Here is a 57,671-nt window from a genome sequence, read left to right as displayed (position 1 = left end):
CCAGCAGCTCACGTCGCGCCTCAAGGAAGTCCAGATACCGGTCCACCCGCCACAGGTCCCGGTCCATCGGGATCCATTGCGAGGCGAGAACGCCGGGGTGCTTCTCCTCCGCCTCGGCGAAGTACTCCTCCGGAGAGCGCTTGCCGATCACGAGGTTCGTATTCTGGGTCAGGAAGCAGAAGTTGGCGACGGCGTTGACGTGCACGCGGTCATAGTCCGCCTTGTACAGCAGCGCCTTCGGGAAGATGTGATGCACCTGCAGGGAGGTCAGCTTGCCCAACATTTCGGCGTGCAGTTCCAGCCCGCTGCCGAAGTCCCTGGCGCCGTGCACCCGGGTGAGCATGTAGAGCAGAGGGTAGAACCGCGAGCCCCGGGTCGAGCCTTCGAAGTCGTGTGGCCGGACCTCCAGGTTGCCACCGCGCCACCGCTCAAGCGACGCGATGAGTCCGTCAATCCCGGAACGCTCCACGGCGTCGTAGTCCTGAGCGAGCACGGTTTCCGTCGAACCGGCGAAGCGGCCCCACAGTGCGGCATGCACGTACCAGAACAGCACACGATCGCGATGCGCGCCGTCGATGAAACCCCCGCTGGGGGTGAGATGGAGCAGGCGGGAGACGACGGGGATCGCGTAACGCCCCATGAGGACCTGGTCGTGGTCGAGTCCCAACCGCCCCGACACCGCGCCCAGCAGCGTGTTGATATATCCGACGGACTTGGCCAGGGCCGACTCGAACTCCGTGTCCGAAACCGAATCCAGAGCGGCGAAAACGGCACGGCCGGTGGCGACCGCGGCAGCGTTGCGCAGCAGCCAGTCCAATGAGAAGTCGAAGCCCTTGGCCTGCCACTGCTTCAGGTGATGGCGCATGGTCTGACGGGCGGGTGACCACTGGGCGCAGATCTTGGCCAACGCGAGGTCACCCTTGGACAGAGCGGTTCCGCCCGAGTTGACCCGGTTGAAGATGTCGACGACGACGTCGACATTCTTGTCCGGGCCGGTGATCTTCTCTTCGTGGAACTCGCGGTTCTCCAGGTTCTTCAGCCGGTTCAACCGGGCGATGTAGGTCGAGAACCTGTCGGGATACTGCCCGAACGCGTGAATGAACGGCTCCAGCCCTTCGACGAACAGCCGCGTCACGTCCACCCAGCGGAGGTCGTCCCGCATCTTCGCCGGACCGTAGAACTCGAAGGTCTCATCCTCGACATTGAAGCGCAGACTCGTAAAGACGGAAGGATCGCCCTCGAAGAAGGCCGGAGCGTGGCCGCGCATGATCCCGTACAGCGACGTGATCCGCTGCTGCCCGTCCAGCAGCAGGAGCCGTACCCCTCCGTCGGTGGCGCCGCCGCGTACGGAGGCCATCTCGGGCGTGGTCTCCCAGAGCAGCAGGCCGCCGACCGGATATCCCTTGTACAGCGAGCGCATGAGCCCGCGGACCTGATCGCGATTCCACACGTACCCCCGCTGGAATTCCGGCAGGAGAACCGTCCCGTTGTCGATCTGGTGAAGGAGCACCGAGAGAGTGGCCAATTATCCGCTCCAGGTTGGGAATCTCATGATCCAAGGCATTACTGTACGGCTTGCGCCTGGCATTTCACCGGGTGTCAGGTAACGAATCCGGTCAGGAACTCGCTGGGTGCACCGTGCCACGACACGTACAGCTGCTCTCGCGCCCTGGTGCAGGCGACGAAAAGCAGGCATCGCTCCCGCTGAAGGTCCTGGGCGTGCGTCAGCTCATCCTCTTCGGCCGGCGTCACCGCACTCGACGGTGGCACCTGATGCTCTCCCACGCCGATGACGGCTATGCAGCGGAATTCCAGCCCTTTCATCCGGTGCATCGTCCCGGCACGCACCACGTCCTCGGCATCCGACGCCTTGGCCAGTGAGCGGGCCGGAACTCCCGTGCCCGTCAACATGACAATCGCCGAATCGGCCAGCATGTTGGATCGGGCCGCGATGCCGATCTCGGCTGGCTCTATCCCGGCGTCGATCCACCTGCGGACCTGACGCACCAGCGCGTCCAGCTCGTCCTTCAGCACCCGGAAGCCACGCAGCTCCGGTGGCAGTCCGTGCACCTGTGATCGGTATCCAGCCACCGTGTCGAGCCCGCCGTCCATGTCGTCGATCGGCTCGCCGCGGAGCATGCCGAGGCTCCAGCCAAGGATCTCGGCCGTGGTCCGGTAGTTGATCGTCAACCGGGCGGAGCGTCCTGTGACGTTGATGCCGATCTCGCGGAACGAGACCCGACTGTTGTAGATCCGCTGGTGGCTGTCCCCCGCGATGAACATGTCATCGGGTCCCTCGGCGACCGCCGCGCGTAAGAGCCGCCACTGAACCGGATGCAGGTCCTGAGCCTCATCGACGATGACGTGCCGATATGGCTTCACCGGCCGCTCGCACAACAGCTTGGTGGCTTCGACGCAGATCATCTCGTGTGTCCAGACGTTGCGCCGTTTCAGCTCCTCCTGAAACTCCCATACCGCCTGCCAGAGCTGGGCCTTCTGCCTAGTCCCGAGGCGACGGCCCCGCCCGGCTCTCTTGGCCGTCAGGTACTCGGCCGCACTGGTCACCTGCTGGGCGAGTATGACGTGCCGCCATTCCTCTGCGAGGAACGTCTCGGTGAAGGGAAGATCCAAGCGCTTGACGATCCGGCGCCAGATGTCCCTCTCCTCCTTGTCCCGGAGGATGGCGGCACGGCCGTGCTGTTCTGCGAAGATCTGGTAAGAGAGCTGGTCCACGTGCCGGACGTCAATGCGGTCGCGCACCTGCGCCGAGTCGATCAACAGCCGGAGCCCCGCCTCGAGTGAGGTGGAAAGCGTCGAGGTGAACGTGGTCACCAGTACGGGGCCTGCACCCTGCGTGGCGAGGTGGTGCGCGCGGTGCAGGGCGACGACCGTCTTCCCGGTTCCCGGCCCGCCCGTCACGCGCGCCGGGCCGCTGAAGGCCGCGTGCGCCACCTGATACTGCGCCGGGTGAAGATAGATCTTCCACAGCGCGAACGGGTGGCGGAACACCTCCATGAGTTCGCCCGGTCCCTCGACCAACACGACGCGCTCCGGCGTGCGAGCCACCGCGGCCGCGATGTCGTCGGTGTCGTACGCCCCTCCCTCGGAAGGCGCACCGAGCTCGGCCCACACCTCCTCTGGGGTCAGGCCCGCGGCCAGGCCGTACAGTGCGTCCCACTGGTTCTGCGGCAGGAACGCCCGGGATGCCTCCAGTTGGACGACGTCGGTCAGTGCACGCGCGAAGGTCAGTGTCTGCTCATCGACTCCCAGCCGAAGCAGATCGCCGTCGCTGACGTGTCCAAACAACCGTCGCGGTGTCCGATCCGAGGCGACCACGAGCTCGGGCAGCGTAACTTCGATGGCAGCGCTGTCTCGGATCTCTATCCGGCCTGTCGCGGCGTTCACTGACGCACGGTGGCGCTCCGCCCAGGTGTAAGCGTCGTCGTGTGGCAAGACTTTTAGCAGGGTGTAGACGTCACCCGTGTCCGGCGCGAGCACGACGCCGCGCCAGAATCTGTCAATACGAATGGTCCGGAAGCGGTCGTCACGGGCGTTACTCAACTTCTCCAGGTGCAGCCCCGCGTACGTCGCCTGCTCGAACTTCGCGAAGACTTCGGTGATGCGGTCCTGCACGGACCGTTCCAGTCTCCCAAAGTCGCGCAGGAACTCCTTGTCGATTCCCAGCGTCGGCATCTCAGCTCTCACCATCCAGACTGTCCAAGATCTCAATGATCTTGATCACGCTGGGATGGCCGGAGCCGTACCGCCGCTCGAGATCAGGCAACAGGTCCGTCAGAGTCTTCTTCGCTCGGATCCGATCCCCCGCGCCAAGTTCGAGCAGTGCGATCTGGCGCCGCAACTCCAGCACCCGGTCCTCATCAACACCGAACCGCTTCTCGTCCTCCAGCAGCCTGCCGAGCTCCGCGAGCGCGGCGGTGGTTTCGCCGATGGCGGCATGGCAGTTCGCTTCCATCAGCCGAAAGCGCAGGACAAGATCGCTATCAGGCCCGTCCCGCTCGGTGAGGTCCACGGCGAGCCTGGCGAACTCAGGAGCTGCCCGACGATAATCCCCAGCCAGAAAGAGCACGTCCGCCAGCTCAATGCGCAATGAGATCACGTCGGAGTTGGCCTCACCAAGCGAACGTGCCGCAGGCCCCGCGACTCCGGCAAGCACCTCAGCAGCCTGAGTGAAGCGGGATTCGGCCTTGAGCGCCTGGGCGTCTTTACGGGCCACCGCCATGTCACTCGACCTGAAAGGCTCAGGCGAGGCGACAGAGGGTGCGGGCGCCGAACGCACGGGCTCGCCGACGCCTTTCCCGGCGCTCAGACGTTCGCCGATCCGCCCCACGACGCCCGCATACATGCGAACCGGGTGCGGCGTGCCCGCGTCCACATACCCGGTGAACGAGGGCAGGTGGCGACAGAAATCCAGCAGGCGCTCGTAGACCACGACAGCTGACGTGGGCCGGTTATCCGGCGACTTCTCCAACAGCCACAGGACCAGCCGCTCCAACCCTTCGGGCACATCGCGCCGCCGGTGGCGCAACGGCTGCGGAGGCCGGCCCATATGGTTGTGCATGGACGCCAAGGGTGTGGCTCCGCAGAACTGGTTCTCTCCGGAGAGCATCTCATCCAGAACCACACCGAGGGAGTAGAGATCGCTCTGCGGGCTCGTCACACCCGCCATCGCCTGTTCGGGCGCCATGTACTCCGGTGTGCCTACCGCGACGCCGGTACGAGTAAGCCTGGTGGCCGTTGGCGAGAGCGCGGCGGCGATTCCGAAGTCCAGCACCTTGACCGTGCCATCAGGGCTCAGCATGAGATTGCTCGGCTTCAGGTCCCGGTGGACGAGGGAGCTGGCATGGGCCACAGCCAGCACCGAGCACACTTGGGCGGCGATCGCCGCGGCCCACGCGACCGGGATCTCAGTCTCGTCGAGAAGGGTCGTGACAGAGTAGCCGTTGATCAGCTGCATGACCAGGTAGAGCTCTTCCCCGTGCGTGCCGCAGTCGTAGACGGCCGGGACACCCGGGTGTTCAAGACGCGCGGTGATCCGCGACTCGCGGACGAAGCGCTGTGTGAGCTCCTTGTCCGGTTTGCCGTCCGGGAGCCGATCGATTCGGATGAACTTGATCGCGATCGGCCGGTCCAGGCGCTTGTCGTAGCCGAACCAGACTTCGCCCATCCCACCGCCGCGCCACGATAAGGGATCCAGCTCGTAACGATCGTCGATGGTCCGCCTGCTCAACCCCGCCGCCCTCCACAACAAGCTCTTCTTTACCCGAGAAATTACAGGATCAGCAATCAGTAGATTGGTTTCTCTGAAACCTCCGCATTCCTAGGATCGCATCATGCCTCTCGAGGATGTGGTTGACGCTCAGCGTGACGGCGCCCATGGGCGGGTGGCTGCGCGCAAGTCTCCCTTTGTTGTCGTACTGAGCGTTACCTGGGCATTTGTCCCGCTTGTCTCGTTCGGCCTGTTGACCTCGGTCGTCATCGCATCCGCCGCGATTCGGCTGAAGAGCCGAAGACAAGGCATCGCAGCCGGGGGTTACCTCGTCCTGTTCGTCGCCTACGTGGCCACGGCCGGGGTTCGCGACTTCGCTCACGACGACTGGCAGAACCAGGTAGCGATGTGGGTTTGGTACCTCGGACCGTGGTGGGGCGGCACTGTGCACGCTTTCGTCCTCAGGGCTCAAGTGTTCCGGCCGCGCGTGACGACGCGGTCGTCGCAGATGCGGTCGTACACCGGCCCTTCTCCCGCGCCTACGCCTTCCGGCACAGCTTCCAGACCGTCTGAACACGAAGCCCCAGCGGTCGCGGTGCAAGCAAGCACCTGGTCCTCTTCCTGGGATCCCTGGGGGACTCCCGCCTCATCTGTCCATAACTACAGCGATCAGTCACGCAAACTTGGCCCCTTTACGCTCCTTCACAGGTTGGGTGAGGGCGGGCAAGGCGCGGTCTACCTTGGGACGGCGCCTGACGGCCGGCAAGTCGCGATCAAGGTTCTGCACGAGCGGTTCCGGGGTGGGACGAAGGAACGCGCCGACTTCAAGCGCGAGGTAACCGCGGCTCAACGGGTGCCTCCGTTCTCCACGGCGCGAATCATCGACGTGGGCGTCGAGGGCGACACCGCCTACATCGTGAGCGAATTCGTTCCGGGACGATCTCTTGAAAGGCTCGTACGCGAGGACGGTCCCCTTGCGGGCGACAGCCTGATCCGGCTGGCCATCGCGACCTCGGCAGCGCTCAACGCCATCCACTCCGCCAAAATCATCCATCGTGATTTCAAGCCCGCCAACGTGCTGCTCGGGCCGGACGGGCCCCGCGTGATCGACTTCGGGATCGCCAAGGCGCTGGACCAGGTGACGATGACCTCGGGCGGCGTCAAGGGCACACCAGCGTACATGTCGCCGGAGCATGTCTCCGGCCTGCCCATCAGCCCCCAGGCCGACATCTTCAGCTGGGCCTCGACGATGTTCTACGGGGCGACCGGCCGTCTCGCCTTCAGCGGCGCGACGACTTTCCAGGTCTTCCAGGCGGTCCTTCACCATCAACCTGACCTTCGCGTCCTGCCACCGTCATTGCGAGACCCCATGGCCGCCTGTCTGGACAAGGACCCCCGGAATCGGCCGACGGCAGCGCAGCTCATGCTGGCCATCGCCCGCTAATCGGCCGGTTTGAGTTCTCCGTCGATAAGGCCTTGAAGGACCTGTGTTGCGAGCACGACCCCCAGCTCGGAGGTCTGGCGTACAGCGGTTTCGAAAGCCTCTAGCTGGCGGAAGACCTCACCGTACCGTCGTTGTTCGGCGATCGGCAGGCGGGGCAGTTGTGCCCGCCGCGCGTCGACCCTATATGTCCCGGACAAGGTGCTTGAGGCTCGCTCCGCGGAGACGCGCAGGAAGCCGGCCACGAAGTGAGGGTCGAGCGTCTCCTGGTCCACGCGGATGACGAAAAGGTGCGGTCCGAGAACCACTTCTTCGGTCATGACTCGCGCCATCACAGCGTGAGTAATCGCCGGGACCACGATGTCGCCGGGGTTGGCGGTTACGGTTTCCCGCCCTACCTGCCCGCGACCCGTCGGGCCGCGGCCGAGCACCAAATCCTTTGCTATGAGCAGCGGCACCTCCCCCGACTCTGTCTCCATCCGCATCGGAGTCTGCTCCAGCTGGACGGTCCCCGCCCGCGCCAGCTCGCCGAGGGTTGTCATGGTCAGGTCCCGAGTCTCCCGGCTTACGGCCGGCAGCAGCCGGGCCAGCGCAGAAGCCCGTTCCTCGAGATCATCTCGAGCCTTGTCGATGTCTCCCATCCGCACGGCGGCTGCCTTCGGAAGGTAGCGCGACGGCGTGAGGTCTACTTCGTCGTCCAGTAGCTCAAGGATCGGTACGGCGCGGCCAACCGACTCCACGCCATCCCCGAACGCCTCGACCGGACCATCGCCCATCAGCACATGCGAGGGAATGGCGCCCTTGCCTTCGGGCCTCCGCAGTAGCCATAGATGGGGCGGCAACGACGACTGCGGGGCCGATCCCGCAGGCAGCCCGATCACGGCCTGCAAAGTCCCTGTCCGCAACAGCTGCGACCGGATCCGACGCCCTGAACGGCGGTTCGCGGCGGCCGGCGGCATCAGTAACACCACCTGGCCGCCCGGGCGCACCCGGGCAAGGCAGTGCTGCGCCCACGCCAGTTCGGACTCACCCCGCGGCGGCAATCCATACTGCCAGCGCTGGTCGTTGGTCAGTTCCTCATATCCCCAGCCCCGTTCGTTGAACGGCGGAATGCACAACGCGCCGTCCACTTCGGCATCCGGAAATGCATCGGCGACCAGCGCGTCACCGGCGCGGATGTCGACGTCCGCTTGCTGCGCCGCCAGCCGAGCCTCGGCGAAGCGGGCCATGGCGGCATCCCGTTCCTGGCCGAGCAGACGATGCGCGTGCGGCCGGGCGGCCAGCAGCAAAGTTCCGAAACCGCAGAGGGGATCGAGCACTGTGCCGCAGGGGCCGAGCAGCCTGACCATCAGCGCGGCGACATCTGGGGAAACGATCTGTACTCGACGTGAATGCGTCTCGATGTAGCGCCGGAACAAGAACTCCACCGTGTCACGCAGACCGCGCTCAGCAGCCAGGCCCGTCACGGCTTTCAGCAATGCCACCGGTACGTCGACGCCCGCTGGGTCTCGCCGCTTCAGCGGGTCGTTCCCCTCAGATTGGACGAGGAACGCCACCACGGAACTCACCAGCGAGGCGAGGTGAAGATCATCCGCCGAGTTGCGGATCTGCTGCCACACTCGCTCGTCTTCAGGCAGCTCTGCCAGCTTCCCTTGTCCACGCAGCCATGCTTCGACCTCGGTCAGCGAAAAGAGCGGGTTTGACGAGGTGCCACCAACTGGATCGGGAAAGTCCTGAAATCTGCGGCGCCAGTTGCTGACGGCCGCCCGGCCCACCCCAGCCAGACGTGCGATGTCGCCCGCCGCCACTCTGGCGTCGTCGTGCATCACATGCATCTCCCATTCCCCGAGTTCAACGATCTAGCGCAGCCGCTCCAGCAGACCTTTCGCGCGCAGCTCAGCGATGTGCTCGGCCGCCCGTTGCGGAGCCGTTCCACCGTGAACGAGCAGCCCGGCCTCGATGTTCTTCGCCACGCCTGACTGGGTCAGGTTGGCGCTGGACACCAACAGCACCCGCCGGTCCGCCACGGCCAGCTTCGCGTGCATCTTCGCACCCTGCTCCATGCGCCTGTTCATCGGCCAATGCCATAGGTCGAGACCGGACACCGACGAAAACGCTGCCGACGGCTCGGCACCGCCCATGGCGGACCCCGCCCCCTGGAGGGTCTCGACGACTACCGTCACTGACACGCCGCGCTCGACGGCCGCGCGAAGCGCCTTCAGCAGCGGAGTGTACGGCTTGGCCGAATAGGTCATCAGCAGAAGTTCGCGTGCCGCCTCGGAGACGAGATCTACGAGAACCTGAGTGGTCGCTCGGACAGGCACGGCATGCGTGCTCGGCCCGCTCCACACGGACTCGACCCGGCTGGCACCCGCATGCTGGGCATGCCCATCGGCCACTCCTCGAAGATATGCGACCGCCTCGGCGTCAGGCACATGCTCCATCTCCTGCGCGTCGAGGACCGCCTGTGCCGCCTCGGCGAAACCCGGCACAGGCACCGTGCCAGGAATCGCACTCCGTGGCCACCCGTCCCCGATCCGGTCCGCGAGGGTACGAAGCCGGGAAGGCCCGAGCAGGGCGGCGGCTTTCGCCACTGCACGCTCGAAGCGCTGCGACGATCTCATGGCAGCTCGGGATAGAGGGCGAGGTCGGGGTCGTCGATGGGCACCACGAACCTGCGGTCGAGGAATCGGTTGCCCCGCTCGCATGTCGTTTCGGAGACGAACAGGCACACGTGGCAGGCGGCGCCGTGGAGGAAGTCGGCGGGTGCCTGCGGAAGACGTTCCGAGCACAGTGGATCGGACGAGCAGCGCATCGCATCGCGCAGTGCCCGACGCGTGAGCCGTACGAGGTTGGCGGGCTCGGCCAGCGAGACGAGGCCGCCCAGGGTTCCCTCGGCGTCGGGCACTGCCGTGTAGATGAGGATGCCGCTACGCCGGTCGTCGTAGCTGCCCGCGTAGATGCGTTCGGAAAGGCTGGCGGAGCTGTACCCACATTCCAGCGCGATGGTGCGGATGAGCAGGTGGGACAGGGTGTGCAGGGCGTAGAACCGAGCTCCCGGCCAGTGCTGCATCTCGTCGAAGGCGCCACGGATGCGGTCACTGTAGCGGTGCGTCCGAAAGCGGCCGTACGCCTCCTTGTGTTCACGCAACGCGAGTGTGTTCTCGACCCGCTTCTCCCAGTCCGCAAGCAGGTCCTCGGGCAGTTTGAGGAAGATGCCCTCGCCCCTGACCTCGCTGGCCGGCACCCACGTGGCCCTGTCTCTGGCGAGGGGGGCCCGGGTGACCAACTCCGGGTCCTCGGGGTCCGGCGCGTCGAGGCGGGTGAATCCGATCAGCGCGCGGACTTCCCGGAGGCGCTCCGCCTGGACGACGTCGGCGTAGACGCCGCGCAGCGGCTCGGGGACTCCCTCAGGATCGCGGCGCAGGGCGAAGTCTTCGTCGGGCTCGGGCAATTCAGGCGCGGACAGCACCTCCCATTCGGCGGTACGCAGGTCGGGGTAGCCCTCGGCCTTCGTTGCCTCCACACCGTCGAGCCGGGCGCGGTGCCGCTCGATCGCGTCCCACACCGCCTGGTCGTCCCACTTGTCGAACTCTCTGAGCGCGGGTACGGCACCACGCATAAAGGGCAGCATGTTCGGGCCGGGAATGCCGTAGAGAGATGTCCAGTGCTGGGCGACCTTGGCGTCCAGCACACTGCCTCCCAGCTCCGGCACCCACAGCGAGGACAGCGTCTGTGCGAACCACTGGTTGGAGGCTCCGACGACGAGCACCCGCACGGGCCGCGTGCACGACTCGAACGTGGACAGGTGCGGATGGCGGCCCCGGCATCCCGGCAGGTTCTGCTCGCCTCGCCGGCCCATGGCTTCGGTGATGTTGCGCCGCAGCCCGCAGCGTTCACATTTGATCTCCACGTTGGCACCCATGTTGCCGCCGCGGTCGTCCATGCTCAGGGGCGGGAAGTCCACCTCACAGGTGCCGCCTCGATGCACGAAGCGCACGTAGGGGAAGTCGTCCAGATGGCCTGCCGTACACGCGAGCACGAAGCGGGCGGCCACGGCCAGGGGGCGGGGACCGGACTTCTTGCGTGGGCAGTTTTTATGGAAGAACCGGGCCTCGTGCGGCGCATGCGCCTTCGGGTTCTCAAAGCCGAAAACGACCTGCGACTCAATGGGCGCCAGCATGTTGCAGGCCGTGCATCTCATCCATGCGGGAAAGGGGACCGTGGGGACGCCCACGCGCGCGGCCATGCCGCTCTGGTCCTGGTCCGGCATCCACGGAGCGGGGCGCAACTGCTCGACGTTCTTGCCGAGGAGGGTCTGGACGGCGGCCAGGAGCCTAGGCTCGGCCAGTGGCTCCCAGTCGGGAATCATGTCGTAGCGCCAGTCGTCCAGCCCTTTGACCAGCACGGAGAAGTTCGGCAGGTCCACCAGCGCGCCGACGCCGCCGGTGAACATCAGGTGGCTGGGACGGACGGCGCCAACCCTGCGCCGGTGTCCTTCTGGCTTGCCGGCCATCACTGCCCCTTTCCGTTCAGCGTGCTCTCACCGAGCTCGTCCCCTTCGGGAGTGTCAGCGTCGTCGTCTTCGGCGCCGGTCGTGGCGAAGGCCCAGTCGGGTGCCCCGTACACAGGAGCGAACATCTCCTCCAAGCGGGGGACCAGAAGGTTGATCTCGTTCTCGGTCTCGCGCATGGACTGGCCGACGGTCATCGTGTCCCATGGGCCGTCTCCCGCGGCACGCAAAAGCCCCGCGAGTGGCTGCTTGGTGGAGGAACTCGCCTGGTAACCCAGCCTGTTCTGCCCGCTCCGTTCCTTGAGCCACTTGTCGGTCACAACATCGAGGCGTTCGCGCAGGTAGTCACGGCCGCGTTCACCCGCGACCGCCTCCGCGCGGGACAGGAATCGTTCCCTGATCCGTCCGGCGATCGGGCCGTCCAGCGGCACGTCGTGGGCGTCGGAATTGCGCGAGTAAGTCTCCTCCGCGTTCCGCAGCGCGGCGACGAACGCCGCCGTGACGCCTCGGTCCAGTGCCCGTCGGGTGTACGGGGTGACCGACAGCGCCTCCACCTGGCGATAGAAGGTGGCGTGGTAGTGCTCGAAGTCCTCGAAATGCGCGAGGTCGCGCGGCCGAGACCAGTTGGACAGCGTGACCACCAACCCGGGCCGTTCAGCGTCACGGCCGATACGGGAGGAAGCCTGGATGTACTCGGCCGTGTTCTTCGGCTGCCCGGTCACCACCATCAGACCGAACCTGGACACGTCGACACCGACCTGCAGCATCGAGGTGGCCAGCACGACATCGACCGGAAGCCTCTTTCTCGCTAGCCGCCTACCCACCAGCGGATGCTCCGGACGTTTGTCACGGAAGGCGAACGCCCGTTCGGCACTGAGGTCGAACTTCCGGCGCGAGGTGTCGAACTCGGGATCGAAACCGACCTCGAGGTTCCTGAGCACCTCGCTGATGTCAGTGGAAGAGATCCGGGAGGTGAGCTCCTGGACGGTGAGCATTTCCAGCCGGGTCGCCAGCCGGTTGGACAGGCCCTTTCGCTTCCCGTGTGTGCGGATACGGGTCGTCACGTCGTCATCGACGTACCGGCGCATGCCGGCTAGCTCTCGGGTGGCGTTGAAGTAGCCGACGAGCGTCATATACGGATCGGCGGGCTTGCCGTACCTGTCGAAGACCGTCTGGCCGGCGATGAGCAGGATCTCGGCGAGCCGGATCTCGGCGGACTTGAGACGAACGCCATGTGCGCAGACGCCCAGATAGCGTCGCCCGGGAGTCTCGGGTGTAATCGGCACCTGACGGGAGAAGAAGGTGTCCGTCACATCGATGACCTGCGGTGGAAAGATGGCGAGCTCGCGGGCGAAGACCCCGAGCACCTGCGCGTCGGCTCGCTTCGTCGTCGCGGTGGAGGCAATGATCTTCGGTCCGCATCCGTCGCCCCAGGTGCACAGCTCGTCCACGGCTGCCTCGAAAAGGCCGACGGTTGTGCCGAGCGCACCGGAGATCAGGTGCAGCTCGTCCTGGATGATCAGGTCCGGCGGACGCAGCCGGGTCACCGGCTGGACTTGGGTCGCGGGGAGCATGCCCTTGGCGTTGTGCTTGGACGTGCATTTGGTCTTGTCATTCAGGTCCTCGTGCCGGTAGCCGTGCCGTGGGCACCATTCCCGGACCCGACCGAACAGGTGGCCGGCGAAGCCACGCCACGGAAGCTGGGCCAGTTTGTCGACGGTGGCGATGACCAGGCTCGGGGTGAGCCGGTAGATCTCCTCGTCCACGGTGAGGATCGGAAGCCCCTCTCCAGGTGACATCCTCCGAGAGAACGGACAGGCGTTCTGCCCCTCACCGTTGGCGCAGTACAGCAAGACACGACGGCGATCGTCGTCGATGTGCAGGTCCTCGTGCCCCCGCAACGTCTGACCGCACCACGGGCACGACAGAGTTTGCAGAACGTTCGGGCGCTTGCCTTCGGGGGCCGCCCGAGCGTCACTCACCTCCTTGGTCGCGCCCTCGAACCAGTTTGGGGAGACGGCTCCGCCGACCCACAGCCCTATCCGGAACGGCGTGCCGCCCCAGGTCTGCTCGTCGCGGCGGCGGAGCATCTCGGCGGCGCACACGAGCGCGGCAGCCCGCTGGAACTGCTGGGCGGTGAGCAACCGCAGGGTGTAGCGCATGAGGACGGCCACGCCGTCCAGCCCACTGCGCGCCTGCTCTGCCGCACCCACCACCTTCTGGAGCCGTCTGATCGCAAATGTATAGGCGGTCAGCCCCAGGTACGCCTCGGTCTTGCCGCCACCGGTCGGGAAGAACAGCAGGTCGGCGGTGGCCGTGTGGTCGGCCGCCCGCTCCGGGTGCGCTGGGTCGGTCAGCGAGGGCAGGTTGAGGAGCACGAAGGCGAGCTGGAACGGGCGCCAGGAGGCCGCCTTGGCTCCCTCATTCTCAACGAGAGCGGTCGCGGCCTCGAATGTCAGGCCCCGCTCCTGCCGGAGCTTGGCGATCGCCGAGTGCCGCCGCTGCGACGCCATCGCCTCGTTGGCGAACCGGAACGCCTTCAGCGCGTCCTCATTCGAGGCCAGCAGATCGATCCCAGCACGAAGGCGCTGGGCCGCCCGGCGCGCCTTGAACACCGCGTTCACGGCCACCGGACGCAGCGCTTCCGGCAAGGTCGGGATCTCGTCGGCGCGCTTCTCCAGCCAGGCCGAGTAGTCGTCGGCGAGTGGTGCGAGCCCGGCGCGCAGCTGATCGATGTCGGCCGAGGCCAGGGCGTCCATCGACAGCTCGACGTCCCTGAGCCCGCTGGTCGGCGCGATGGTCGCGGGCACGTTGTAGACGGGTAGCCATGTCGTCCGCAGCTCGTGCGCGCACCGCTCGTTGTCACGCAGGCTTGCGTGCACGGCGACATTTCGTCCGGAGGCATACCGCCGCTCATTCCGGTAGAGGAGCCGCAGGTGAGCGTCCTCCTCGTCGTATCCTTCCCCACCGCCGTCGAGCGGGTCGTCGATGGGCAGGAAGATCGCCGCGTCGCCGTCGAGCGCCCTGACCCGCAGCTCTGTCTGGAACAGCCAGGCCGCATCCTTGTTGCTGTTTGGCTCCCGCTGGGTGTTGATCAGCGATAACTCCACCACCCTGCGTCCGTGCCGAGGACGTACGGCCACCGCGAGCAGCACGCCGGGGTCGTCGACGGTGGCGCCGGTGAGCGGGATCCGGCAGGTCGACTCCCGGTCGAGCCGGACCTCCTTGTCGTACGTGACCGGCTCACGGGACCAGGTCCGGGCCTTCTTGCCGTCGTCGCGCTCGATCTCCGTCTTGCTGTACCGCCCCCACGAGGCGGTGACCGCGATCACGTCTACGTCGGCGGGGACGGCGAAGGACAACCCCATCGAGGAAGCCCATAAGCGCCCGAGGTTCTGCGACGTGAGAACGTCGGGCAGCTCGGCTTCGGCAGCATCACCCTGGACACCGGTCTCAGTGTCAGGCACCTCGTCGGCCTCGTCGCGCGAGGAAATCGGCGAGTGCTTGGGACCTAACATGCCGACGAGGTAGCGCTCGCGCGGCCCCATCGCCCGCGGCGGGAACTCCTCCAGGTCGCCGTCCCACGGCCCGAGCAGGTCGCGACAGACGAGCTCCTGGAACTCGTCCCGCACCTCGTACGATGATGTCTCGGCGAAGACCTGCGGCACGTCCAACGGGGGGACGGCCTCTTCCTGCTCGGTCGCTGCGGCTTCGGCCACCTCAGCGGATCCCGACGCGGTCAGGTCGAGAGCCTGCTGCCTGTTTCCCAGCTTGGGAAACAGATCCCCCTGGTCACTCGTCATGGCGCTGACCATTCCTTCCGCACTGCGATCGGGTGTCGTCCAGGCCGGCTCGCCGAGTGACAAGCCGCTGCGGGCTGCGGGAGCCGTGTCACCACAGCCGTCCGTCGGACTCCGAGGCGGCCGGGGTGGTCTTCGGCTTCGCCGCCTTCTTACCGGGCTTGTCGTGGAGGCCCTTCGCCACCTCTTCGGCGTAGCGCTCGTGGTTGAGCTCCAGGAGGCAGTCGACGAACTCGCGCTGCACGGCAGGGCCGACCGTGTAGCGCGTCTCGCGGGCGACGAGGTGATGCCCGTGATCGAGCTTGTCGATCAGGTCGACCCAGCCGTACGCCCGGCAGACCGCCTCGTCGATCGCCTTGTGGATCGCGCGCAGCTCGACGATGTCCTCATCGGTGTTGGCGGGGTCATTGACCATGTTGTACGTCGCGGTGAGCCCCGCCTGTCGGGCCAGCATGAGCTCCCGCCGGAACGTGTCCAGCCGGTCCCCCAGCTCCCGCATCTCCTGGGTGAGCTCCGGTAGCGGCAACGTCTCGAACACATCCGAGGGCGTGTAGCGAACCCTCGTCTCCAGCGTCGAGGCCCGTGTGAGCGCCCACCAGTAATGCGGCGCGCTCGACAGCAGTGCCAGCATCGCAGTGTCAGCCGTCGCGAACACACCGAGCATGTGTGAGAAGACCTGCCCGGTCGGCACCATCACCGGCATGACCACCTTACTGACGAGCGTGATCACAACCACCCGCTCAAGCCCCGCAATGGCCTTGACCATCGCAGGGCGCTTGTCCGCGTAGTGCCAATACCGCTCCGGCAATGGATTCCGTAGAGCGAAGTTCCCGTCTGGCTTCCTGCGTTGACGCTCCGGCTTGACCAAACGAAGCACCTGGTCGTATGGCTCCGTGTACGTCCTAGCCTTGGCCTCGTCCCAGTCATGGAAATTGACGACCCAACGACTTGCCGAGGAGTCGGGGCGCGAGTTCAGGTCCTGCCCGTTGAGATACGGGAAAAGCACGTCTTTATTGTTCGAGTTCCGCTCAATCATCGCTTGTGCAGCACCTGGCTCCATCGTGAATCCGAGTCCGAGCACATATGAGCCGATGAATGAGATCCCTGTGCTACCTGCCAGCCGATTGGGATTACCGACGACGCGAGCATCGGGGTCGAGCGACGGAGCGATTCCCGCGACGACTATTCCATCGGAAATTCGCTCGGCCTCTTCACCAGGGATCGCGCGGCTAGTCCACACAGCGCAGTACTCCAGCACCGCGCTCTTTGACGGCCACGGCTTGCTCTTCACCGCCTGGCGAATCGTCACACCACTCGCCACGAGTTGGTCGAGGCTAACTTCACGCGTGTCGCCCTGAGCAAGAGTATTTGTGGCGATCAGCCCGGTTTGGCCCAACGAGTTGAGCACGCCGTGCGCGCGAAGCGCGAAATAGGCCACCAAATCGGCATGCCCTCGCGTCCCTCTCCCGATGGCCTCCACCAGGTATTCCCGGTAGGCCACGCCCAGGGATCCGGTCAACTTCTTACCGCCCAAGAAGGGCGGGTTGCCGATGATGGCGTCGAAGCCGGGGCCGTTTGGGCACTTCTGCTTGTCGTCTTCGAAGACTTCGGGGAAGACCAGCGGCCAGTGGATCGGCTGGCGGTCGAAGGAGCCAGGCACGCGGTCCTTGTTCAGCCATTCCTTGCGCTGCTCGCGAGCCTCGACCTCCGCCCTCGCCGATCCCTCAGTGATACGGCGCACATAGTCGGAGGCGGCGATCGAGCCGTCACGCAGGCCGGCGTCTCCCCTACCCGTGTAGGCGAGCGCCGCACCAACGGCGAGATCGGCGAACAGCCTGGCCTGGGACGTCTTCAGTTCGGCGTCGGCCAGCACGCTGCGCTTCTTCGCGAGGGCCTCCATCGGTTTATCCCCGAGCTGGATGTCGGCGAGCGCACGGCGTTCGGCGGCGACCTCGCGTACCAGCTCGCGGGCGCCGAGGGCGAAGTTTCGCAGGGCACGCTTCTCGTGGATCTCGCGGCCCCGCTTCGGGTTCATGTGCATCACTTCGAGCTGGTCAAGTGAGGTGATGCCGAGCAGCGAGTCACCCGCCACAAGACGGTCGTCGAGGAAGGTGAAGGGCCGTTCCTTGTCCATGGAGACGAGCCATAGCGACAGCTTGGCCATCTCCACGGCCATCGGGTTGATGTCCGCGCCATAGAGGCAGTGCTCGATGATCTGGCGCATCGCCTCGATGACGACCGGATCCTGGTCGGCGTCGGCCGTACGAGCTGTGGACTCGTCGGCGGACAGGTAGGCCGCCGCGCGCTCGTCACCCTCCCGCGACCAGGCCTCGACGAGATGGCGGGCGAGGTAGCGGGCGGCGGCGACCAGGAAGGCGGCCGAGCCCATGGCGATGTCGGCGACCTTGAGCCGCAGGATTTCCTCGCTGGACTTCGGCTGCCATTCGGAGCGGTCCGCCGTCTGGAGCGGCCCAACCCGGTAGACCAGCGGCTCCAGCGCCCCTTCGACGACCTGTTCTGCGAGAAAGCGCGGGGTGTAGTGCGTTCCTGTGTTCTTGCGCAGCGCCGACTCGGTGACATACAGGGCGCCGGGCAGGACGACCGTCGGCAGCTCGCGCAGGTCGTGGCGGATGATGCCGTAGAACGGGAGCAGCCGCTCGGCCAGTTCGCGGTCACCTCCGGTCACAGCCAGCAGCTTCCGGAGCGCCTCGACCTTCTCCGCCTCGGCCATCGGAGCGAGCCGCTTCGCAATGGCGGCGGCCGTACCGATTCCGGAGGGCTTGTAGAGCTCGGCCAGCTTCGCCGCGAGGCCGTCACCGACGGACGTCGCGAGCCGCTCCAGGTGGGACAGCTCGACCTCTTCCTCCAGGCCGGGCTTCCCGACAAGGCCGACCACGGTGTCGGTCGCCCGGTGCCCCTCGAAGGAGAGCAGCCCCTCGTAGACGTAGCCGATCTGCTCGACGTCCAGGGCGCGGAAGCTGAGCTTGCGCCGCTCGCGGGCCTTGCCTGAGCCGATCTGGACGTACTGCACGGCCTTGAGCATGTGCAGCACTGTGCGATCGTCGATGGACAGCGGCAGCCAGGCATAGGCGTCGGGATCGAACATGGAGCCGTCGTGGGCGTGCATCTTCAGGCGGGGATGATCGACCCCCGCGTAGACCGCGTTGAAGAGCGCGAGCAGCCGGTGCCAGGCGGACTGGGTCTGCTCCAGGTCGTTCTCGCTGCCTTCGAGAGCCATCTGCTCCAGCTCGGCGCAGAGCCCTCCGGCCGAGTAGGCAGTGGTGTAGAGCTCGTTGTCGGCCGGCAGCAGGCCGCGTTCCTCGGCGAAAAGCAGGAACACGATCCGCATCATGACGGTCACGGCACCGCGGTAGACGTCGTGCGCGGAGACGTCGCCCACTCCCTCGCCGCCGGCCGCGCGGTCGCGGGCGTCGGCGCGGCCGATGGCGGCGACGAGAAGTTCGACGGCCTGCCGCACCTGGACGCCCAGCGCCTCGGTGATGTCCTCCTGGCTGTCCAGGCTGGCCTTCAGCAGCGCGGGCAGCGTCTCCTCTTCCGGCACCGAGAAGAAACGGGCACGCTTGAGCAGCGAGACGAACGCGCGGACCACGTCGCGCTCGGCCGCCTCATGCCAGGAGATCGCGTCGAAGACGGCGGTCGTGGTGACGCCGCCCCGGGGGGCCCAGACGAGGGTCCACCAGCGACCGTCGGTGACCAGGCCAAGTTCGATGCCGTGGTGCCGGCAGAGCTGGGCCAGCCGGTCGACCGGGGTGGCGGCCCAGTCCTCCCCCTTGATGCGGGCCGTCGGCCGGCCTTCGCAGATCATGCCGATCAGCCGCACGCTGTCGGGCTTGATCTCTTCACCCGGCTCCACCAGGGCGAAGTCGGGGACGAGCTGGGTGTCGTGCTGCGGCACATCGACGGTCAGCACCTCGAGGCCGTGAATATGAACCGCGTCCTTCCAGCCGAGCAGGTGGCGCAGGCCGTACAGGACCCAGTCGTCGACGAGACCCCCTGCTTGCCAGGTGCCGTGTTCGAGGCGCAGCCGTTCGCGGGTCTCCTTGTCGAGCGGGTCGAGCGACGGCCAGGTGCGGCGGAGGACCGGCAGCGACAGGAACGGCCCAGATACCTCGACAAGGCTCAGCCAGTCCTGGTGCATGCGGTTCGCGTCGGGCTGCGTGCGCCAGTTGGATCCCTTGCTCATCGAGAGGCCTCCTGCTTCGGAACAACGAAGATCACGGCTACGGGGAAGACGTGTTCCTGGGGGTCGCGGTAGCGGGCCGCGATGGCGTCATGTTCCCGCTGTCGTTCCTGGGACAGCCGGTCGAGACGCGTCTTCCAGGAATCACGGTCACGTCTGTACTGCCTGAGTTCACGCTCGTCCTTGGTCGCCTCGATCCGGCTGAACAGCGCGTCCTCTTCTTCGTCTTCGGCGAGCTTGGCGCGCAGCGCCGCCGCGAACTGGTCGAGGTTGGCGGCGATCCGGTTCTGCTCGGCCTCCTGACGCTTGGCGAGGAGGTTCTCCAGCGAGTCGCGGCGGGTCTTCACCCGGGCGTCGATGGCGTCGACAAGGCCGGGCCGCATCTTCTCCCAGATGCCGGCGAGGTGCTTGTGAAGGTGCGGCGAGGCGGGCAGTCCCTGAGTGAGAGCCCGGTCGAGGATGCCGCGGAGCGTGCCGAGGGTGTCGAGCCGGCGGAACCGGCCGCTCTGCTGCGCCCAGCCTCCGGCATAGAGCACCTCCTCATGCAAGCGGACACCATCGCCGCCGACGAGGACGTACCGGGCGTACGCGCCGATCAGGGTCATCTCCAGCGCGGGGTCGTCGCTGACCACGGCGGTCACCCGGTGCAGGCCGATGTCCGGGTTGGAGACCGCCGCACGCAGCAGCCGGGTCGACATGGCGACCAGCGGATGGTTGAGGTGTGCGAGCACGGCGTCGTCTCGCAGCTCCTTCACCGTTTCGGGATCGAACGTGATCGGACGCTGCCTGGGTGGCTGGCCGTCCTTGGTGATCTTCTCGAGGAGTCCCGCAGCCGCCCTTTCCCAGGAGCCGGTCAACGGAGGGACCTCGAAGAGCCTTTCGGTGAGGTGCTTTTCATCGAGGTACGGCTTCAACGGCTGCTGGCGGGCGAGATCGAGCGCTGTGTCCACGACCCGCTGGATGCTCTGCGGCGTGATCCTCAGCTCGCTGACCGTCTCGTCGAGGTTGGCACGCAGCTTCCTGACCTGCTCGCCGACGTTCGTCTCGACAGGAACGTCTTCCTTGGGGGCGACCTGGTCGATGTCGTCGATGCCGACGTTCTCGCCAAGCATGCGGCGCTGGACGCGCTCGGAGATGACCACGTTGACCGGGCCGAGGTCCTTCCGCTGCTGCGCGACCTTCTCGGCGATCCGGGAGAGGAACTCCAGGTCGGCCTCATAGGAGTCGACGGCTGTGTCCCAGCCGGTGCCGACGAAGTGCCTGATGTCCGGCGTGTGCTGCTGGCCGTACCGGTCGACCCGACCGATGCGCTGTTCGAGCTTGTTGGGGTTGAACGGGATATCGTAGTTGATCAGGCGGTGGCAGAAGTTCTGCAGGTCGATGCCTTCACCCGCCGCGTCGGTGGCGAGGAGGATCCGCACCTTGAACTCGGTGGGATCCTTCTGGAAGGCCTGCCGCACCTGCTCGCGCTCATCGGCAGACATGCCGCCGTGGAGGAGAGCCAGGCGGTCACCGCCGAGGCCCTCCTGGTTGAGGAGGTCGGCGAGCCAGGTCTGCGTGTCGCGGTATTCGGTGAAAACCACGACCCGCTCGTTGGACCAGTGCTGGTCGGGACGGCAGACGGCCTTCAGGTAGGTGATGAGCTCTTGGGCCTTGGCGTCCGGCCGCACCGCGTGCTTCTGAGCCCAGCGCCGCATCTTCTCCAGCAGCTCAATCTCCTGCTCCGTGGCGCCCTCCTGCAGGGGATGCGCCCGGTTCACCGCGTCGTCCTCGGCTTCGGCGAGGAATTCGTCGTCGAGCGTGGCGGTGTACTCGGAGAACTCCTCGATCCACTCGGGAACCTCGTCTGACTCGTCGAGGACGGACGCCGCCTTCGCGTTGACCGTGTCCAGGTAGACGCCGACGGTGTGGAGGAACGCCGCCGGGCTGGAGAAGAGCCGCTTCTTGAGCAGCAGGGTCACGAGGTCGGCGGCCTTCCGGCCCTTGTTCCGGGTGAGGCGCTTCTTTCGGGCTGCCGCGAACTGCTTGAGCAGCTCGTGAATCTCCCGCTCGTCCTGGGGATACAGCACCGGGATGGCTTGTGCGCTGCGTTCCTTGAATCGCTTGGAGCCGTCGCCGTTGACGATGTCCCGCTTGAGCCGCCGGACCACGGTGTCCTCCACTGCGGCGGAGTCGGGGTCGACCCCGCGGGCGAACCGCTGGTCGTCGAGCGTTTCCAGCAGGGCGGTGAACGACGCCTGGTAGCCGTTGTGCGGGGTGGCGGACAGGAAGAGCCGGTGCGTGAAGTGCGGTGCCAGCCGGCGGATGAGCTTGGTCTGCTGGGAGTCCACCGCGTAGACCTGCTTGGGCGCGGCCGGGGCGACATGGTGTGCCTCGTCGAGGATGAGCAGGTCGAACGCGCGCTTCTCCGCGGATGGGTCGAGCACCTCGTCGAGAAGCCGCTGCGCCTTCTGCCCGCGCAGCCATGGAAGGCTGACGATGGTCAGCGGGTAGACCTCGAAGGGATTGGCCGCGCTTCCGCGGGTGCGGCGCACGACCGCGCAACGCTCGGCGTCGATGATCGTGAAGTCGAGGCCGAACTTCTCGGCCATCTCGTCTTTCCATTTGAGCGTGAGTCCCGCCGGACACACGATCATGATCCGCCTGGCGCGGTGCCTGAGCAGCAGCTCCTGGGCGACCAGGCCCGCTTCGATGGTCTTTCCCAGACCGACGTCGTCGGCGAGTAGGAGATTCACGCGAGGCGCGTCGACTGCGCGGGCGACCGGCTCCAACTGGTAGTCCTCGATCGCGACGCCGGAGCGGAACGGCGCCTGGAGCGTCTTGACGTCCGCGGATGTGACCGCCGACCAACGGATCGCATCAAGAAATGCCGCGAGACGCGCAGGGGGATCGAAGTCCGCGACTTCCGGCAAGGAGCCGCCCGGAAGGATCTTGCTGCCGGGCTCGACCTCCCAGATGACATCGAGAGTGTGGCCGTAGCGCCCGTCTTCGACGCTCTGAAGGCTCACCAGAGTGCTGCTCTCGCCGGTCTCGACCTCGCTGACGACCCACCGCTGACCACGGACAGCGACCAGCGCCCCGATGGCCGGCTTCTCCGACGTCGCACTCGTCACCATTCACTCCTCGCCAACGGCCCTTGCCAGCATCAGTTACGGCCCGCTGCGCCCGGAATACAGCAAGGCGGCAGCTCCGCAAGAGTCTGGCAGGAAATAGGGAACGATCCAGATCAAACAGCCCGGGTCCACACCCGGAGTGCGTCCCAAAGCAATCTACGACGCTTTGGCGTTCCCTGTCCATAGCAACAGGTTGCTTGTGCACTGAGTTCACAGTCCGCTCTAATGGAAGCCAGACGCGGCCGCGTTCTCGGTCTCCGGCACGCATGCCAGCCACCCGAGAGACCTACGCGAGTGCAACTGCTGGAACGGCAATTACCAGGCCCCATCCGTACCACGATCAGCGGTCGCTCTGGTGAGCGTTAGCTAGATCGATATGGAGTCGCCGCGTCAACACAGCCTGCCGTACCAGATGAGACGTCTTCGACGATAGGTGAGCGTGACCTCCACCATGCCCCCCAACGTGACACGGCTGTACCAGGCCGTTCTGCGCGACGTAAGAGCTCCGATCTCGATCAGGCTCCGCCGCGTCTTCTCAGAGTGGGCTGCGGAGAAGGGGTTTCCGGCCGCCAATCCCGGAAGTCCGCTGACGGAGCATGAGGTGAATGGTTCCCGGCTGCGAATGGAGCGGCGCGGCGACTGCGGCCGGTACATCCTGGATGAGCCGTGCGACGGCGGGGTGCTCCAGACTCGGGTCATCTATGCCGAGTCCGTGCCCGGCATGACCGGCTGGGTCATGGTCACGGCCGACCAGCGCGGCCATGGGGCGCCGCTGTCCGCACAGGCCCCCGGCTTCGTCCCTGCCTATCTGCGAACCGCGAGGATCACCGATGGCGCGGTGCACCTGGAAGACAGCCCCCTCGTGGTCGATGAGGAAGAGGTCGACCGCTTCCTGCACACCCTGGCGGAGCCCCGTCGGCGCGTGCCCGTCGTCGTCTCGGTCGACTCTTCGAGTTCTGATGCCGCCCCATCGCGCGCCCGATACCTGTCGGCGGCGACCGCGGGGGTCGCGCTGGTGGCGCGCTTCGGTGACCTGCGCACTCAGGACCGGTTCAACCAGGTGATGGGCCACGAGCTCGGCGTCTTCGGTGGCGGCATCCGCACCTATCTCGCGCCGTTCGATCCCGCAGCGGAGCGCTATCCGTACCGCCACCGGCCCATGGGCGGGGGGATGATTCGTAACGAGGGCGATCGCGCGCTGGATAAGGCGATCGAAGGAGTGATCGGCGCTACCGCGTACATGAGTCTGCCGGACGAGGTGATCGCGACGCTTCGCGTGGTCAATCGGGTGCTGGCCGGCCGCTCTGAGCTGCGCGAGATCGCCGAGGCGGTGCACTCGGCTCGGGCTGTCGCCGACCCCGCCAGGGAAGAGCTTCGCCGCCGGATGATGGCCAAGACGGTGCGCCCCGCTCCTGCCATAGTGATCGAGGACAGCAGGACGGAGATCGCAAGCCAGTCTCCGTCAGCGGAGCCGGAAGCACCGCAACGGGAGAACGCTGAGGCATCTGTTCCGGCTCCCGACCCGTCGGAGCTCGCCCAGAGCGTGGCTGAGTCGGTCGTCAAGGAGCTGCGCGCGGACCTGGAATCGGCACTGTCCTTGGCCGCGACCTCCGGCCCTCTTGTGGACGAGTCACACGGGGTGTCGCGGCAGCTTGCCGTCCTCACCGCCCATGTCGCGGGTCTGCGAGACATCGTCGGCGCACGTTGCGGCAATGAGGAGCCGCTACACGTGACCGGGAGCGATGCCGAGCGGCTCATAGGCGAACTGGAGACGCTGCGCGCCGAGCACAAAGTGCTCCTCGGTGAGTACGAGGAGGCAGTTTCAGACATTCGCCGGATGACGGAACGGGTGCGTCACCTGGAGCGCAAGCTCGCCGAAACCGGGCAATCCGTGTATGGCATAGCGCTCGGAGACGACCTCTTCGAGCCCGCCAGTCTGATGGAGACACTGATTGAGGCCAGGCAGCGGCTCACCCACGTCGTCATCGGCGACACCGACGCGGCTGCCACCCGGCTGGACCTGCACCATCCCGCCCTGTCTCGGATCTGGGCCGCGAAGGCGTGGGACGCGCTGCGTGCGCTGGATGACTTCGCCAGGGCCAGGTCGTCATGTCAATTCGCCGGCGGTTTCTACGACTGGTGCGCCACCGGCTCCGCCGACAGGCTCACCATTCCGGTCGGGATGCTCTCCATGCGCGAGTCCCAGTCAGTGGCGAACCGGCCGAAGTTCAGCGCCCCTCGAACCTTCGCCGTCCCGAGAGAAGTGGACCCGAGCGGCAGGCTGCTCATGGAGGCGCACGTGAAGCTCCGGCCCGTGGGCTATCCCGCACCCCGCCTGTACTTCCATGACGACTCCGGAGGCGCCACCGGCAAAATCTGGGTCGGCTACGTCGGCGACCACCTACCGAACACCCGGACCAACTGACTACCTCTTTTACGACGACGCCGATGTGGAGCCCTCCATGTCAGATGACGATCTGCGATACCGGCCCTCGATTCTTGAGTTGAACTGGCTGAAGGAGCTACAGCCGAAGTCCTGCCTCGTCGTCGGCGAGGTGCCAGACGGATCTCGGGACGCCATCAAGGCGCTCGCCCTTGACGTGCGAAGTACCCCGCCAGTCCCGATGACTAAGCGGCTTCACCGAGGCGCGTATGCGATCAAGAGCGACCTTGGCTGGCAAGCGATGGTGGTCCTCTCCGGGCAAGACCCGGCAGCGCCGGAGACCGCTCGGAGCCGATTCATCGAAGACGGGCACCTGCTCACCGCTTGGGCCGTACAAAGCACGATGTGGGCCAGCGCGCTCCCCTTGACAGGTGACTCGCGCTTTCGGGTCGGCGCCATGGTCCGTCCCGAGGGCGGCGCCGTTGGCCGGGTCGCCGGGCTCAAGGCGACGCCGAGTGGATATGTGTACGAGGTTGACATCCGCGGGGAGATCAAGATCCTTAGCGAGGAGGCCCTGACCGAGGTCGAGGGCGACCCCAGCAGGCCGGAGTTCTGGCTCACTCAGCCGCCGGCGGACGCTGCCGGACTGTCGCTCACGCTCACATGGACAAAACTGAACCATCCGCTGACCGACACGCTCTACTCGTACGCGTCGAGCAAGACGGTCTTCCGCGCCTACCAGTTCAAGCCTGTGCTCAAGGTTCTCACCGGATCCTCTGGCCGGATTCTCATCGCCGATGAGGTCGGTCTGGGCAAGACCATCGAGGCCGGGCTCATCTGGAGCGAGCTCGAACAGCGTGGCAAGCTCGACCGGGTTCTGGTCGTGGCGCCGTCTGTGCTCAAGTTCAAGTGGCAGGCGGAGATGCGGCGTCGCTTCGATCGCGACCTCGCACTGTTGAAGCCGCGCGATCTGGAGGACTTCGCCGACAGATGGGAGCGAGGGGAGCATCCGAACCTACGGGGCGTCATCTCTCTTGAATCGCTGCGCGGCGCCGACAAGGTGCTGGCCCAGCTCGCGACGCTGCAGCCGCGGTTCGACCTCGTCATCGTGGACGAGGCTCACTACATGCGCAACCGGGAGAGCAAGTCGCACGCGCTCGGACAGCTCCTAGCCGACTGGACGGACTACCTCATCTTGCTGTCCGCCACTCCGCTCAACCTCGGCAACGACGACCTATTCAACCTGATGAGCCTCCTCGACCCGGAGCACTTCTCCGACCGCGAAACGTTCGAGCGCCAGCTCAGGCCAAACGAGGTGCTGAACGAGGTGACCAGGTCCCTAATCGGGAACACAGAGCCGAGGAAACTACTCGTCACCCTCGACCAGCTCAAGGGCATGCGGTTCGGTCGCGATATCACCGACCGACCGGACTACGCGTTGCTCCTCGAATTGCTCAAGGTGGAGCGCCCGCTCACACATGAGGAGAAGGCCCGAGCCCGCCGACTGCTCGCCGACCTGAACGTCCTCAGCGGCGTACTGACCCGGACGCGCAAGGCGGACGTACCTGACCGTAAGGCCGTACGGGAGCCGCGCAACATCCACGTCGAGTGGACCAAGGAAGAGCAGGACTACTACCGAGCGGTCTACCTGTGGGCCTGGCGCCGAGCGTGGAGCATGGGAGTACCTCCCGCTTTCGTCATGCAGATGCCACTCAGGCAGGCGGCCAGCTGCATCCCCGCCTCACAGGAGTCGCTGCGGCTGCGCGATCCAAAGCTGTTCCGCATGGAGATCGACGATGTCGATGATGATGTCGACGAGGTCGATCTCAGCGGGCTGCTGGACGTGTCGGCACAGTTCAAGCCGGTCCAGGTCGATACGAAGTACGACCGGTTGCTGGAGGAGCTGGAACAGCTTCGCGCCCTCGGCATCCGTCAAATGATGATCTTCTCATTCTTCCGAGGAACCCTCTCATACCTGGCACGGCGGCTGCGCGAGCATTTCACAGTCCGAGTGATGGACGGTGGAGTGCCTCCCGAGGAACGCGAAGAGATCATGCGCGACTTCCGCGAGGGCGGCTTCCAGATCCTGCTGCTGAGCGAGGTAGGATCCGAGGGCCTCGACTTCGAGTTCTGCAACGTGCTCGTCAACTACGACCTGCCGTGGAATCCCATGCGCGTCGAGCAGCGGATCGGCCGCCTCGATCGGTTCGGGCAGGAGCACGACAAGATCTTCATCTACAACATGCATGTCCCAGGCACGATCGAGACGGACATCTTCCAGCGCCTCTACGACCGAATCGGCATCTTCCAGAACTCCATTGGGGAGCTCGAACCGATCCTGCGTGACAACTTTTCGAAACTGCTGAATCCCGCGCTCAGTCCCGACCAGGTGGAGGAGCAGATTGAACGCGTCGCGGTCGCTGCCCAGCAGCGGGATCAAGCCACCGAGGAACTGCGCGCGTCTCGGGCTCTACTCTCCGGCCTGGACGGGCTGCTTGTGGAGGGATTCAGCGAGCACGGTCCCGGCAACGGCCGATTCGTCGGCTCGACCGAGATCCGCAGAATGATCGACGAGCTCTTCCGCCGATACAGCGCTCGCCGGACGGAACCAGACCAGAAGGGCATCTTCTATATCGTCGGATCCCACGAACTCGCCACCAAGCTCCGGTGGAGCAGAGCGGACGAGACGGGGAGCAAATACCCTCTTGCCCAGCTCGCCGCCCGCTTGCAGGACAGAACCCGCCTGGAGTGCACCTTCGAGCCAGAGACCGCCAGCAAGTATGACATTGAGCTGCTGTCGGCACGCCACCCCCTGGTCAAGCTGACGCTGGCAGTACTGCAGGAGGAGGACCTGGCCCTACCGCGCTTCGGCTCCGTTACCGTGCCTGGTCTACCTCAAGGGGGCCGATACCTCATGACAGTGGACCTCGCTGAGTCGGGAGGCCTGCGCCCGCAACTTGAGCTATGGATCACAGCCGTCGATCTCGACACGTACGAGGTGCAGCCCGACGCTGGAGAGGCTCTGCTCACCGCGCTGGCCGAGGGCACACTCGGAGACGGCGACTCCATCGTTCCCGAGGACGGCCTGCTGCACGTATGGCATTCCGCTCAGAACCACGTGGCAGCCAGACTTCTCGATACCGAACGAACCCGGCGGCAGGAGAACCAGGCACTCGTCGAGGGTCGTATCCGGGCTCACGAGAGCACGATCGACCTGCAGATCCAGAAGACCCAGGAGCTCCTTGCCAGGATCAGCGAGGCTGGCATCCGGCGACTACACGAAGGTCGGCTCCGCAATCTGAGGGCGAACCGCCAGGCAATCCGGGACAGGCTAAGCGCCAGGAAGGCGCTCAGCATCTCTCTCACCCCTGTCGCGGTAGCCCTCGTCACTGCTCAGGCGGCGCCCAGTCCCTCAATAGATACCACTGGTCGTCGCCCTTCTGAGCCTCGTCTGGCACGCGATTAAGCACAAGCTCCGCGAAGTCCCGCCCGCGGATTACCGGCCAGCGATCCACACGGACCTGAAGCGTACGGCCGGATCCATCCTGGATGATGATGCGGCCGTTGCAATACATTCTGAACAGCATGTCGTCGCCCATACGAAGGAGGATGCTGTCCGCCTGCTTCCCGTCGATCCTCAGGCGGACATACTCTCCCGAGATCGACCGTACTCGAAGTCGCGAATTCCCCTGACGCGGGCCGGGGAAATCTCGGCTTCGCCTCTCGTAAAACAGCGAAGTCATTGAGAGTGCCTGCCAGGCCTCGTAGAGCCGCGTATGTGCTTTGTAGATGATCTCCTGGCGCACACCGGCGCCTTCATCCCACTCCAGTACGAAGTCGAATCCTGGGCGATGCAGGTTGAGCCGCTCGTACTCAGTGGTGTTCGCGAGCCCTGCGACGATCGCCTCGTCAGGGGCAACGCCAACGTCGTCGAACACCTCGGCTTGAGGGAAGAGCGAGCCGATCCGCCGCCCGACGTACGGGATGCGGCTCATCCCACCGACGAGAAGCACATACTTGATCTCCTCGGCCAGCTTCTCCGGCCCCATCGCACGAAGGTCCGCCGGCGAGTTCGTTGTCCGACGGCCGTCCCACGTGAGCGCGTCCTCGGTCATCTTCGCCTCCCGGACGGCCGCCCAGACGAGTTGCTCGGCGGAGTCCATTTGCGGAGCGAAGGCCTCCTCCAGTTGTTCCCGGAGGTAGGGCACGACCGGTAGTTTACCCATGCTCCGAAAGACGACCAGATGCTCACGGTCGACTGAAAGCCTGATTTTCGCCTCTCTTGCTTCTCGAAGCAGCAGTGCCTGGACGCGCTGCTGGTTGGGCAGGCTGTGCAGGTCGAAGCCCTTGCGCCTGAGCCCGTCACTGAGGTCCCGAGCAATGGCGACGTCTAGAACGTCTCCAGCCTGAGTGCTGCCGATGGCGGACAGCACCGAGATCTCGGGACTCTCCCCTCCCACGATGTCGAGGACGGCGATATCGAGAGTTCCGCCGCCCATGTCGAAGACCAGGAGCCTTCCCACTGGCCGTTCGCCATGGGCAAGGAACCTGTTGGTCACCCAGGCGATTCCGGCCGCGATAGGTTCGTCAATGAGTGCGGCGTCATCGACTGGTAGACCTGCCTTTCCCGCCAGGCGGAGCAGTCGCGCTCGCTGGTCGCCGGTCCACATCGCAGGGCAGCCAAGGCGGAACTCCTCGATGGAACCGAGTGGGTGACCAGCAGTCGCCGCTCGATTCGCCATCTCCGCCAGCACTGCGACGATCACATCATCGGCACCGACCTCGGTTGCGCCGACCCGGACCTTTCCACGGTCCTCCGTGATCGCACGCTTCACCGAGCGAATCACCTGGTCCGCAGGAAGGACGTCGGCGTCCTCCCCCACGAGAAGAGCATGTCCTCGATAGCCGGCAATCGACGGGAACCATTTGGTGCTCCGGCCAAGGGGGATAATCTCCACGGGGAGTCGCCCGATCTGCTCAGCCACGAGCGAAGTCGAGGTACCAAAATCGATGCCGATCGCTCGCCCCGCCGATCCACCTCCATCGGGGTGGACTAAGGGTTGAGGGCCGGAATCACCTGATGAGGTTTCCGAACTACCGTTCAAAGTCGTGTGGGGTGTCGATCCCGCCACCGGTCCTCCTCCGTCAACGTGAACCCAGGGACTTGTTCAAGAACCGGCGTCACCCCGACTGGCTCCGGAATCAGGGATCACGCTAGGACATCGGACCGACAATTTTTGAGGGCTTCTTAGAACGTGGCCGAATCCACATCAAGCAGGCTCGACCAGTGCTTTCTGCAGGAGCACCTCCTCTGTCGCCGCTGACCAACGATAACCAGGGCGAATGACAACCACGGGCGTGCCAGCCTCAGGATCGCCGACCAGCGGATCATGCACAGCCGGATCGAAGCTCGCTTCGTCACCCACCGCGCCTATGGCTTTCACCCCTTGGCTGGCAATGAGGCCGCGGACCCTGTCGACAATGAGCCCGGGATCGGCTCTGCCGACCAGCAATTCTTCGACCTCCGCAGCGAGGTCGGCCAGGGAACGGACAACGTCGATCTTGATTTGACGTTCCTGCGCGCCCCGTACGCTGATCGCGTGGCTGTGTGCGCCCTGCAGATCTCGCTCCAATCGCGCGCAGCGCTCAGCCAGTTCAACGGCTTTGCGTTCGGCGGCTTCGGCCAGCTCGACGGCCGTCTCGGCTTCGCCCCGTGCTCGGCGGAGTTCACCCCGGAGCGCGTCCAACTGCTGCCGCCCGCTCAGCCTGCTCATCCAGGAGGTGGCGACCCGATCTTGATCGGCAACCCTTCGGAAAGCTTCTGCCATTTCAGCCGGCGCGAGATGCTCGGCTAACACGACGGGCAGGCCGTAGAAGAAAGCTAGCCTGGCGCGAGTGGTGACAAGGGACAACTCACGGGCTAGGAGCGGCCGGACAACATGTTCTATGACGTCAGGTAAGGCGATGACTCTGCCCAACGGACCGCGTCCGCATTCGCTGAGAGCCTGTACGGTCACCCCGTCCCACCACCTGACATCGGACACTGCGTCAGGGCGTACCTGCTCAACCGCCGCGATCAGATCGACGCGACCGCCCTTGCCATGAAAGGGCAGCGGACGCGCGATGCGCGCGAGAATGTCCACGTCGATAGTGTCACCTGGAAGATCAGGGAGCATCCTGGCCAGGACACGGGCGGCTGTGTCCAGGACTTCGAACTCACCTTTCTGCGGGCTCACGGACAGGTGGGCGACCAACTCGATATAGGACGCGAAAGACTCATTTAGCAGCGTCCGCGACGACGAAACTCGCCGCACAAGCCATACAATCGCCGCTCGCATGGCGGAGCCGGGAGCCGGCCTCCTGCTCACTTCTTCCACGGCGGCAGCGACGAGTGGTCCCACCATGGCCGCATCTAGGCTGGCCAAGTGCTCTGGAGCATCAACGGCCTCGACAGGTTTCGGAACCGCGAGGAACATGACCTTCAGGAGCGTGCGCTCATGCTCTTTCGCTGCGGCGAAGAGGTGCTCGATCTCTGCGTCATCCTGTGCTGCAAGTTTCGCGCCTACCCGCAGGGGTGTCACCAGGTACCGATGGACCGGCTGAGGCAGCTTGCTGCCGAGAACCTCCGCCAGAACCTCGCGGAGCCCTCGTTCGGCGCTCGCGTCGCAGTCCACGTCAACGGAGGGGATCCGCTTAAGTTGAGAGGCTTTTTCGGCGTGATCGGTGGACTGCTTCTCAGCAGGAGCAGGGATATCTAGCACATGCTTCGGGCCGTCTTGGACGACTGGGGTCGGGACACCACTCAGTGGCTCCACCAACTCGAGGCCCCGGGAATCATGCGCCTTGGTCGTAGCCGCTCCGTTCGCAGAGACGTCCGGCCGATTTGTGACCGGTCCGGCCCATCCATAGAGGCCGGAGTCAGCGCGTACGCCATCATGTTTAGCGAGTTTGCTGTACGTGGACTTCCATGCCTTGTCCACGGCGTCTTTCTCGAGCCCGAACTCGACGAGTTGCTCCTTGATGTGTGTGGCCCTAAGTGGCTTGGAAGTCTCCCGTAGGAGCTCAAGGATGACTGTCATCGGATCGCGTTTGAAGCGCTCGGCGAAGGCCAGGCGATCGACTAGGGACTGATAGCGCAGTGTTCCCGCAACGGCTAGAAGGGTATGCACCCCAAGTCGTACGTTCTCCTCCACGGTTCCATCGTCTTCCCATCGGACCGTGGCGAGAGTGCCGGACCGCGACAGCACGGTGCCTACTCGAAGTTTTCCATCAGCATGCTGCGGTCTGCGCACCGCAACTTCGGCTCGATCCACGGCTGCAACTGTAGAGGCAGGGAGGAGGACGTGGTGGACGCAAAACCGGCGAACAGCTCGACTCTCGCCGAACCTGCCCTCGCTACCACGACCACGGCTATCGGCTGCCTCTGATGGACACCGGCATCAGGGGTGAGAGTCCCCCGTCAATACCGCAGTCGACACCCTACATATATGTGGAGGTCTACGCACACGTCACTAGGATTCGCGTCATGTCCACAGAGAGCGATCAGCGGCGGGATCCTGCAGGGCCGACCGACATCCGTCCCCCGCTCCTGGACGCATTTAGCATTGTCTGGACGGTCGTTCCGCTTATCTCGCTCGGCTTTCTGACCTCGCTCGTCTTCGGTTTCGCCGCCTACCGGCTCAGGAGCCGGGCGATGGCGATCGCCGCCGGCTGCTACCTGGCCGTGCTTGTCGCCCTCGTGTCGACCGCCGGGATTCGCAGCTTCGGGCCGGACGACTGGCAGAACCAGGCTGCCATGTGGACGTGGATTCTCGGGCCCTGGTGGGGTGGCACCCTGCATGCGCTCTTCGCGAGAAAACGTGTATTCCCGCCGAAGGCCATGACCGTTCCCGGAACCTCGCGCCCGGCACCCGGGTACGGGGGGTGGTCATGGGACCCGTGGAGCAGCTCGGAACCTGCCCACCCTCCCGGCGAAGAACGGGAGACTGTGGCCGGGCCTACCGGGGTTGCTGTCCCCGTGAGCTACATCTGGGCGCTGGTGCCTCTATTCACGCTCGGGTTCGCCACATGCCTGGTGATCGGCTCTGCCGCGATGCGGCTTCGAAGCCGGAAACAGGGTCTGGCCGCGGCTGGTTACCTGGTCCTGCTCGCGGTCTTCGTCATCGCAAATGAACCGCTCGGCCAACTGCCGAGCATGGACTGGCGGGCACAGCTGTACTTTTGGAGTTGGTCGCTGGGGCCGTGGTGGGGTGGCACGTTCCATGCCCTCGTTCTGAGGCAGGCCATGTTCCGGCAACGCCTTCCTGTCGACTCGCATCAGTCGAACCCTCGAATGAGTGCCCCGCCCATAGCGACCCCACCGATGCGTGCCCTTGGACCATACAGATTGATCGACCGGATTGGTGGCGGCGGGCAGGGAATCGTCTATCTCGGTCTCGCACCCTCCGGCAGACGCGTCGCGATCAAGGTGCTACACACCCTGATGGGAACAGGGGTTGCCGAACGCGAGGGCTTTCTGCGGGAGGTCACCGCGGCGCAGCGGGTTCCGCCGTTCGCTACCGCGCCGATCATCGATGTCGGGATCACGGGTGACGTCGCGTACATCGTGAGCGAATACGTCGACGGACCGTCGCTAGAGACATACATCCACCGCGGGCGGCCCATGGACGGAGACAGCATCACACGCCTGGCCATCTCGACCGCTGCCGCCCTCAGAGGAATCCACAGCACTAACATCGTCCACCGGGATTTCAAGCCGGCCAACGTCCTGCTCGCACCCGACGGCCCTCGCGTGATCGACTTCGGTATCGCCAAAGCCCTGGACAACGTCACCATGACGACCGGAGGCTTTAAGGGGACCCCCGCGTACATGTCCCCTGAGCAGGTCTCCGGGCAGCCGGTCGGCCCGCCCTCCGACATATTCAGCTGGGCGTCCACGATCTACTTCGCGGCCACCGGTCGTCTGGCGTTCGACGGCCTCACCGTATACGCCGTTTCCCATCAGATCCTGAGCCACCATCCCGACGTATCCGTCCTACCCCGGCCACTTCGAGATGCGGTGGCGGCCTCCTTCAGCAAGGACCCGTGCAACCGCCCGACGCCCGCCCAGCTCATGCTCGCGATCACTCAATAGCTTGCTCATCCACCAGGCATCTGTCTCTCTCGCTTGAAGACGAGCACGCGCTCTTGCCCGGAGGGGCGGATCGGCCTGTGTGGCACCGTTGCGACCTCCGCTGGGTTCGGACGCGACGGACCGGCCGTCGACCTTGTAGCTCGTCCGATGTCGAGACCGACGCCTGCCCCCTGGTGGGCGTACAAAGACCACCTCGGGCGGACGCGTGCAACGCAACGCATCGCGGAAATAATTGTGCGCTGGATTCACAATCTGCTCTAATAGACACTCGGTACACGAGGTTGTCGCGCCGCAAGGCCTCCGCCGTCTCGGCTCGACGTACCCAGCCTTCTGCCGCGCCTGTTTATCCCCCATCTGGAGATTCCTGTGCATAGCACCCCTCAGAACTCTGCCTCGTACGGCCACGGGCAGCCCTACCCCCAGACGGTGATCGTGCAGAAGAAGGGCGGCGGTTGCCTGAAAGCGCTGCTCATCGGCGCCGCCGTACTCATGGGGCTGACCGTCCTCGGCACGGTGCTCAAGGGTGGCGGCGGCGACACCCAGGTGAGCCTGACCAGCACACCTGGACGGACCAGCGAGGCCGCCAAGCCCGAAAAGCCTCAGGCCCCCGGCCTGGGAGACGTGGTCAAGGACGGCAAGTTCGCCTTCAAAGTCACCAAGGTCGAGAAGGGACTGTCACAGGTCGGCGAGGGCTTCACGGTGTCTAAGGCCCAGGGCCAGTACGTGCTGATCCACCTGACCGTGAAGAACATCGGCGACGAGGCCCAGATGTTCACAGACTCGGCGCAGAAGCTCATCGACACCAAGGGCCGCCAGTTCGACGCCGACTCCGGTGCCGCCGCGCTCGGCCTGGACGGTTCCAATGCGTTCCTCAACAACATCAACCCCGGCAACAGCGTCAAGGGGATCCTGCTCTTCGACGTGCCGAGGAACCTGACCCTCAAGGCCGTCGAACTGCACGACTCGATCTTCTCCAACGGCGTCACCGTGTCCCTGGCTCGGTGAGCCATGGGTACTACTCCTGCGTCATGGGCTGCATGCTCGGCGGCGCCATCGGAGACGCCCTGGGCAAGCCGATCGAGTTCATGTCGCTGGAACAGATCCGCACGACCTACGGGCCGGACGGACTGCGCTACATGGTCTCGACCGAGGTCACCGACGACACGCAGATGACCCTGTTCACCGCCGAAGGGCCGATCCGGGCACGCCTCCACCGCACCGACCCCGTCGCCGCCCGGAACGCCTACCTGCGCTGGCTCGACACCCAGCAGTTCCCCGATCCGCCGGCCCCGGACGACAGCCTGCGCAACACGGCTGGCTCCGGCAGGAGAACTGGCTGTACGCGCGACGGGCGCCGGGCACGGCCTGCCTGTCAGGGCTCTACGCGAGCAGACGGCACCGGGACGTATCCGCCCCCGGTTCCATCGGTGAGATCAACCCACTCTCCAAGAGCTGCGGCAGCGTCATGCGCTCCGCGCCGTTCAGACTCGCGGTATTCGATCCGTTCGAGACGGCGGCCCGCTGCTCCTACCTCACCCAAGGGCATCCGACAGCCTCGCTGTCCGCCGGCGCGTTTGCCTCGATCATCCACGACCTGGTCCATGGCGACTCCCTCGAGCACGCCGTACAGCAGGCACTCACCGTCTCCCCGGCTACCCCGCGCACGAGGAGACCCTTGGCGTACTGCGCGCCGCCGTCGAACTGGCCTCCGGGCCCCGGCCAACCCCCGAAGCGGTCGAATCACTCGCCGGATGGGTCGCGGACGAGGCACTCGCGATCGCCGTCTACTGCGCGCTCGCCGAACCCGACCCCACCCAGCAAGGCACTCCTCCTGGCCGTCAATCAGTCCGGCGACTCCGACTCAGCCAGGGCCATCTGCGGCAACAACCTCAGCGCCCAGCACGGATTCAGACTGCTGCCCGCCGACTGGGTCGACGCCGTGGAAGGCCGCCAGACCATCGTCAAGATCACCTACGACCTCTTGGCAGAACCCACCTCACACAGCTACCGGACCGACCACTACCCCCTCCTGAGGAGAACGCTCCTGTTCCGCCCTGCTCGTCGTACTGGCCCTGACCGCCGCCGCGCATGGACACGACATTCCGCGGCGAGGGCGACGACGTCGTGCGCCTGCACACCACCCGGCGATCAGGTGCTCAAGCTCTTCCCCACCCGCGGATTGCGCACCATGCGCGCCGCGCACAAGGACGAATCCAACTTCATCGTCCCCACCTACAGCCGCGTCGGCAGCCCTTGACTGCCTCATCAACAAGATTGGCCGCTATCGCGGCAAGATTCTGCTCCCCGCGGGCACCCGCCTGGTCACCCTCCGCGCCGACGGTGCTTGGACGCGACCGGACAGCGCAGTCCGCGGAAGATCACATGCCGGTTGCAATTTTAGATCTGTCCATTCCTACCCTTACCGGCTGTTACTAGCATCACCACAGCCGTGAATGCTCCACAAAGGAAAGCGATGCTCCCCCGCATTGCCGTTTGCCCGTCTCATGCCCGTGATCGGGGTCGCTGATGGCAGCCGGTCGCGAGCGCAGGCTGATCACCGTCGTTCAGGAAGCGTTGTCCGCCGGTCCGGTGCCCCGGGATGCCCTGCTCACGGCAGTACACGACGCCGGTCTGCGGCGTGTCGACGCTGGCGTGCTGTGGGAGACCTGTATCACCCACGGAATCGCTGACCTTCGCGACGAACTGTGGATCCCCAGAGGATGGGCACCACCCTTCTCAAGTGGCGTAGCCGAAAGGGTGCCATCTCCCGCACAGCCGACGCCCACAAGGACTGTTACGGAACGCTCGATGGAGGAACGGGCGGCTGCCCAAGTCAGGCGACTGGCGGCGGCAGTGGGCCTTCCCGCGGTGGAGCCGACGCCGCCCTTGGGACCCGTACCCGCGCGCTGGGCTGAAGTGGCGGCTGGGGCGTCCCGTGCTTTCCATGACGAGCTACACGCGGTCACGAAGAGCCGGACCCAGACCGACGTGCCGCTGTCTGACGGAACCGAAGCCGGCAGGGCGCGCAGCCGACGGAAGCTGATGCGGTTCGAGGCACAGGGCGATCTGGGCATCCAGGAAGGCACACCGGCCACCCTCATCATGGAGGATGTGCAGGTAGCCGTCGAAGTCATCTCCGTCTTCGGCAACGTCGTTACCCTCTCGATGCCTCCGGATGCCCCTGCGGTGCGGGAGGCGGCCCTGCGGCTCGACCTGTCCTGGCTACTCACCGCACAAAGCCGACGGCTGCACGAGCTCACTCATGGTGGACCCGGGTTCAACGCCAAGGCAGCCCTCGCCGTGGTCACACCTCCGAGGGCCAACGTGTCTCCGTCGCGGGGGAGGCTGGCCTACGCCGATTTGAAAGTTCTCAACGAGGGTCAGCGCAACGCAGTCGAGCTCGCCCTTGCACCGGGAGTCACCTGGTTGTGGGGGCCGCCGGGGACGGGAAAGACGACAACGGTCTCCGCGCTTGTGGCGAAGCTGTTCGAGCGCGGGAAGCGCGTTTTGCTCGCCGCCCCGACGAACGCGGCGCTGGACGTGGCGGTTCAGGCGGTATTGAAGCGTCTGCCGAATGTTGCGGGAGGCCGGGTGGTCCGGCTCGGTCAGCCAGCGGATCCGTCGCTGGTCGACCGCGCGGCCGGCAGGGTTCTCGTGGACGAGATCGCGGCCGAGCGCGGCGCTCCCCTCGCTCAGCACCGCGTGAAGGTGGGTGAGCGACTCCGCGATTGCCGCAAGGGGCTTGTCGCCCTGCGGCGTCGTAAGGACCGGCTCACGCCTAACCAAGAAGCGAGGCGACTCAAGCTGGAGATTGAGATCGCCGAACTTGAGGCTGTGAAGCAGGAGCTGGACGACAAGCTGCTCGCAGTACGTCGTCAGGTCTGCCGGGAGGCCACGGTCGTGGCGGCAACGGCCCATCAGGTCGTCCTCGAAACGCTCAAGCACATCACCTTCGATGTAGTCGTTCTCGACGAGGCGAGCATGACCAGCGCCGCTCTGGCCATGCTCGTGGCCGGGATGGGGAGCGGGCACACCGTCATCGCGGGGGACTTCCGCCAGTTGCCGCCGATCGCCGTCGCCGACACCCCACTGGCCCACGAGTGGTTGCGGCGCAGCGTCTTCGAGAAGGCGGGCATCGACACTGCCGTGTCAGCGCGACGTCCGCCTGCCCGTCTGGCCGCCCTGACCGAGCAATACCGCATGCGTCAGCGCATCGGAGACATCGTCAGTGCCGCCTTCTATCCCGAAAGCCCACTCGTCACGGCCTCGAGTGTGGGGATCAGAGCGGCAAGGAGCCGGGCTCCATGGGCGACCGGCCAGCTCGTGGTGGTGGACACATCGGACATGCAGGCGCGGACAGCGCGCAAACAAGGCATCTTCTCGCGTTACAACCTGATGCACGCTCAGCTGGTCGCCGCGCTGGTCGGCAGTGCGACGAACAAGGCCCACGACGTCGCCTTAATCAGCCCGTTCGCCCCCCAGGCCCGCCTGCTGGAGGCTCTCCTTCCCGAATCGCGCTCAGAGGAATGGGCCGCCTCCACCGTTCACCGCTTCCAGGGGGGCGAACGCGACATCGTCGTCTATGACTCGGTCGACACCGGCCACGGCATCACGCGACTGCACCCGTGGTTCACCGAGGGCGGCAGTGGAAGTGAAGGTGCAAGGCTACTCAACGTCGCGGCGAGCCGCGCCCGTGACAATCTGATCGTCATCGGTGCCTTCGACGCGCTCAACCGCCATCGCTCCTCGGGAGATGCGGTGTCGACATTCATCGCGCACCTGCTCGATCGCGCAGAACGTCTGTCGTGGGAGGAAGCCGTCGCCCTTTCTTTCGGCGGCACCCAGCACGTGGAAGGCAGCGTCGTTGAGCGATTGAACGACGACATCACCAGAGCGGGAACGGTCGAGATGTGGCTGCCCGCAGCACCGCTGAGGGCTCTGCCCGCTCTTGTGCCAGCATTGCGACTCCTTCCAGACAACGACGCCGACAAGGAGGCGGTGACCATCTGGGTCGAACCGGAGCCGGACGGCCACTTATCCGTGGCAGGCCTCCAGGCCCTGAGGGAGGGAATCAACATCCGCCCGTGCCAGCCCATCCGGGAATCCCTCGCCGTGATCGGCGATGTCGTCTGGTCCTCGTCCGCATCGCTTCTCGGGCCGAAGCCGGGAGTAGTGCTCCGTACCGAAGACCGCGCGTTCGCCGACGCGGTACGCCGCGCACAACGACGCCGTCCCGGGGCGGCGCCGGGAAGCGGGCAACCGGGCGACGACTGCGGACGTTGCCAGCGAACGCTGATCCGCTACGAGCATGAACGCTGGGGACAGACGGATCTCCGGTACGAATGCGCTGCCTGCGATCGTCTGATCAGGACAGGCAAGGGCAAGTCCTCGGCGTAGGAACTGATGATCTCTGGGAATTTGTCGTCACAGGAGCGAACGCATCCGCAGGGATACGTCACGACCGAAGTCGACGAGCGCCGTAGCGGCATCATCGAGTTCTGGCGCGCCGGTGAACTGTTCACCCCCATAGCAGTCCGGAGATCGATCCGGCCGATCCGCGTGGCCGTGCAGCAAGGCAGCCGCAGGATGACCAGGAATGGTAGGCATTTCACGGCTACTTGTCGGTGCTCCGGTTTATCGTCAGTGCGAGGGTTCAGGAGGGGCAATGGATGATCTCCTCGCAATGTCCAGACGGCAGCTGGATGGATGGGCGTCCGAGTTTGCCCGGAAGCGGGTGCTGCCTGACGAGACACTGCGACTCCGGCCGTCGCTACACCTGGATGAGGCCAATGGTCTGGCGTTGGCAAGAGGCGCTGGACTTGTGGAGGTGCAGGCCGACGGGGCGTTCCGGCTCGCCGGGGCAGCGCCGAACAAGGGGCCTTACAACCTCTTCTCACGCGGGCCGGCCCCGTTACTGAATCGTGAGTACCTGGTCCAGATCGCAGCGTTCGCCGAGATCGTTATCGAGCACCGATGGCCGGCACGACAGGTTGCGTTCGAGTACGACGCGCTCGATCTGGCGGTCCTTGACGACCGCGGACGCCCACTCGTCGTGGCCGAGACCAAGCGCGATACCAAGTCACTAGAGGTGATGCTCGCCGCAATCGGCAGCGCTTCCCTCGACCAGGTCACCAATCCGGCAACCACAATACATAGGAAAATCGCGGCCCTCGCGAGATACGGCCCTGTAGTGTTCTGGGCGGTAGCACCAGGCGTACGACGCACCTTCGACGTCGAGATCGACCCTACGGGCATGCCGCGACTGCGCACTCGCGACGCCCTGCCGAGAGGGCCATTAGCGGAGCTAGACTGCCGGATCTGCGGTTCCGAAGAAGACGTTCGTGGCCACTCGCTGCCTGGTGGACGCATCGGCCTGGTGTGCACCTCCTGCGATCACCACTGGTCGCGGACGCCCCGCACTGCCTGCCGACGGTGCGGATCCGCGGACGTCGAGGTGGGCGCCTACCAGGGATGGGCCTACGACGAACCTGAGGCCGCCGCTGACGACACGATGGCGTCATGGCACTACGTCGACTGGGACGTGTACCGCTGCCAAAAATGCCACCACGTTTGGCAGGTGGGCCGCCGTGCCGACTGAAGGCGGTCGGGCTGACTGGGCCAACCTCACCGCATTCCTATCCGCCCGTCCCGAAGACCAGGTGACCCTGTCGTGGAGCGAGCTGATCCGGATCGTCGGAACGATCCCCGCCTCCGCGACCCGCCACCACCCGCAGTGGTGGCACGGCGACTGTTCCCACGTCCGCGCATGGCGCGCCGCCGGCTACACCCTCGAATGGGTGAAACCAGGACGAACAGTCAGCTTCCGCCGCAGCAGCCCGACCACGCCTTACGAACCCATCCCGACACGACAGCCAGCGGCACCGACCGCGACAGCCACGTCTCCCGGCAGCGACGTACGAGCGCTGCAACAGATCGACCCCCGCAGCACGCTGCTGGTGATCCCCTGCTCGAAACGCAAGCGTGACGGCGGCCAGCCTTGGACCGAAGGTGCACCGCGGTGGCCCGCTGCACTCCTGTCAGCCCGCGCACGCAACCAGGAGGCGGCGCGGCTGGACGAACGCCATGCACTGCCTGCCTGGCGTCGCTACATCGGAGAGTTCTACACGGCCGCCCAGGACCCTCTCACATGTGCCGTGATCGAAAAGGCGCCGCTGCTCATCCTGAGCGGCGGATATGGCCTGGTACGCGGCGACGAACCCATAGGCACATACAACAAGATCATGAATCTGGCCGATTGGCCGCGTGGCCTACTGGAAGACCTCCTGATCGCGGAGGCCCGCAACGCCGGTGTGCCCTACGTCGTGGCCTTCGCCGCGGCAAGTACTGACTACGCCCGACTGATCCGACGCGTGCCCTGGCGGCGTGCCAGCCTGAGCGCGCTGCTAGTCACCGTCACAGGCGTGGCCGGCGGAGGGGCCATGCGGGAAACGCCTCGTCGACTCGGCCACGCGTTCGCCTGCTATTGGACGAAACAGGCCGCCGAGCAGTACCCCGTCGGTATCACCGTGGAGCATGTGACATGACCGACGTCACAGCACGACGACAAGACACCGACCGGTTCTATGCCTTGCTCGACGAGCTGGCCGAACGCGTCGGTGGGCCACGCCGCCTCTATCAGTGTTCCGCGGCCAGCGGATGGCCACCGCACGGCGTCTATTTCTTCTTCCAGGACGGCGAAACTCGCGCCGACGGGGCCCGGCCCCGCGTCGTGAGAGTTGGCACTCATGCGCTGACCCCCACTTCACGCACAACTCTGTGGACCCGGCTCGCTCAACATCGTGGCCAGATCAGCGGAACCAACCCCGGCGGCGGCAACCAGCGCGGCTCGATATTCCGTCGCCACGTCGGCTACGCGCTCCTCGCTAGCGGCGACTGGCCCTCGGAGATAGCGCAATCCTGGCCGAAGACCCACGTCACCGCCCGGCAGCGACAAGCCGAAAGTCCACTCGAGCTCGCGGTGACGGCACTCATTGCCGCCATGCCGCTGCTCTGGCTGGACGTACCGGACCGCGACATACGCCGCAAGATCGAAGCGAACTCGATCGCGCTTCTTTCCCGACGTATCGGAGGTATCGACCCTCCCTCCCCCACATGGCTGGGCCTACACGCCGCCAACGATAAAGTACGCAGCTCCGGCCTCTGGAACAGCAACCACGTGGACGACGAATACGACCCGGCTTTCCTCGACGACATGGACGTCTGCGTCACCTCGCATCGGCAATCATCACTGCCGTGAGCCAACGACCATGTAGCAATCTGGGGCGAGCGTGTACTGATAGGCGGGCATGTGAGCCGTAGGTGGGCGGACGAGCCCGACGAACCGAGGCTGCAAAAATCGGTGGAACGCGCCGAAAGCGGACCCCGGCCACGCATCCGAGCGGACGGTTCGTCCCTGGCCCGGCTTCACTTCCTACGCTGGTGGCCACACACTGCGGAACACCAGGCTTCGCAGCCCCTGCACCTACTGCGCTGCTATCGGCAGATCAATCCCGAGAAGTTTCAGCAGCTCAGCGGTTGGTACGAGGTAGGCGACGCCGACGCGGATGATGCGGCAGGGGAACTCTCCCTTCTTGGCCAGCTCGTACGCCTTGGTTCGCCCCAGGCTGAGAGCCCGGGCGGCGGTGAGCAGGTCGACCGTGGCTGGCAGTTGCTGCAGCTCGGCCAGGGTGAGGCCCTTCATTTCTTCTCCATCAAGCTTGCCGGCCGGGTGAACCCGACCACATCAGAACGAGCCGAATAGGACGCGTAGCACACGACGTCTCCGGTGTGCGGCGCGTGAATCATCTGGCCGGGAGCGACGACGATCCCGACATGCCCGGGCCCGCCGGCTCCCGGGTGCATGAAGACCAGGTCGCCTGGCTGCTCCTGGCCGCGAGTGACAGCGGGCCCCTGGCGCCACTGGTCGGCGGCGACGCGCGGCAGCAGGATCCCCGCGTACTGATAGGCGCGCATGGTCAGCCCCGAGCAGTCGAACGCGCCGGGCCCCTCAGCTCCCCACGCGTACGGCTTGCCAAGCTGCATCCGCGCGTAGGCGAGGACACGGCCGGCCACGGCAGTCGGCGCCAAAGGAAGCGCGCACAGCTCCTCCCCCACGCCAGCCGAGCCCGAAGAGTAACCGCGGGCGAAGTCGAGGACCCGGCGGACGTACCAGTCGGCGTGGTTGTAGCGCCAAATGGCCCGGTACATGTCCGCCGGCGCTCCGCTCGCCTTCAGGTACTTCGCCGTCGACGGGATCGCGTCGGCCGGGTCGTAGACGTCGGTCCGCCCGTCGCCGTTCCCGTCTACGCCGTACGCCGCCCAGGTCATACCAAGGGACTGCATGGGCCCCATAGCGCCAGCGCGGTTCGCACCATCCCGGATCCCGACGCCGGTACCGCGCCCGTGGTCGCTTTCGGCCTTGCCGATCCCCGCGAGCACCTGCCAGGGGACGCCATACTTCTGCCCGGCCTGCTGATACGGCCGTAGGTAGTTCGGCGGGATGTCACCGTCCTGCCCCTGACCGCAACCGGCGGAGCCGCTCAAGGCGGTGAACGCGGAGGGCAATCTATGCTGGTCAGCGCAGTTGCCGACATGCTTCAGGCGGGGCCGGTGCTGAATCCGGCGCCGGTCGCACTGCCGGGCCTGGGAGGGCCGATCACGACCATCCTCGGCTGGGGCAAGTGGGGCGTCATCGTCGCGGGCGTTGCCGGCCTGCTGATCTGCGGCGCGCAGATGGCGATCGGCCGCAAGAACCGCTCCTCCTTCGCCGCCGACGGCGCGTCCGGCATCCCCTGGGTGCTCGGCGGGCGTCGAGGTGGAGACGATGACACAATCCCGGGCTTGCGCGAACGCCTCCTCCGAGCGTCTTCGCTCGTCGGTGGACAGGGATGCGTGCGAAAGGAACACGGTGGCGAGAAACGCCTGGTCTTCCGCGATTCCAAGCAGCTTGTCGAGGAGCTGGGGCACGCCCTCCGTGGTCCGGGCATCGACTCCTTGAGCCGATCAATGCAGCGCTCAGCGGTGTTGCGTTCGTACAGGTCCCAGTTGCGGCTGACCGCGCAGCCAGCGCGATTCAGGCATGCAAGTCAACCAAAGGGACTCCACGAAAGCCGGTAAGTACTAGAGCCTCCACCGAAGCCGGGACCGCTTTACTCAGCGGATCCGTTCTTGATTCGATCTGTCAACCCGCGTGCTGGTTTGAGCGTCCTGAGTCACGCTAAGCATTCCCAGCACCCCCAGAATCTCCAGGCGGCAGTAGATGAGCGAGCGTCAAACCGACCCGTTATCCGATGCGGAGCACTCCACCGAGTCGGCTACGGCCGATCCCACGCCACTTGAGCGCCTCGGCAGCAAGGCCAAGGAGGTCATCGACAAGATCCTCAACGTCGGCGTCGACGGTGGGGGCCCGTGGAAGGGATCCATCCAGGTCGCGGAGGAACACCTCACGAAGCACGGCGACGTCGAGAAGGCCATCCAGCGCCTTATCGCGACGCACGTTCGCATCACCTCTAGCACCGGATTTCTGACCGGTCTCGGCGGGCTGATCACTCTGCCCGTCACGATGCCCGCCGACCTCACAGCGCTGTGGCTCACCCAGGCGCGCCTATCCGGCGCGATCGCGCACCTGCGCGGGTATGACCTCCGCTCCGAAGAGGTGCGCTCCGTCGTCCTCATCTCGCTGATCGGGTCCTCAGCAGCCGAGGCTCTGTCGCAGGCGGGCGTCCAGATCGGCACGAAGTCCGCCATCAGCGCCATCAAGCAGGTTCCCGGCCGCGTTCTCATCCAGATCAACAAGACGGTCGGCTTCCGACTGATCACCAAGGCAGGCACCAAGGGCATCGTGAACTTGACCAAACTGGCACCCGTCGTGGGCGGGGTGATCGGCGGTGGCATCAACTTCACCAGCACCCGCGCGGTCGGTGCGTGGGCGAAGAAGAACTTCCCGGCCACGGACGACGGCAGCCACAGGCGCACTCACTGATCCTAACAGACTACAAAAACGCGCATGAGCCAGGGATCGGGCACGCGACTAACATCACACTCAACGCAACTTGACCGACGCCTTCTATGAGCACGGCGTTCTCTTTCCTACTCCGCCGATGACTTGTCGTTGGTGGAGCAGGAAAGAGAAGTCCTTTGTCCTGCGTGCCCTGGGTAATCCGCCACCCGCAATGTCGACGTGCTTACATCGCGATTGCGCTCCAGCGAGTTGTGGATCAGGGATGACAGGGGTCCAGCTGGCCATCTCCGACGCCTGTCGGTTCCGGTTGAAGACTGGTTCTGGCACTAAGACCTCCTAACGCAATGAGCTGAGGCGACGCCAGCAGATGAGGGCGCAGCCGATGCTAAGGAAGGCGCGGTGGATGTCCTCGCGTACTTCCCAGCGGATGCGCAGTCTGCGGAAGCTGTGCAGCAGTGCGGGCTTGCTCGACGAGCCAGCGCTGTTTGCCCAGGCCGGAGCCGTGCTCGGTGCTGCGTCGGGCGATCTGCGGGCGCACGCCCAGTGCCCGGACGAGCCTGCGGTACTTGTCGTGGTCGTAGCCGCGGTCACCGAGGACGACGTCAGGGCGTCGGCGGGGCCGACCGCGCTTGCCGCGTACGGGCGGGATGGCCTCCAGCAGCGGCACGAGCTGGGTGACGTCGTTGCGGTTGCCGCCGGTCAGGGTGAACGCCAAGGGAATGCCGGTGGCGTCGGTGATCAGGTGGTGCTTGCTGCCCAGACGGCCTCGATCGACCGGGCTCGGGCCGGTCTGCGCCCCCCTTTTAGCGCTCTGAGTGGGAGGAGTCCACGACAGCGTGGGAGAAGTCGAGTGCGTCAGCAGCACGGAGGCGATCGAGCAGGACCTCGTGCAGGCGCTGCCACACCCCCGCACGTTGCCACTCGGCCAGACGCCGCCAGCAGGTCATGCCCGAGCCGTAGCCCAGTTCCTGCGGCAGGTGCTCCCAGGCGATCCCGGTGTGCAGGCCGAACAAGATGCCCTGCAGCACCTGGCGATCATCCAGCCGCTTACGGCCCGGATAGCGGGTCCGGCGCTGATGCTTCGGCAGCAACGGCTCGATGACCGCCCATAACTCGTCGCCGACCTCCCACGGCTTCAGCCGCGCCACCTGCCACTCCTCTCGCCCGGCTACAGCGAGAGATCAAACCACAACGGAGATCATTCTGTTAGGAGGTCTAAGACCACCATCGCCCTGCCGCCGCCATCCCCGCCTACCGTCCGCCAGGCCACCAGCTGGTTCCTCCGCCACCCCGACAGCCTCGACGCCGACGAACACCAGCACCTGCAGGCCTTAAGCCCTGGCCGCGCTCGGCGAGCACGTCCGCGCCTTCGCCAAGATGATGGCCCACCTCACCGGCGACGGGCTGGAACAGTGGATGAAGCGAGTTCAGGCCGACGACCTGCCGGAACTGCACTCCTTCATCACGGGGCTACGGCGCGACTTCGACGCCGCCAAAGCCGGCCTGACCCTGCCCCACAGTTCAGGCAAGGTCGAAGGCAACGTCAACCGCATCAAGATGCTCAAGCGGCAGATGTTCGGCCGAGACAACCCCGACCTCCTGCGCAAACGCATCCTCCTCACCGGCTGAGACGGGTCAACGCAGGAAGTCAGTGCCAGAGCCACGATCGAGCCGGAATTGACCGACGCCCACGCCGGCCTGGTTGGCTGCGTTGCGGGCGGTCTTCCTCGGCACCTCCTGGCAGCGCTGCCGCGTCCAATTCATGCGCAACGTACTGGCCCGCGGGGAAGGTGATGTGAGATAGCGGCCGGTCGCGGAAGGCGACCACTTCGCTGTCCAGTCGGCGCAGATGCGCCAGACCTCGCTTTTGGAGATCCCGGTCTAGGCGCCGAGTGCTTTGACCAGGTCATCGACTCTGCGGGCAGACACCCCGTGCAGGTAGGCCTCCATGACCACGGAGAACAGCGCCTGGTCGATGCGGCGGCGGCGTTCAGCGCTTGGCGGATGACGTCGGCGGCGTCGGCGGCTTTCAAAGGCTCCAGCAGGTTGAGCAGGGCAGACTGGTTCAGAGCCATCGTGTGGTGTCCTCCGCGAGAACCTTTGGTCGGGAACTCGCTGACCGTCACACGATGGCTCGCCCCATGTCTGGGCTTGCATCAACAGCTTGGAGTTACACCACGAGGGGACGTCACCCATGGGAACGGGCGGGTTGGCATGTGAGTGCATCTTCCGCGTTGGCGTGGATGGGCGAGTCAGCAGTGTGGATCTAATCCGCATTTGGACACGACATCTGTCACCGGGCAGCACGGTACGGGAGCGGGACTCTCGATGACACCTGGGTGACCTAACACAGAAAAGCCACAATCCCCGATCTTGGGAACTGTGGCTCTGACCTGCTAAAGCTCTGTCGGGACGGCGGTGTTCTGGTTCAGGACATAGGAAACGGGTGTCTCGAGACATAGGAAACCCCGCCGGAGCATGTGTCCAGAGATAGGAAACACGGAGAGTTAGGACCTACGGGCGGTCGACAGTCGGCCCGTGTCGAAGGCCAGACTCATCATCACGGCGGTCGACGTCGAGGGCCGCTCACAGGCAGACGTCACCCGCTCCTACGGCGTCTCCAAAGGCTGGATCTCCAAGCTCGTTGCCCGATACCGACAGCAGGGCGAGGACGCCTTCGAGCCCCGATCCAGACGACCCAAAACCTCACCGACCGCGATCGACGCCGCCATCGTCGAACTGATCGTCGGCCTCCGCAAGGAAGTGTCCGGTCAGGGCCTGCACGCCGGACCGGACATCATCGCCTGGCACCTACAACATCATCACCAGGTCACGGTGTCCCGGGCGACGATCAGCCGCTACCTGATGCGGGCCGGCCTGGTCACCCCCGAGCCGAACAAACGGCCACGATCCTCCTACATCCGCTTCCAAGCCGAGCAGCCAAACGAGACCTGGCAGGCCGACTTCACCCACTACCGGCTCACCGACGGCACCGACGCCGAGATCCTCACCTGGCTGGACGACCACTCCCGCTACGCCCTGTCGGTGACGGCCTGGCCCCGCGTCACCGGCCCGATCGTTCGCGACACCTTCCGCCACGCGGTGGCCGCCCACGGCGTGCCCGCCTCCACACTGACCGACAACAGCATGGTGTTCACCACCCGCCTGGCCGGCGGCCGCGGCGGCCGCAACGCCTTCGAACACGAACTACGCCGCCTGCACGTGACACAGAAGAACTCCACCCCCAACCACCCCACCACCTGCGGAAAAGTCGAACGGTTCCAGCAGACGATGAAGAAATGGCTGCGCGCGCAGCCCGACACCATCACCGACTTACAGACCCTCCTCGACTGCTTCGTCGACGCCTACAACCACCACCGCCCCCACCGCTCCCTGCCCCACCGGGCCACCCCCGTCGCGGCCTACAACAACCGGCCCAAGGCCCAACCAGCCAGCAGCCGCGCCAGCGACACCCACACCCGGGTCCGACACGACCACGTCGACCACAGCAGCATCGTCACCCTGCGGATCGGCGGCCGCCTCCACCACATCGGCATCGGACGAACCCACACCCGAACCCACGTCATCCTTCTCGTCGACGATCTCCACGTCCGGGTGGTCGCCGCCACCACCGGAGAACTTCTCCGCGAGCTGACCATCGACCCCACCCGCGACTACCAACCCCAGTACACAAAGAAACCCCCGAACCCGTAGGTTCGAGGGTTTCCGATGTCTTGCGACATCACACTGTCGGGACGGCGGGATTTGAACCCACGACCCCTTGACCACCAGTCGCGTTCCGCCGTTCATTCATCACCTTGAGTAATCGAGCCGCCTGAGAGAAACTGCAGGTAGACAACGTGATCGTGATGCCAACTCGTCCCAGCGAATGCCATCGGATCGCGCTTAGTCCACGGTCAAATGACGGTCAGACGATCTTGGGGGCACGATGGGCTTCTCGCGGAAGCGCCTCGGCAAGAACGGCAAGCCGAGGTACACCGCGTACTACACGGACCTGCGCGGCCGGGAGCTCTCCGCCGGCACCTTCGGCAGCAAGAAGGAGGCCGACAAGGCCTGGCAGCAGGCCGAGGCGAGGGTGGCGGAGGGCCGAGCCGGCGATCCGGCCCGGACCAAGCAGACCTTCCGGCGGTACGTCGAGAAGGAGTGGCTACCGCACCACGTCATGGAGGCGACGACCCGCGAGGGGTACACCTACTCGGTCTATGCCCACATCATGGACTGGTTCGGCCCGATGCGCATGATCGAGATCCTGCCCAGTGACGTACGCGCCTGGGTGAAGGACCAGCAAGACCGCGGCCTCTCCCCCGCCACCATCCGGCTCAACAAGTCGATCCTCAGCGGCATCTTCACAACGGCACTGAACGACCAGGTCACCGCACTGCACCCGTGCAAGGGCGTGAAAACACCGACCGTGCCGAAGAAGCCGCTACGCATCGTCTCCCCCGAGGAGTTCGACAAGCTCTACTTCGCGCTGCCTACCGAAGAGGCCCGGCTCCTGGCCGAGACCGCCATCGAAAGCGGCATGCGCTGGGGCGAGCTCACCGAGCTCCGCGTCAAGGACCTCGACGTGCTCAGCCGGATCGTCACGGTGAGCCGGACGGTCATCGAGATCAACCCCAAGCATCATCCCCAGGGGAAGCGGTTCCTGGTCAAGGAGTATCCGAAGGACCGGGAGTTTCGCCGCTTCAAGCTCAGCCCTCAGATCACGGCGAAGCTCAAGCAGCACATCGAAGACAGCAAGCTGGAGCGTGACGACTTGCTCTTCGTCTACCAGCCCGAGGAGTCCGCGCCGCAGCCCAAGGTGGAGCCCACAGAGCACCTGGGCCTGACCGAGCCGAACAAAGCCGGACGGCGGTACCGGCACGGCACGCTCAGCGCCTATTCGGCAGGCAAGTGCCGCTGCCAGCACTGCAAGAACGCCTATGCGGTTTATCGCGCCGAGCGTCGGTCCTCCGGCAAGGACAACCCCCGCCGACCACGCCGCTGGGACACCGACGGGCATATCCCCCGTCGCTGGTTCCGCGACCAGATCTGGCGGCCGGCGCTTGCCGCCTCGGGTCTGGAGTTCAAGGTCAAGATGCACGACCTCCGTCACGCCCATGCCTCGTGGCTGCTGGCCGGGGGTGCCGACCTGCAGGTTGTGAAGGAACGCCTCGGCCACGGCAGCATCTCCACCACAGAGAAGTACTTGCACACCCTCCCCGACGCCGACGACACCGCCCTCGATGCCCTCGCCCGCACCCGCGCTCGGTCTCGTTGACATCAGACTGGGCGTATTGACCGTACGCGCAAATCCGAACCCCGCCTGGCTGACCGAGGTGAACCGCCAGGCCCACGCCGCCTCCTGAGGCGTCCACGGCGCCGGCCGAGTGCACGACGAGCTCACCCTCGGCCGGGGCATCGCAATCGGTTACGGCCAGTGTGACGATGTTGATGCACCGGGCGGGCATCAAGGGGACTGCCCGGTAACCGCCAACGGCGCCTGGCCGGGCAGGTGCCGACCGCCACCGATATGGTCGACCGGCTGTTCGCCCGCTCGGGCCCGGATCAGCTGTGGGTTACCAATGCACCGAGCAACTGCAATAGCGAAGCCGTCGACAGGCGTTTGATCACGGTCGGCCGACGCCCGTCTCACAGCCGGTATGAGAATCGCAGCGCGCCGCCTTCTTCCCGGTAGAAGTCTCGGCCGTTCACGCTGAAGGGGTTGCGAAGCATCGTCACCATCGTGCGCTCCGGATTCAGTACCCACGTGATGATAAGGAGTCGCCAGCGTTCATTTCGGGCTGCAGTTTGCGCCGCCCGAATCTCACTTTCACCGAGTTCAAATTGACCGCCATCGCCTTGTGTCGCCTTCACTTCAAACATGAAGGGCTCCTGCCCGGAACCAATACGGAAGTCGAAGCCAAGACCGTCATCTCCCGTGGGGCCTGGAAAGATCTTCTGGCGATTGGTGGACACCCAGCTGCTTTCGTCGGTGGCCGGGTAGTTCTTGCGCAGCCACTGGTAGGCAATCCATTCCCCCGCAAAGCCGATCGCCGTGCGCTGTGCCGGTGAAAGGTCACGGTCCACGCGTGCGCCTGCGCTACTTCGACCGCCTTGCGCGGAGCCGGTCCGGCGGCTGGGAAGCGGTTGTAGGTTAGCGAAGCGTCCACGTCCGGCAATCATCTCCGGATTCTCTTCCAGCCCCTGTTGCAGGCCGGCGATCACTTCGGTGAAGTCGCCAGAATCCACGTCGAACTCCTGACGGCCAAGGGTGATGACACGTCGGCGGCGAGCACGTTCCTCCCGAGCTCGCTGCTCAGCATGGCGGGCCGGGTCGAGATCGGCCTGGGTCAGGCCATGTGCGGCGAGGACGGTTGTCGTTGGCATCCCTGCTGGCCACTGGCCCAGGACGTCAAGCCAGACGACGACATCGTCCTTCGTGAGAGGTCGAAAATCCAATACGCCCACTTGATCCAGCAGCGTCGTGGTGGTCTCTATGGCGCCGGCCCCTGCTAGCACACCAGGCCGAGGACGCCTCGACGCTTTGATCAGCAGGTCCAGCTCGGGAACGAGGTGGCGAATCAGCAGGTTGTTGCTGCTCCGGAGCTGATCCAGCGCAGGTAGACGCTCACCGTCCTGCGGCGCGGGAGCTCCGAGCCGTTCGGTCAACGATGCTTCGATATGCTCCGCGAGCAGGCCAATGTCCACGCTGTCTTGGGTGAACGCCCATTCCTCAGGGGTGGTGATCCACTGCAGGGAGCGGGTCCGCGCCCAATCTTCGATCGGCTCGCTGGCCTCGAAGCGGTCAAAAACGGCCCAGCGCAGCCGATCAACAAGGCGAGATCGCTTCAGATCGATGTATTTCCGTAGTTCTTCTTCATGGACGTCAGCACGGCTGATGGGGTGGTACTGCGGTGTGAGTGCGGCCAGTGTGCGGTTGAATTCCGCAAAATCTAGACGCATGGCTGTACGCAGCTCATCCACGTTGCGAGCTCTGCGCGCCGCCGCGACCAGTTCCTCCGCGGTCCCTGGCAACTCATCGTTGTAGGGCGCGAGCAGTGCCTGGAACGTGCTGAGGTCCGGAGACGGAGGAACCGTGAGCTTGTTGGCGTGCTCCAGCCCTAGACAGTGAACCAGGACCGGGTAGCAGCGCTCCAACACGCCCCCGATGGATCCGTCAAGACGACGTACTGTCTCCTGCAACTGGTGAAGCGAGACGCTCAACGCATCGGCGAGTTGCTCATCGGTGGGTGACTCCAGGGCAGCGCATCTGTCGCGCAGCTCGTAGGCGGCGAGTTTGAGCGGTGCGGCGAATTTCGGGCGTCCCACCACGTGACCGATGGCCTCCGCCAACTGCGCTACGGATTCCCAAGTGAAGTCGTTCCCCTCGAGCATCGGTGCCAGGATCAAGGGCCGATCGTCGTCCGGAAGGGGCAGGACGCCATTCTGCCTCGCGGGTAGCTCGATGGGTTCGTCGTCGACGGCAATGTCCAGCGTCTCATAGCCATGTAAACGGATCCTTCGTGCCAGCGAGACGAGGCCGGTGAGCCCAGCTTCGCTCGTCCGCACGCCGGGGGAGTGATCTTCCAGTACCCCAACCGCGTACGGCAACCACGGCAGGTGCTCAAGGAGTTGCGAACCAGCGGCCAGCGACACCAGCGGCTGACCGTCGACCATGACCGTCATGGTCGCGTCATCAACATGTCGAACAGCCGTCGTGCACACCCGAGCGAGCAATCGAGTGGCCTCCCGGGCTCCATCCGGCACAACCAGCAGAGCGCTTTCCGTCTCTCTGATTAGCCGGGATGCCAGGCTGTCCCGGTCCCCGGTTACGTATAGCTTTTGGGTTCCCACCGCTAGGTCGGCACCCTTGATGGTGCTGAGCTGGTCACCGGTTTCGGCAAGCAGAGAGGCGCTCAAGAGCGGCCGGAGGGCCTCGCTCGGTGAAGCCATGCCGCGCGCGTGTGAGATCAACGCTGTCCAGGCTTTCTGGTTGGCCCGTTGAAGCACGGGCCGGTCCTCGTCGTACACGGCACCGGTATCAACGAGCGCTCCCAGCGCCGCGATGAGCTTGACGCTGTCGTGAGGACTCCCCCATGTAGGCAGCCCCATGTCATGCAGCCGCTTCTGTACAGCCGGCGGGTCCAGAAGTGGCCGGAAAGCATGCGCAACGGTAGGAGCGAAGGAGGGCTCCTCGTCAGCCAGGGCAGGAGGCCAGTACCAGGCGTCAGCCGGACGAGCGAACTCTACAGTGCGGGTGCGGGTGCGTATGGGCAACCACGGCTGCTCTCGGATGAACGCGGCCAAGGGAGTCGGGAGGCGATGGGCATCATGCTCTCGCGAATGGGAGCTGGTCCACACGCTGGTGAAATGGTTGTCGGACCAGTGCATTAGACCATGCAGGATCAACCGGGCGTATGCGAGACGTCCCTTCTCGGTAAATCCGCAGACCACCTCTTGCCCCGGCAAGCGGAAGGCAGGCGATCCGTAGTAGCCCGTCCGAGGATGGCTGACGTAGGAGAAGTGGGCCGGAAGACAGAGTCGCCACTGTTCGGTGACCCCAGGAGGGGTCTTGGCCTCGTTGACGACCGCAGTCACGGTGAGCCAGGACCCCGTGAGCCACCTCCCAGCATCGGGAGCGAAGCGAGGGATGAGCCCGTCCGTGACTCCGAGCTGTTCGAGAAATCCTAGCCAGTCACTCTTAGTGTCGTCATCCTGGATAAACCTTTGCGGTGGTGCGACGATGTGGTCGTTCATCCATTTCAGATCAGGAGAGATTTCACGTCCTTCGGTCACGACGTAAGCGAGGTCGTCTCCGCAGGCCTTGCCCCAGCCTGAGCCGAATGCAGCGTGCCGTGCGGGCACCAGAGGCCCTGCCGCAGACGGCACATATAGTCCCAACTCCCCAATCGGAAGACTTTTGGAAGATCTTCGCGAGCGGTAGAGCTGAAAGACAAACCTCAGGGCCTGCAAGCGCAGCTTCTCTGAGGCCTCTTTCTGGAGAGCGTTTCGGACGTGCTCCAGGAGCCCTGCGGCGTCAAAAGCGCGGATGAGTCTCGACTTTTCAAGAAACTCCCGGGCTTGCTGGCGCCGCACGTGGTCTTGTCCACCTGCCCACTGCAGAGAAGGGTGAACGTAGAACAGCTGTTTGCTGAGCATCTCGGGGACACGGAGCTCGCCTATGTCATCGGCTCCAACCTGGACCGGTTGAAAGAATGCCTCCTGCTGCCGCTCACGCTGCATCCCGGCCGATTCGGCTGTATCAAGGCTACCATTGAAGCAACGGATCGTCCCATCATCGGCCAGCAGAAGCGGTCGCCCTTGAAGGACCTCTCCATTTTTGTCAAACAACAAAAAAAGGTCAAGGTAGACACCATTCCAGACATCAACGGCATCCCCCGGGACTGGCAAAGGTAGCGTCTCCGCGATACGTACTACGTAATCCGCCAACTCTTGCTTTAATGGATCCAAAGAACACTCAAGGTAGCTACACGTACGGGCCAGTCTGTCGAGCCGGCTGTCACCGATGTCCGGGTCCGCCACAGCTACGCCAACGTTCATAGCCGCCTGGGCGGTGAGCACCGTTAAGTCCTTTGCCTGATTCTTCGCAGGCCAGCGAACGGCGTCCGTAGGCGCAGACCACATGTCATCCTGAGCGTCGCCGCTTGTAGGAACCACAGGCACATCCGAGAATGCGTGGCCGTGCACACGTTGCGCTGCGTTCGACAGCAGCCCCGCTGACAGTGCACCGGGATCCCAGCTAATTAGGTCGACTGCGGCTATTCGAGCTTTCCTGGTGGACACTGTCCGCAACATGGCGGCCGCGATCAGGCAGGTTTCGGCGAGCACGTCGAACAGCATCACATTCAGCTGATGCTCACGGTTCAATCCCGTGCGGTCAAACTTGGTGAAGAATGGCGCGTTGAGGTGGGCGGGAAGTGGCGCAGCAACATCGTCGCCGAGTGGTAGGAAGGTGTACATATGCCCGGCACGGGGATTCTCCGCCCCATACGGCAAGGCGATCTCGACGGCGGCAGGCTCTGTCCAGTCCAGCCAAGACTCATCCAGCAGACCTTCGTCGACGGCCGCTCTGGCCGTGTTCTGTAGCCGCTTGGCTGGAATATGCCCTCGGGCCAGCACATAGCCGCCGAGTGGGCCAAGATCGACCTTAGCCAGCGACACGATCGGAACTGATTCTGCAGTCTCGGCCAGTTCGCTGTGCCCGGCCCTGATATCGGGCCAGAGCCGTTCCTGGCGGGTGAGCTCTGTCCGGTGACCATCGCCGTCGGCCGCGCGGTGCTCCAACACCAGTCGTTTAAGGCGGTCGAGGAACAGCATGACTGGCACCTTGGACGTAGCCAGATCCTTCAGACGGCGGGCCACTTTGAGACGCGCGATGTCATTTCGCAGCGGCAGTCGGACAACAGTGACATGGCCCTCTGCTGCCAGCTCCGCGCAGATCGCAGGCAAGTCAAAAATCGGGTACGGAATCTGGAACGGCGGCAGCTCCTCTACTGCCCTACGCACCAATTCCTCGTTCTCAAGCAGGGCCCGCAGGTCGTCTTCGACAGCGAATCGGAAGCGGTATCCGTTCAGAGGTGTGCGGTCCGGCCCGCCGGCTTGGGAGCTGAAGATCTCCGGAGCGTCAGTGATCTCCAGCACGCTCCGGAATCCGACTCCCTTGTTGCCGATGCCCTCGCCTATGGTCTTATCACTTAGCGCGAGCTTGCAGATCGCCTCAACCTGTTCCCAGGTGAACGGAGTCCCACCGTTGGCGACATACAGCGTCCCATGCAGACCCTCGAGTTCATTGAGCAGGATGTGGACGCGTCCGTCAGTGCGATCGCCTGGGTGGGCATCGTGAGCGTTCTGCAGCAACTCCAGCAGGAACCGTCCCGCATATTCCCGTGCCGTAGCGCGCGAGACCGCTCGAAGCTGCTGGCCCGGCTTCCAGATCTTTGTATTCTGCGATTCGCGAAGTACAGCCAGCGCGTACTCGCGAAGTTGCCGCGCGTAGGTCTCGCCGGAGGAAGCGTCGGCGGCCTCCTGTCCCGGCGTACCGATCCCCATATTGATCACGCCGCCCCGTCCCGTAGGCAATCGTGCGGGCACCGTAACGCATGCCACCGACAAATCGTCCCGCACTCCTCCAAGATCATCCTACTGGTGCAATATCTCCAAGCAGTCGACCGTGCTCGGCGAGAGGAAGGCGGAGCTCGCGCGGCTCGACGGATTCACGCTCGCCGCTCAGGCCGCTTCCGAGGTGGAGACTTCGGCCGCGACCCTGATGGAGGACACCGAGGAGTACCTGCCCTTGGAAATCGCCCGCGCCATCCTGCGCAGGCGCATGGAGGAGTTCCGCAACGCTCAGCAGGACCCTGTACTGGCCCACGCGGGACGGCTGTTTACACAGCTGGCTCTCGGTAGATTCGCCGACCTGGAGCTCGATCAGGACGGTGACTCCCACACAGTGCTGGCCCGCTCGGCGACCGGTGGCCTGCTCCGAGTCGACCAGCTCAGCGAGGCCACCGCCGACCAGCTCTACCTTGCCCTGCGGCTCGCCACCCTTGAGCGGTACTCCGAGGAGGACCGGGCTCTGCCGTTCGCCGTAGATGGCATCTTCATGACCTTCGACGACCGGCGCGCACAAGCCGCCCTCACTGTGCTCGACGAGATGGCCGAGCGTTTCCAGGTGATCGTGTTCACGCACCACGATCACCTTGTCGAGCTCGCACTCGCGGCGACTCCCCCCGGGCGTATTCACGTCCATCCCCTGCCGGAGTTTGAAGGGGCTAAGTAATCGTCTGCTGGGCGCGGTTGAACGCTGCAGCCTCCTTGGAACCCCGTCCTGAGCGTCATAGCGTGCGGTCTTCGTCGTGAGGAAGCGCCCGGCTCAGGCCTCGGCGGTGACGGCGGCTACCAGCGAATCCGCAGCGGCTCGCCACGGATGCTGCGGCGGGACCTGTGAACTCTGGGTGTGCTTGACCTTGGTCACTGTTGCGGTGGCGAAGCGAAGAGATGGACCGATCTCGTCGGCATCGAGTTCGTAGACGGTGCGCTTGTCGCCGGGTTCGGTTTCGTAGGTGCGCTGGCGCAGGCGGCCCTGAACGATGACGCGCGTGCCGCGGTGGAGGGATTCGGCGATGTGCTCGCCGAGGTCGCGCCAGGCGGTGCAGGTGAGGAACAGGCTGGTGCCGTCTTTCCACTCCCCCGTCTGGCGGTCTTGGTAGCGGGGCGTGGAGGCGACGCGGAAGCGTACGACGGCGTGGCCAGCCGTGGTGAAGCGGAACTCGGGGTCGTCGACGAGGTTGCCGACGATGGTGATGGTCGTCTCGTTGGCCATCGGGTGTCCTCCGTTTGTGTGGAATTTGGATCCGTGAGGGCGCGGGGGCGTGTGCCCCCGCGCCGGTGCCGGGCCGCTACACCTTCCGACCGGCGACGGTCGCCAGGCGCTGGGTCTCGATGGCCTCGGTGATGCAGTCCTGGCAGATCCAGCTGTGGTCGGTGCAGCGGAACAGCTGCTCGATGTGGGTCGTCTGGCCGCAGCGGCCGCAGGTGCTCAGGTCGGTCAGGCCGAGGGGGGTGTCGAGGGTGAGGGTCATGTCCTGCTCCTTGTCGCCGGGGTCCCGTGCCGGGGTCCGTGCCGTGTTCTGGTGAGGGAAGGAGCCGCAGGCGGAAAGGGAGGGAGGGCAACCGGGCGGCCTGCGCGGTCAAGATGTTTTGCGACAGCAAAAGATCTTGAACACGCGGGTTGAGCGGAGCGAAAGCCAGGCTGGCCGTACTCCGAAGGGCCGTTGAAGAAGCTGCTGGCGCGTATCCGCCCGGAGTATGTCGGCATCGATCCGGTGGATCGGGTGACCTATCAGCCCGGCCAGCTCACGCAGTGCGATCTGTGGT

General features: G+C 65.3%; 30 protein-coding genes and 6 pseudogenes (1 of these 36 running past the window's edge). 18 read left to right on the top strand and 18 right to left on the bottom strand.

The genetic code is table 11. The features are described 5' to 3' along the window. The 3 genes from HHX40_RS21695 to HHX40_RS21685 all read right to left on the bottom strand — a co-directional run. A protein-coding gene (locus HHX40_RS21695) for a GmrSD restriction endonuclease domain-containing protein (RefSeq protein WP_182882083.1) crosses the window boundary here: on the bottom strand, positions 1-1,525 show its 5' portion. 746 nt of this gene lie to the left of the window's left edge; 1,525 of the gene's 2,271 nt are visible here — the first part of the coding sequence; its start codon is at positions 1,523-1,525; the stop codon falls past the left edge of the window. A gap of 74 nt (positions 1,526-1,599) precedes the next feature. Next, complete coding sequence (locus tag HHX40_RS21690; RefSeq protein WP_182882082.1) at positions 1,600-3,693, bottom strand: UvrD-helicase domain-containing protein; 2,094 nt, start codon at positions 3,691-3,693, stop codon at positions 1,600-1,602. 1 nt (position 3,694) lies between these two features. Further along, positions 3,695-5,248 (bottom strand): serine/threonine-protein kinase, encoded by a 1,554-nt coding sequence (locus tag HHX40_RS21685; protein WP_259403826.1) that lies wholly within the window; start codon positions 5,246-5,248, stop codon positions 3,695-3,697. Between the two features lie 103 nt (positions 5,249-5,351). Here HHX40_RS21685 and HHX40_RS21680 point away from each other — a divergent pair, with 103 nt between their 5' ends. Then, positions 5,352-6,671: a serine/threonine-protein kinase gene (locus HHX40_RS21680; RefSeq protein ID WP_182882081.1), complete on the top strand. Its 1,320-nt coding sequence runs from the start codon at positions 5,352-5,354 to the stop codon at positions 6,669-6,671. Here HHX40_RS21680 and HHX40_RS21675 read toward each other — a convergent pair. The 6 genes from HHX40_RS21675 to drmD all read right to left on the bottom strand — a co-directional run bounded on the left by HHX40_RS21675 (position 6,668) and on the right by drmD (position 22,298). Next, positions 6,668-8,494 (bottom strand): N-6 DNA methylase, encoded by a 1,827-nt coding sequence (locus tag HHX40_RS21675; RefSeq protein WP_182882264.1) that lies wholly within the window; start codon positions 8,492-8,494, stop codon positions 6,668-6,670. The two genes, HHX40_RS21680 and HHX40_RS21675, sit on opposite strands and share 4 nt — an antisense overlap. A 33-nt stretch (positions 8,495-8,527) precedes the next feature. Continuing rightward, positions 8,528-9,292 carry a DISARM system phospholipase D-like protein DrmC gene (drmC, locus tag HHX40_RS21670; protein ID WP_182882080.1) on the bottom strand — a complete coding sequence of 255 codons (765 nt, stop codon included), beginning with the start codon at positions 9,290-9,292 and terminating at the stop codon, positions 8,528-8,530. Further along, entirely contained in the window at positions 9,289-11,184 is a 1,896-nt protein-coding gene (gene drmB, locus HHX40_RS21665) for a DUF1998 domain-containing protein (RefSeq protein WP_182882079.1), read from the bottom strand. The genes drmC and drmB overlap by 4 nt, the downstream gene beginning before the upstream one ends. Continuing rightward, complete coding sequence (gene drmA / locus HHX40_RS21660) at positions 11,184-14,984, bottom strand: DISARM system helicase DrmA (protein ID WP_182882078.1); 3,801 nt, start codon at positions 14,982-14,984, stop codon at positions 11,184-11,186. The genes drmB and drmA overlap by 1 nt, the downstream gene beginning before the upstream one ends. An 88-nt stretch (positions 14,985-15,072) precedes the next feature. Next, positions 15,073-19,185, bottom strand: coding sequence for an Eco57I restriction-modification methylase domain-containing protein (locus tag HHX40_RS21655; protein ID WP_182882077.1), 4,113 nt, complete (start codon positions 19,183-19,185; stop codon positions 15,073-15,075). Continuing rightward, complete coding sequence (gene drmD, locus HHX40_RS21650) at positions 19,182-22,298, bottom strand: DISARM system SNF2-like helicase DrmD (RefSeq protein WP_182882076.1); 3,117 nt, start codon at positions 22,296-22,298, stop codon at positions 19,182-19,184. The genes HHX40_RS21655 and drmD overlap by 4 nt, the downstream gene beginning before the upstream one ends. A 436-nt stretch (positions 22,299-22,734) precedes the next feature. Between drmD and HHX40_RS21645 the strand changes: the two genes are divergently transcribed. Both HHX40_RS21645 and HHX40_RS21640 read left to right on the top strand, forming a co-directional pair. Then, a complete protein-coding gene (locus tag HHX40_RS21645) occupies positions 22,735-24,720 on the top strand; it encodes a hypothetical protein (RefSeq protein ID WP_182882075.1) in 1,986 nt (661 codons plus the stop codon). Positions 24,721-24,757: 37 nt separating this feature from the next. Beyond that, entirely contained in the window at positions 24,758-28,144 is a 3,387-nt protein-coding gene (locus tag HHX40_RS21640; protein ID WP_182882074.1) for a helicase-related protein, read from the top strand. On the opposite strand, the gene HHX40_RS21635 is transcribed toward HHX40_RS21640, so the two are convergent. Together HHX40_RS21635 and HHX40_RS21630 are read right to left on the bottom strand one after the other, a co-directional pair. Continuing rightward, on the bottom strand, positions 28,065-29,663 hold the full coding sequence (locus HHX40_RS21635) for an Hsp70 family protein (RefSeq protein ID WP_182882073.1): 1,599 nt from the start codon (positions 29,661-29,663) through the stop codon (positions 28,065-28,067). The two genes, HHX40_RS21640 and HHX40_RS21635, sit on opposite strands and share 80 nt — an antisense overlap. A gap of 285 nt (positions 29,664-29,948) precedes the next feature. Further along, positions 29,949-31,991, bottom strand: a complete 2,043-nt coding sequence (locus tag HHX40_RS21630) for a hypothetical protein (protein WP_182882072.1) — start codon at positions 31,989-31,991, stop codon at positions 29,949-29,951. 212 nt (positions 31,992-32,203) lie between these two features. Between HHX40_RS21630 and HHX40_RS21625 the strand changes: the two genes are divergently transcribed. The 8 genes and pseudogenes from HHX40_RS21625 to HHX40_RS21595 all read left to right on the top strand — a co-directional run bounded on the left by HHX40_RS21625 (position 32,204) and on the right by HHX40_RS21595 (position 42,068). Further along, entirely contained in the window at positions 32,204-33,811 is a 1,608-nt protein-coding gene (locus HHX40_RS21625) for a serine/threonine-protein kinase (protein WP_182882071.1), read from the top strand. 366 nt (positions 33,812-34,177) lie between these two features. Beyond that, positions 34,178-34,816, top strand: coding sequence for a DUF4352 domain-containing protein (locus HHX40_RS21620; RefSeq protein WP_182882070.1), 639 nt, complete (start codon positions 34,178-34,180; stop codon positions 34,814-34,816). Between the two features lie 23 nt (positions 34,817-34,839). Then, a pseudogene (locus HHX40_RS38270) lies at positions 34,840-35,148 on the top strand (ADP-ribosylglycohydrolase family protein); the annotation flags it as partial. 128 nt (positions 35,149-35,276) lie between these two features. After that, positions 35,277-36,068, top strand: coding sequence for an ADP-ribosylglycohydrolase family protein (locus tag HHX40_RS38265; protein ID WP_396788148.1), 792 nt, complete (start codon positions 35,277-35,279; stop codon positions 36,066-36,068). A gap of 785 nt (positions 36,069-36,853) precedes the next feature. Beyond that, entirely contained in the window at positions 36,854-39,208 is a 2,355-nt protein-coding gene (locus HHX40_RS21610; RefSeq protein ID WP_182882069.1) for a DEAD/DEAH box helicase, read from the top strand. Between the two features lie 268 nt (positions 39,209-39,476). Then, complete coding sequence (locus tag HHX40_RS21605; RefSeq protein ID WP_182882068.1) at positions 39,477-40,409, top strand: hypothetical protein; 933 nt, start codon at positions 39,477-39,479, stop codon at positions 40,407-40,409. Further along, positions 40,399-41,355, top strand: a complete 957-nt coding sequence (locus HHX40_RS21600; protein ID WP_182882067.1) for a hypothetical protein — start codon at positions 40,399-40,401, stop codon at positions 41,353-41,355. Before HHX40_RS21605 ends, HHX40_RS21600 begins: the two co-directional genes overlap by 11 nt. Beyond that, positions 41,352-42,068 carry a hypothetical protein gene (locus HHX40_RS21595; protein WP_182882066.1) on the top strand — a complete coding sequence of 239 codons (717 nt, stop codon included), beginning with the start codon at positions 41,352-41,354 and terminating at the stop codon, positions 42,066-42,068. Before HHX40_RS21600 ends, HHX40_RS21595 begins: the two co-directional genes overlap by 4 nt. A 225-nt stretch (positions 42,069-42,293) precedes the next feature. On the opposite strand, the gene HHX40_RS21590 is transcribed toward HHX40_RS21595, so the two are convergent. Beyond that, positions 42,294-42,512: a DNA-binding protein gene (locus tag HHX40_RS21590; protein ID WP_182882065.1), complete on the bottom strand. Its 219-nt coding sequence runs from the start codon at positions 42,510-42,512 to the stop codon at positions 42,294-42,296. After that, positions 42,509-43,354, bottom strand: a complete 846-nt coding sequence (locus tag HHX40_RS21585; RefSeq protein WP_259403836.1) for an NlpC/P60 family protein — start codon at positions 43,352-43,354, stop codon at positions 42,509-42,511. Before HHX40_RS21585 ends, HHX40_RS21590 begins: the two co-directional genes overlap by 4 nt. Positions 43,355-44,069: 715 nt before the next feature. Here HHX40_RS21585 and HHX40_RS21580 point away from each other — a divergent pair. Then, positions 44,070-44,792 (top strand): EcsC family protein, encoded by a 723-nt coding sequence (locus HHX40_RS21580; RefSeq protein WP_182882063.1) that lies wholly within the window; start codon positions 44,070-44,072, stop codon positions 44,790-44,792. A gap of 315 nt (positions 44,793-45,107) precedes the next feature. Here HHX40_RS21580 and HHX40_RS21575 read toward each other — a convergent pair. Continuing rightward, positions 45,108-45,919, bottom strand: a pseudogene (locus HHX40_RS21575) (IS5 family transposase). 229 nt (positions 45,920-46,148) lie between these two features. Between HHX40_RS21575 and HHX40_RS21570 the strand changes: the two are divergent. Both HHX40_RS21570 and HHX40_RS38260 read left to right on the top strand, forming a co-directional pair. Continuing rightward, on the top strand, positions 46,149-46,400 hold the full coding sequence (locus HHX40_RS21570) for a transposase (protein WP_182882062.1): 252 nt from the start codon (positions 46,149-46,151) through the stop codon (positions 46,398-46,400). A gap of 48 nt (positions 46,401-46,448) precedes the next feature. Continuing rightward, positions 46,449-46,554, top strand: a pseudogene (locus HHX40_RS38260) (transposase); the annotation flags it as partial. Here HHX40_RS38260 and HHX40_RS21560 read toward each other — a convergent pair. Next, positions 46,555-46,769: pseudogene (locus HHX40_RS21560) on the bottom strand (transposase); the annotation flags it as partial. Between the two features lie 540 nt (positions 46,770-47,309). On the opposite strand from HHX40_RS21560, the gene HHX40_RS21555 reads away from it, so the two are divergent. Continuing rightward, positions 47,310-48,485, top strand: coding sequence for an IS481 family transposase (locus tag HHX40_RS21555; protein ID WP_182882060.1), 1,176 nt, complete (start codon positions 47,310-47,312; stop codon positions 48,483-48,485). Between the two features lie 235 nt (positions 48,486-48,720). After that, entirely contained in the window at positions 48,721-50,052 is a 1,332-nt protein-coding gene (locus HHX40_RS21550; RefSeq protein ID WP_182882059.1) for a tyrosine-type recombinase/integrase, read from the top strand. A gap of 371 nt (positions 50,053-50,423) precedes the next feature. Here HHX40_RS21550 and HHX40_RS21545 read toward each other — a convergent pair whose 3' ends face one another. Beyond that, positions 50,424-55,919, bottom strand: a complete 5,496-nt coding sequence (locus HHX40_RS21545) for a sacsin N-terminal ATP-binding-like domain-containing protein (RefSeq protein WP_220499426.1) — start codon at positions 55,917-55,919, stop codon at positions 50,424-50,426. A gap of 46 nt (positions 55,920-55,965) precedes the next feature. Between HHX40_RS21545 and HHX40_RS21540 the strand changes: the two genes are divergently transcribed. Next, on the top strand, positions 55,966-56,574 hold the full coding sequence (locus HHX40_RS21540; RefSeq protein ID WP_182882058.1) for an ATP-binding protein: 609 nt from the start codon (positions 55,966-55,968) through the stop codon (positions 56,572-56,574). Between the two features lie 132 nt (positions 56,575-56,706). On the opposite strand, the pseudogene HHX40_RS21535 reads toward HHX40_RS21540, so the two are convergent. Together HHX40_RS21535 and HHX40_RS21530 are read right to left on the bottom strand one after the other, a co-directional pair. After that, positions 56,707-57,117, bottom strand: a pseudogene (locus HHX40_RS21535) (single-stranded DNA-binding protein); the annotation flags it as partial. 76 nt (positions 57,118-57,193) lie between these two features. Continuing rightward, complete coding sequence (locus HHX40_RS21530) at positions 57,194-57,376, bottom strand: hypothetical protein (protein ID WP_182882056.1); 183 nt, start codon at positions 57,374-57,376, stop codon at positions 57,194-57,196. 168 nt (positions 57,377-57,544) lie between these two features. Between HHX40_RS21530 and HHX40_RS36965 the strand changes: the two are divergent. Beyond that, a pseudogene (locus HHX40_RS36965) lies at positions 57,545-57,671 on the top strand (IS21 family transposase); the annotation flags it as partial.

Source organism: Microbispora sp. H10949, assembly GCF_014161435.1.
Taxonomy (GTDB): Bacteria; Actinomycetota; Actinomycetes; order Streptosporangiales; family Streptosporangiaceae; genus Microbispora; species Microbispora triticiradicis.
Note: the sequence above shows the minus strand (reverse complement) of the source record. Positions and strands in the feature narration are given on the sequence as shown.

Bases quoted from the DNA above. Each gene is read 5' to 3' on its own strand.
- drmC (WP_182882080.1), bottom strand. From the start codon at position 9,292: ATGAGATCGTCGCAGCGCTTCGAGCGTGCAGTGGCGAAAGCCGCCGCC.
- drmA (WP_182882078.1), bottom strand. From the start codon at position 14,984: ATGACGAGTGACCAGGGGGATCTGTTTCCCAAGCTGGGAAACAGGCAG.
- HHX40_RS21655 (WP_182882077.1), bottom strand. From the start codon at position 19,185: ATGAGCAAGGGATCCAACTGGCGCACGCAGCCCGACGCGAACCGCATG.
- HHX40_RS21610 (WP_182882069.1), top strand. From the start codon at position 36,854: ATGCGGTTCGAGGCACAGGGCGATCTGGGCATCCAGGAAGGCACACCG.
- HHX40_RS21690 (WP_182882082.1), bottom strand. From the start codon at position 3,693: ATGCCGACGCTGGGAATCGACAAGGAGTTCCTGCGCGACTTTGGGAGA.
- drmB (WP_182882079.1), bottom strand. From the start codon at position 11,184: ATGGCCGGCAAGCCAGAAGGACACCGGCGCAGGGTTGGCGCCGTCCGT.
- HHX40_RS21680 (WP_182882081.1), top strand. From the start codon at position 5,352: ATGCCTCTCGAGGATGTGGTTGACGCTCAGCGTGACGGCGCCCATGGG.
- HHX40_RS21675 (WP_182882264.1), bottom strand. From the start codon at position 8,494: ATGCACGACGACGCCAGAGTGGCGGCGGGCGACATCGCACGTCTGGCT.
- HHX40_RS21625 (WP_182882071.1), top strand. From the start codon at position 32,204: ATGTCCACAGAGAGCGATCAGCGGCGGGATCCTGCAGGGCCGACCGAC.
- HHX40_RS21595 (WP_182882066.1), top strand. From the start codon at position 41,352: ATGACCGACGTCACAGCACGACGACAAGACACCGACCGGTTCTATGCC.
- HHX40_RS21530 (WP_182882056.1), bottom strand. From the start codon at position 57,376: ATGACCCTCACCCTCGACACCCCCCTCGGCCTGACCGACCTGAGCACC.
- HHX40_RS21570 (WP_182882062.1), top strand. From the start codon at position 46,149: ATGATGGCCCACCTCACCGGCGACGGGCTGGAACAGTGGATGAAGCGA.
- drmD (WP_182882076.1), bottom strand. From the start codon at position 22,298: ATGGTGACGAGTGCGACGTCGGAGAAGCCGGCCATCGGGGCGCTGGTC.
- HHX40_RS38265 (WP_396788148.1), top strand. From the start codon at position 35,277: ATGCGCTCCGCGCCGTTCAGACTCGCGGTATTCGATCCGTTCGAGACG.
- HHX40_RS21640 (WP_182882074.1), top strand. From the start codon at position 24,758: ATGTCAGATGACGATCTGCGATACCGGCCCTCGATTCTTGAGTTGAAC.
- HHX40_RS21580 (WP_182882063.1), top strand. From the start codon at position 44,070: ATGAGCGAGCGTCAAACCGACCCGTTATCCGATGCGGAGCACTCCACC.
- HHX40_RS21590 (WP_182882065.1), bottom strand. From the start codon at position 42,512: ATGAAGGGCCTCACCCTGGCCGAGCTGCAGCAACTGCCAGCCACGGTC.
- HHX40_RS21550 (WP_182882059.1), top strand. From the start codon at position 48,721: ATGGGCTTCTCGCGGAAGCGCCTCGGCAAGAACGGCAAGCCGAGGTAC.
- HHX40_RS21605 (WP_182882068.1), top strand. From the start codon at position 39,477: ATGGATGATCTCCTCGCAATGTCCAGACGGCAGCTGGATGGATGGGCG.